Annotated in this window: 39 protein-coding genes and 1 pseudogene (1 of these 40 running past the window's edge); 22 read left to right on the top strand and 18 right to left on the bottom strand. The window is 54.2% G+C overall.

From position 1 onward, the window contains the following. Positions 1-231: 231 nt before the first annotated feature. Positions 232-1,380 carry a non-hydrolyzing UDP-N-acetylglucosamine 2-epimerase gene (gene wecB / locus Pla100_RS26700; protein WP_146581823.1) on the bottom strand — a complete coding sequence of 383 codons (1,149 nt, stop codon included), beginning with the start codon at positions 1,378-1,380 and terminating at the stop codon, positions 232-234. Positions 1,381-1,488: 108 nt separating this feature from the next. On the opposite strand from wecB, the gene Pla100_RS26705 reads away from it, so the two are divergent. From Pla100_RS26705 to Pla100_RS26715, 3 genes are all read left to right on the top strand, one after another. Beyond that, positions 1,489-2,469: a GDP-mannose 4,6-dehydratase gene (locus Pla100_RS26705; RefSeq protein ID WP_146581825.1), complete on the top strand. Its 981-nt coding sequence runs from the start codon at positions 1,489-1,491 to the stop codon at positions 2,467-2,469. A gap of 272 nt (positions 2,470-2,741) precedes the next feature. After that, positions 2,742-3,641, top strand: coding sequence for a pyruvate kinase (locus Pla100_RS26710; RefSeq protein ID WP_146581828.1), 900 nt, complete (start codon positions 2,742-2,744; stop codon positions 3,639-3,641). A gap of 39 nt (positions 3,642-3,680) precedes the next feature. Further along, positions 3,681-4,427 carry a diacylglycerol/polyprenol kinase family protein gene (locus tag Pla100_RS26715; protein ID WP_146581830.1) on the top strand — a complete coding sequence of 249 codons (747 nt, stop codon included), beginning with the start codon at positions 3,681-3,683 and terminating at the stop codon, positions 4,425-4,427. Between the two features lie 430 nt (positions 4,428-4,857). On the opposite strand, the gene Pla100_RS26720 is transcribed toward Pla100_RS26715, so the two are convergent. Continuing rightward, positions 4,858-5,472, bottom strand: coding sequence for a Uma2 family endonuclease (locus Pla100_RS26720; protein WP_146581832.1), 615 nt, complete (start codon positions 5,470-5,472; stop codon positions 4,858-4,860). A gap of 474 nt (positions 5,473-5,946) precedes the next feature. On the opposite strand from Pla100_RS26720, the gene Pla100_RS31955 reads away from it, so the two are divergent. The 6 genes and pseudogenes from Pla100_RS31955 (at position 5,947) to Pla100_RS26740 (ending at position 21,532) form a co-directional block, all read left to right on the top strand. Continuing rightward, positions 5,947-6,792 (top strand): hypothetical protein, encoded by an 846-nt coding sequence (locus Pla100_RS31955; RefSeq protein ID WP_231603663.1) that lies wholly within the window; start codon positions 5,947-5,949, stop codon positions 6,790-6,792. After that, positions 6,692-7,051: pseudogene (locus Pla100_RS31960) on the top strand (O-antigen ligase family protein); the annotation flags it as partial. The gene Pla100_RS31955 and the pseudogene Pla100_RS31960, both read left to right, overlap by 101 nt. Positions 7,052-7,159: 108 nt before the next feature. Continuing rightward, a complete protein-coding gene (locus Pla100_RS31965) occupies positions 7,160-7,351 on the top strand; it encodes a hypothetical protein (protein WP_231603682.1) in 192 nt (63 codons plus the stop codon). A gap of 429 nt (positions 7,352-7,780) precedes the next feature. Then, a complete protein-coding gene (locus Pla100_RS26730; protein ID WP_146581834.1) occupies positions 7,781-8,911 on the top strand; it encodes a TIGR03032 family protein in 1,131 nt (376 codons plus the stop codon). 149 nt (positions 8,912-9,060) lie between these two features. Further along, positions 9,061-19,782, top strand: a complete 10,722-nt coding sequence (locus Pla100_RS26735; protein WP_146581836.1) for a PKD domain-containing protein — start codon at positions 9,061-9,063, stop codon at positions 19,780-19,782. A 346-nt stretch (positions 19,783-20,128) separates the two neighbouring features. Continuing rightward, positions 20,129-21,532 (top strand): O-antigen ligase family protein, encoded by a 1,404-nt coding sequence (locus Pla100_RS26740; RefSeq protein ID WP_146581837.1) that lies wholly within the window; start codon positions 20,129-20,131, stop codon positions 21,530-21,532. 44 nt (positions 21,533-21,576) lie between these two features. On the opposite strand, the gene Pla100_RS26745 is transcribed toward Pla100_RS26740, so the two are convergent. From Pla100_RS26745 to wbaP, 9 genes are all read right to left on the bottom strand, one after another. Further along, positions 21,577-22,284 carry an FkbM family methyltransferase gene (locus Pla100_RS26745; protein ID WP_197168263.1) on the bottom strand — a complete coding sequence of 236 codons (708 nt, stop codon included), beginning with the start codon at positions 22,282-22,284 and terminating at the stop codon, positions 21,577-21,579. Positions 22,285-22,651: 367 nt separating this feature from the next. Continuing rightward, positions 22,652-23,824: a polysaccharide pyruvyl transferase family protein gene (locus tag Pla100_RS26750; protein WP_146581841.1), complete on the bottom strand. Its 1,173-nt coding sequence runs from the start codon at positions 23,822-23,824 to the stop codon at positions 22,652-22,654. 1 nt (position 23,825) lies between these two features. Further along, positions 23,826-24,698: a sulfotransferase domain-containing protein gene (locus tag Pla100_RS26755; protein ID WP_146581843.1), complete on the bottom strand. Its 873-nt coding sequence runs from the start codon at positions 24,696-24,698 to the stop codon at positions 23,826-23,828. A 2-nt stretch (positions 24,699-24,700) separates the two neighbouring features. Beyond that, positions 24,701-25,996, bottom strand: coding sequence for a hypothetical protein (locus tag Pla100_RS26760; RefSeq protein WP_146581845.1), 1,296 nt, complete (start codon positions 25,994-25,996; stop codon positions 24,701-24,703). Continuing rightward, the gene (locus Pla100_RS26765; RefSeq protein WP_146581847.1) at positions 25,993-27,282 is read right to left on the bottom strand and encodes a hypothetical protein; all 1,290 of its coding nucleotides are present in this window, start codon (positions 27,280-27,282) and stop codon (positions 25,993-25,995) included. Before Pla100_RS26765 ends, Pla100_RS26760 begins: the two co-directional genes overlap by 4 nt. A 151-nt stretch (positions 27,283-27,433) precedes the next feature. Next, positions 27,434-27,937, bottom strand: a complete 504-nt coding sequence (locus tag Pla100_RS26770) for an NUDIX hydrolase (RefSeq protein WP_146581849.1) — start codon at positions 27,935-27,937, stop codon at positions 27,434-27,436. Between the two features lie 75 nt (positions 27,938-28,012). Next, positions 28,013-29,008, bottom strand: a complete 996-nt coding sequence (locus tag Pla100_RS26775) for an NAD-dependent epimerase/dehydratase family protein (protein WP_146581852.1) — start codon at positions 29,006-29,008, stop codon at positions 28,013-28,015. A 65-nt stretch (positions 29,009-29,073) separates the two neighbouring features. Then, positions 29,074-30,129 (bottom strand): glycosyltransferase family 4 protein, encoded by a 1,056-nt coding sequence (locus Pla100_RS26780; RefSeq protein ID WP_146581854.1) that lies wholly within the window; start codon positions 30,127-30,129, stop codon positions 29,074-29,076. Positions 30,130-30,364: 235 nt separating this feature from the next. After that, on the bottom strand, positions 30,365-31,969 hold the full coding sequence (gene wbaP / locus Pla100_RS26785; RefSeq protein ID WP_146581856.1) for an undecaprenyl-phosphate galactose phosphotransferase WbaP: 1,605 nt from the start codon (positions 31,967-31,969) through the stop codon (positions 30,365-30,367). A 1,465-nt stretch (positions 31,970-33,434) separates the two neighbouring features. Here wbaP and Pla100_RS26790 point away from each other — a divergent pair. Next, a complete protein-coding gene (locus Pla100_RS26790; RefSeq protein WP_231603665.1) occupies positions 33,435-34,682 on the top strand; it encodes a GspE/PulE family protein in 1,248 nt (415 codons plus the stop codon). A gap of 114 nt (positions 34,683-34,796) precedes the next feature. Here Pla100_RS26790 and Pla100_RS26795 read toward each other — a convergent pair whose 3' ends face one another. Continuing rightward, positions 34,797-36,173 carry a mandelate racemase/muconate lactonizing enzyme family protein gene (locus Pla100_RS26795; protein WP_146581860.1) on the bottom strand — a complete coding sequence of 459 codons (1,377 nt, stop codon included), beginning with the start codon at positions 36,171-36,173 and terminating at the stop codon, positions 34,797-34,799. A gap of 145 nt (positions 36,174-36,318) precedes the next feature. Here Pla100_RS26795 and Pla100_RS26800 point away from each other — a divergent pair, with 145 nt between their 5' ends. Continuing rightward, positions 36,319-36,654, top strand: a complete 336-nt coding sequence (locus Pla100_RS26800; RefSeq protein WP_146581862.1) for a tetratricopeptide repeat protein — start codon at positions 36,319-36,321, stop codon at positions 36,652-36,654. A gap of 9 nt (positions 36,655-36,663) precedes the next feature. Here Pla100_RS26800 and Pla100_RS26805 read toward each other — a convergent pair whose 3' ends face one another. Then, positions 36,664-37,872, bottom strand: coding sequence for a M20/M25/M40 family metallo-hydrolase (locus Pla100_RS26805; protein WP_231603668.1), 1,209 nt, complete (start codon positions 37,870-37,872; stop codon positions 36,664-36,666). Between the two features lie 129 nt (positions 37,873-38,001). On the opposite strand from Pla100_RS26805, the gene Pla100_RS26810 reads away from it, so the two are divergent. The 7 genes from Pla100_RS26810 to Pla100_RS26845 all read left to right on the top strand — a co-directional run bounded on the left by Pla100_RS26810 (position 38,002) and on the right by Pla100_RS26845 (position 45,308). Next, a complete protein-coding gene (locus tag Pla100_RS26810) occupies positions 38,002-38,664 on the top strand; it encodes a hypothetical protein (protein WP_197168266.1) in 663 nt (220 codons plus the stop codon). 96 nt (positions 38,665-38,760) lie between these two features. Beyond that, positions 38,761-40,182 (top strand): dihydrolipoyl dehydrogenase, encoded by a 1,422-nt coding sequence (lpdA, locus tag Pla100_RS26815; protein WP_146581864.1) that lies wholly within the window; start codon positions 38,761-38,763, stop codon positions 40,180-40,182. Between the two features lie 30 nt (positions 40,183-40,212). After that, positions 40,213-40,716 carry an ATP-dependent zinc protease family protein gene (locus Pla100_RS26820; RefSeq protein ID WP_146581866.1) on the top strand — a complete coding sequence of 168 codons (504 nt, stop codon included), beginning with the start codon at positions 40,213-40,215 and terminating at the stop codon, positions 40,714-40,716. Between the two features lie 165 nt (positions 40,717-40,881). Next, on the top strand, positions 40,882-42,096 hold the full coding sequence (locus Pla100_RS26825; protein ID WP_146581868.1) for a RimK family alpha-L-glutamate ligase: 1,215 nt from the start codon (positions 40,882-40,884) through the stop codon (positions 42,094-42,096). 931 nt (positions 42,097-43,027) lie between these two features. Continuing rightward, positions 43,028-43,993, top strand: coding sequence for a lipase family protein (locus tag Pla100_RS26835; protein WP_231603670.1), 966 nt, complete (start codon positions 43,028-43,030; stop codon positions 43,991-43,993). A gap of 56 nt (positions 43,994-44,049) precedes the next feature. Continuing rightward, on the top strand, positions 44,050-45,066 hold the full coding sequence (locus tag Pla100_RS26840; protein WP_146581870.1) for an AAA family ATPase: 1,017 nt from the start codon (positions 44,050-44,052) through the stop codon (positions 45,064-45,066). After that, positions 45,063-45,308, top strand: a complete 246-nt coding sequence (locus Pla100_RS26845; protein WP_146581872.1) for a hypothetical protein — start codon at positions 45,063-45,065, stop codon at positions 45,306-45,308. Before Pla100_RS26840 ends, Pla100_RS26845 begins: the two co-directional genes overlap by 4 nt. Before the next feature lie 24 nt (positions 45,309-45,332). On the opposite strand, the gene ligA is transcribed toward Pla100_RS26845, so the two are convergent. After that, entirely contained in the window at positions 45,333-47,471 is a 2,139-nt protein-coding gene (gene ligA / locus Pla100_RS26850) for an NAD-dependent DNA ligase LigA (protein ID WP_146581874.1), read from the bottom strand. 158 nt (positions 47,472-47,629) lie between these two features. Here ligA and Pla100_RS26855 point away from each other — a divergent pair, with 158 nt between their 5' ends. Continuing rightward, on the top strand, positions 47,630-49,675 hold the full coding sequence (locus Pla100_RS26855) for an adenylate/guanylate cyclase domain-containing protein (protein ID WP_231603671.1): 2,046 nt from the start codon (positions 47,630-47,632) through the stop codon (positions 49,673-49,675). Positions 49,676-49,702: 27 nt separating this feature from the next. On the opposite strand, the gene Pla100_RS26860 is transcribed toward Pla100_RS26855, so the two are convergent. Both Pla100_RS26860 and Pla100_RS26865 read right to left on the bottom strand, forming a co-directional pair. Beyond that, positions 49,703-50,473, bottom strand: a complete 771-nt coding sequence (locus Pla100_RS26860; protein ID WP_146581878.1) for an SDR family NAD(P)-dependent oxidoreductase — start codon at positions 50,471-50,473, stop codon at positions 49,703-49,705. A 170-nt stretch (positions 50,474-50,643) separates the two neighbouring features. Then, positions 50,644-51,396, bottom strand: coding sequence for a two-component system sensor histidine kinase NtrB (locus tag Pla100_RS26865; RefSeq protein ID WP_146581880.1), 753 nt, complete (start codon positions 51,394-51,396; stop codon positions 50,644-50,646). Positions 51,397-51,516: 120 nt separating this feature from the next. Between Pla100_RS26865 and Pla100_RS26870 the strand changes: the two genes are divergently transcribed. Together Pla100_RS26870 and aroC are read left to right on the top strand one after the other, a co-directional pair. Next, the gene (locus tag Pla100_RS26870) at positions 51,517-52,788 is read left to right on the top strand and encodes an LL-diaminopimelate aminotransferase (RefSeq protein WP_146581882.1); all 1,272 of its coding nucleotides are present in this window, start codon (positions 51,517-51,519) and stop codon (positions 52,786-52,788) included. Next, positions 52,776-54,005, top strand: coding sequence for a chorismate synthase (gene aroC, locus Pla100_RS26875; protein WP_146581884.1), 1,230 nt, complete (start codon positions 52,776-52,778; stop codon positions 54,003-54,005). The genes Pla100_RS26870 and aroC overlap by 13 nt, the downstream gene beginning before the upstream one ends. 268 nt (positions 54,006-54,273) lie before the next feature. Here the strand turns inward: aroC and Pla100_RS26880 are convergent, their stop codons facing one another. Then, positions 54,274-54,927 carry a hypothetical protein gene (locus Pla100_RS26880; protein ID WP_197168269.1) on the bottom strand — a complete coding sequence of 218 codons (654 nt, stop codon included), beginning with the start codon at positions 54,925-54,927 and terminating at the stop codon, positions 54,274-54,276. 84 nt (positions 54,928-55,011) lie between these two features. On the opposite strand from Pla100_RS26880, the gene recQ reads away from it, so the two are divergent. Continuing rightward, complete coding sequence (gene recQ, locus Pla100_RS26885; protein ID WP_231603674.1) at positions 55,012-57,267, top strand: DNA helicase RecQ; 2,256 nt, start codon at positions 55,012-55,014, stop codon at positions 57,265-57,267. Between the two features lie 135 nt (positions 57,268-57,402). On the opposite strand, the gene Pla100_RS26890 is transcribed toward recQ, so the two are convergent. Next, on the bottom strand, positions 57,403-57,671 hold the 3' end of the coding sequence (locus Pla100_RS26890) for an ABC transporter ATP-binding protein (RefSeq protein WP_146581888.1). 802 nt of this gene lie beyond the right edge of the window; 269 of the gene's 1,071 nt are visible here — the last part of the coding sequence; the start codon falls outside the window, past its right edge — the gene reads right to left on this strand; its stop codon occupies positions 57,403-57,405.

The raw sequence follows: 57,671 nt of genomic DNA on the forward strand, positions 1-57,671 counted from the left end.
AGGTTACGTTGTACTTCACCCATCGCGTGATCCTGCTTTGCGTTTGAGTTGGTTGTAGTGAACCGATAAACGTAGCGTTTCACGCGATGGTTTCTACCCTAAAGGCGCGCTTGGTGAATAAGGCGGGTTAAATCAACACGCATTTGCGCGTCGGGCTTGTATCAATCGCCGTCCAGTAAGACGACACGCGGTGATAGCCGATGTAGCTGGACTCACAAGAGTTCTGACAAGTCACCCGTCTATCAAATACCGAGCAATCGCATCAACGATCCGGCCGCTCGCATGTCCATCACCGTAAGGATTGTTCGCCTGAGCCATCGCCTCATAGGTTTTACGGTTGTCGAGCAACTCGCTGACCCCCTCGACGATCTTCTCGCGCACCGGACCGACCAATCGCACCGTTCCCGCCTCGATGCCCTCGGGGCGTTCGGTGGTATCTCGCATCACCAAGACCGGCTTGCCCAACCCCGGTGCTTCTTCTTGCACCCCACCCGAGTCCGTCAAGACAAAATAGCAGGCTCGCATCAATGCGACGAAAGGGCGATACCCCAGCGGTGGTAATAAGCAAACGTTGTCTAGTCGGCCGAGCGTTCGTTCGACGGGCTCTCGTACGTTCGGATTCAAGTGCACCGGATACACGAAACGAACGTCCGGATACTTCGTCGCCAGAATCACAATCGCTTCGCAAATCGATTCGAATCCCTCACCAAAATTTTCTCGCCGGTGGCCGGTGATCAAGATGAATTGCTTCGATCGCCAATCGGAGGGAAGATAGGGTTTGAGTTCCGAGTCGATGTCGCGCTGAATCTCTCGGTCGTTCTGTTTGGCGACCTCGAGATGCAGAGCATCGATGACCGTGTTTCCGGTGACGACGATTCGCTCGGGTGAGATTCCTTCTTGAATCAAGTTTTTCTCGCTGATTCTTGTCGGCGGAAAGTGCAGAGCACTGAGTTTCGTCGCCAGCACGCGGTTGGCCTCCTCGGGGAACGGGCTGGCGAGATCCCCGGTTCGCAAGCCCGCCTCGACATGCCCGCAGGGAATGCCCCGATAAAAACAAGCGAGCGAGGCCATTAGGACGGTGGTGGTGTCGCCCTGGACGACGGCAAAATCCGGCTTTTCGGATTCCAGAATCGAATCGACTCCCGTCAACAAACGGGCTGACAAACCGGCCAGAGTTTGGCCGGGCTGCATGACGTTCAGATCGTGGTGGACCGGTAAATCGAACAAATTAATCACCTGATCGAGCATTTCGCGGTGCTGTCCGGTCGAAACGGACACCAACGCGAACCGGGAATCGGCTGCCAATGCCTTCATCACCGGTGCCAGTTTGATGGCCTCAGGCCGGGTTCCAAAGAAGACCGCTATTTTTGGTTTCGCCACGGATTAAACTGCCTGACGCTTGGATTCAACTTAGATGGACCATCAACTCATCGACCAACGCATCCATTCGATTGCACTTTCCGACTACGCTCATCATTACCTTACGCCATGTCAACGTATCTGGTCACCGGCTGTGCCGGGTTCATCGCCAATGAAGTCGCCGCTCAGCTGCTCGACGCGGGACACCGCGTCGTCGGAATTGATAATGTCAATGATTATTACGACGTGCGATTGAAAGAACATCGGCTGCAGCGGCTTGCCGGATACCCGAGCGATCGTTTTGAGATGGTCCGCGGCGATATTGAAAGTCTCGACACACTCGGTCGGCTTTTTGAGAAGTATTCGTTCGACGGAGTCCTGAATCTCGCCGCCCGCGCGGGCGTGCGTTACAGCATGCAGAACCCGCACATCTACATGACCACCAACGCGATGGGCAGTCTGAATCTGCTTGATCAAATGCAAAAACATGGGGTCAAGAAGTACGTGCTCGCGTCGACCTCGTCGCTCTACGCCGGCCAGCCGATGCCGTTTGTCGAAACGCTGCCCGTCAACACGCCGATCTCCCCCTACGCGGCGAGCAAGAAGGCCGCCGAAGCGATGGCGTTTTCATATCACCATCTTTACGGCATCGACGTGACGGTGTGCCGATACTTCACCGTGTATGGTCCGGCGGGGCGGCCTGACATGTGCATTTTCCGGTTCATTAAATGGATCGACGAAGGCACCCCGATCGAATTGTTCGGCGATGGCGAACAATCTCGCGACTTCACTTATGTCTCCGACATCGCATCAGGAACCATCGCGGCGCTCAAGCCGGTCGGTTACGAAGTCATCAACCTCGGTGGCGGAGGCACGCCGGTCTCCCTCAATGCGATCATCGCGGGGCTCGAAAATCGCTTGGGCAAAAAGGCCCAGTTGAACTACAAGGAGTTTCACAAAGCGGACATCAAGATCACCTCGGCTGATATCACCAAAGCGAAAGAGCTTCTCGGCTGGGTCCCACGTGTCGAACTGGACGAAGGTCTCGACGCCAGCGTCGATTGGTACCTGAAAAATCAACCCTGGTCGGGGGAGCTTGAACTGCCATAATAGCGAGTGCTCTGATAGCCTTGAAAGCGAGTCTTCTGCCGGAGCGAAACTCACCAAGAGTCTCGGCTTTTAGTTTCGAGGGAACAAAAAGTGGTGGCGACTTTCAGTCGCCAATTCCTGAAACGGCGACTAAAAGTCGCCGCCACCTACAGGATGCGTCACTGATTGATCTCGTGATGCTTGGCTGCCTAGGCCGAAACTCTCGGCGAGTTTCGCTACCTTATTTTCGCCGCAACTGTCCTATTCCCGTCCGACTGATTCGAAATCGCACCATGACTAATTGTTTCCTTTCGATCTGCTTCCTGACGTTGATTCTGTGGCAGGGCACGTTTCAAACCTTGTGTGCGCAGACGGGCGTCGAGACGGCGTCGACAAATAAGGTCGATTTCACGCGGCAACCCGTCTCGCTGATCCCGCCTGGCACAACCTTCGGTGAACAGCCACCCGAAGACTGGTCGCATTTGATCTCGTTCGTGCGTGGCCAATTGACTCGAGGTGACGTCGATGCGGTCACCGACACGGTTCGCTATTACGCCGAAGTGTTCAACCTCACGATGCTCGCCAATGCCGAGAAGAACTCTGAAGGTAAATTTGAACTGGACCAGGTCGCCGTTGGTTTTTCAATGGTGATCGATGGCAAGAACGTCGTCGTGACATCTCAAACGCAAAGCCAGCTCGGAGGCGAATTGTCGTTGATCGGCCGCAGTGTTCTCGACGGGAACGTCGCCGCGCTTGCGAAAGTCGAACGGGTTGCCCGGACGCCGTACAACTTGATCCTCGACGCCCCGGCAAGCATGCTGCAAGAGAACGAGCATCGTGAAATGATCGTTCGCTATTACATCTGGGTGTTTCCCGAAAATGGCAACATCGGCACGCTCGTGTGGTTACTCGATCCGGTTCGTGGCAAACTCAAGATCGCCGACACGGCGATTCAGCTCCTGCCTCCGAACATGCAAGAGGATCGGATCATGAACGTCAAGAAAGACAAATTCAACTTCCTCGGCATTCCATCCAAAGACGCATTCGCCCTGGTACAAATCCCACAAGGCACGCCGTTCGAGATGAGCGAAGAGATGCAGTCGCTCGCCGCCGAAACGACTTACACGCCCGAAACGTTGCAGGCCCTCACGACCGCGATCGCCAAAACACTGCAGTCCGGCCGCAAAGAATAATCATCTTCCGCTCAATAACTCGCTAACGTTTCGACAAGATTGAATTTACCGACCAACTACGTTTGGACGATCGTCCTGCACCAATCATTCATGATGGCGTTGTGTTGGGCAACCGGGTGGCTGGTCCTGAAACGTGACTGGAAGGTCAACTACACCCGCAAGATCAACCATTTCGTGTTGATGCTGTGCCCGTTCCTGCTCGCCCCGATCTTCCCCTATCAACCCAACGTCTTGACGTTCCTTTCCACGGTCGTCGTTTTCACGCTCGCGACGCTGGTCATGGTTCATCCCATTCGCCAGCGTTTCACAATGGTGAGCACCGCCTTCGCGGCGGTCGATCGTCCCGAAGATCGACCTCATACGTTGTTGTGGATCATCAGCCAAGCGATCGTCTCGGCGGTCATTCTGATCGGCCTATTTCTCGTCTTTCAACGCTTCGAGATCGAACCGCTGATCAGCATCCCACTCGTCGTCACCGGCGTGGGCGACGGGCTCGCCGAACCGATCGGCATCCGATTCGGCAAGCACACTTACCGCGTGCCGTCACTTGCCAAAGACCGGAACTACGTCCGATCGATCGAAGGCAGCGCGTGTGTGCTCGCGGTTGCCCTCGCCACGGTCGCCTGCGTGTATCCGATCGTCAGTCTCAACCAATGGCTCGCCCTGATGCTATTCGTACCGGCCATGATGACCGCCGCCGAAGCCTTCTCACCCCACACTTGGGACGCCCCCTTCCTGTACCTCACCGGCGGCCTAACGATCGTGTGCGTGATGGTCGTCTTCTAACGGAGATCCATTGGACCCGCCCCATCAAAAGTCCAAGTGGTAACCCGCAGCGTGAGGGCGTGTTGATTTAATCGTAACCCGAAGCGTGAGCGAGGGATTCATCGCCATTAAGTCCTTTGTATGTATCCCTCGCTCACGCTTTTTGAAGTTGCGCTTTTGCCTGTGGCATTGGTTTATCGTAACCCGACGCGTAAGCGAGGGATGAGTCAATATCAATTATCCCTCGCTTACGCAGCGGGTTACGAAAAAAGCGCAAATTCAAAACTCACGCTTCGGGTATCGATGATGACTAAATCAACAGCCCGGTGAGCGAGGGATGAGCAGGAATCTCTCGTCCACTAACAATATTCAGCACCGATTGTTCACACGATGCTTAGGTTGATGTCCCCGCCCCCACCCACAATCGACGGACGGATCCCAAACCCATTACTCACTGCGTTTTCGATTCAAACCAATCACTGATCCGAAGCATGGCCGAAGGCAAACAAATCGGCGAGATCGTCGCCTCTTCGCCGGGGGTGCTGACATCCCGGTAGAGCGTTCCACTGGGATCGCGATGAACTCGAATCTCGTGTTGCGGCACATCGATTTGCCAATATTCAGGGATGCTTGCCGAAGCATAGAGTTCGCGTTTCTCGCCGAGATCGAACGCATGGCTCGACACACTCGCTTCGATCAACAGAGAGATATCCTCCGGTTGTGGATGCCGATGAGCGTAAGACTGACGCCGAACCCAAGCAATATCAGGTTCGGGTGTGCTCGAGTGCGACGGAGTTTCAATCGGTTTTTCGATCCGAATCCAAAAGCGGCGAGCCGACCTCTCAACACACCATTCGGCGAGGATATCAAGCGGACTGGCGTGCTGTGGTCCTTGAGGGTTCATCCGCACGATCCTCCCATTGATGAGCTCAATTTGACCGGGCTGCTTTTCAAAATGACCGCGATCGACCAAGTCCGCGAATTGCTTCACCGTCAGAGGAAGCGTCACGGGTAACGAAGGTTCGGGTACCTCACCAACACCAACTATCGAATGAATTGTAGTCATCGGTTCGTCACGGAAAAAAAACGCATCGGAGGCACGGCATGTCGATCCCGTAATTGGTTTGGCATTGTACCACAAAACAATAGGAATTCACTCGAGTACAGCGGCTCATGTCTCCGAAACCGGATTCAAAACACTTACGAGCGAGGGTCGGCGGAACATACGCCGAGCAACCCAGCAACGCCCCCATCCCGATCACGCTCCACCCAGGGTGTCACGTCGAACTGCGTGTTCCTGAAATGAAGGGCAAGTCGATCGGGCCAACTTAGAGCCTAACCGAAAAGGGGGCTCGTCGATGACCGGGCATCGCTACTTTGATTTTGGCAGGAAGATTGAGGGCAGGAAGATGCAGAGCAGAACATTTTCTTGCCCTTAATCTTCCTGCCAACAACCGTCATCCAGCGAAGCAGACACTTCGCTAGCATTGAATTATGATGTGTGTGTTTCCGCGAATGGCCCACTTCTAGAAAACCTACCTTGTTCAACGACCAAATTTCTTTCGCGATCATGCTGACCGTCTCCCTCGCGTTCGCCGCGTGGTACGGCCGTCATCACGGTAAGCAGTACGCCCTCGGTGCCGGCATCGCGATCTCGATGCTAGCGGGAACTTGGTTCGAAATCGAAGTCTTCAACACGCCCATCAACGTCACGATGGCGACAGCGATCGTCCTGCTGATCGTCTACTGCACTCACTCATGGCGTGAAATCTTTAATGCAATTAACCTGCTCGACGTCTTGATCACCGCCCTCTTCTTGTGGCACATCGTGGTCGACGTTTACTACGGCGGAAACCCCTTCGCCGTCGCCGCCCAAGCCTACGGCCAATGGATGCTCCCCTACGCATCCGGACGGTACGCGTTCGTACATGCGGGCTCACTTGAAAAATTGTCGCCAGTCTTTGTCCTTGTAGCGGCGATCATTTCGATCGGTGCGATCTTTGAATCAGTCTCCGGCACCAACGTTTGGGAATGGTTGTTGACCGAAATGGACGACAAGGTGAACCGCCCCAGTGGGCTTCGCTACGATTGGCTGTACCGTGCCGCAGGCCCGGTCCGGCATCCGATCTTCTTGGGAATTGCTTTGCTGTCGCTATTGCCATTCGTGGTGGACCTATGCACTCGGGCGGAAGCCCATGGAAGCGAACGAGCGATCGGCGGGGGGGGGCTTTCTTGCGGTAGTGCTAGGAGTTTTCGCAACGATTTCAAGAGGTCCAATACTCTGCCTGCCCCTTGCTCTCTTCCTGGCCTTCGCATGGTATTTCCGTTACGCGAGATGGGTGTTGGTCGCGGTCGCGATCAGTGGACTGATGTGGAGTGCAGCTAATTGGGATACAGCCCTTGCATATCTCGATTCGACGGAAACCACTCAAGGTCGGAGCCGAATTATTGAGGTTGATGACCAAGCCACTCCTCAAATTCTTAATGGAACTCGTAACCGGTTGTTCGCAGTTCAAGTTTACGGCCCTCTCGTTAGGAAAGGCGGCCCGCTGGGCTACGGGACAATCCAATCGAAAGGCTTCCCGCCATCGAAATTACCCGGTCTTCCGTCTGATCCGGAAATCCGTAAGCAATTGGGAATCGTTGACAACTCTTACATTAATGTGGGATTGAGACTTGGTTGGGTGGGGCTCGCCTTGTTCGTCGCAGGCCTCCTTTTGTCAATCGTATATGCATTCCGCTTGGAAAGGACAATGGGAACCTACTTCTATCCCAGCGGAGGCCCTGTAGCGGTCGCCTATGGCAGTGTATTGGTCGCAATTTGCTTTGAAATCGCCACCGTGTTTTGGTCTTATGATTTTGCGTTCTGGATTTTATTTCAATTTGGCACCATTTCCGGTCTCACCTCGCGAATCGCACAGGCTCGCGAGGAAGCCCTGACTTGAGCGAAATAGCCGAGATTGCCGGCGACTTTCGTTACTGTTTTCGAGCGGGCGCAACGAATCTTGCGGCGAGTTTGAATATTTCGAAACGAGAGTAGCCAACGACAATCCAAAGGTGTCCAGGCATTTGGCTGCCCCTTGCTTTTCGTTCTCTGAATAGCTGCTGCATGCCCAAGACTCTAGCCGTTGGCCAGACCAGTAATGCCAGGCTCACCCAAGCTGTCAGCCGCTCTACGCATCGGAACGGCAGCGAAAAAGACTTTAAGCCGATGATTCGACGAGCAACGAAGAGTTTGCCCGTTCCGTTTGTCTCCCGAGTAGCTTCCGCCACGTTTTCGCAGAAGCCGGGCACGGCAACGCAGATTTTCGCATTGCTCTGCAGAGGGGTGGGCTTGTACTGCTTGCAGAGGTTGGGTAGACTAAACCACCCTAATGGATACAGAATTCACTCCACCTGAGGTTCCCAGTAGTCACTTGATTTCCTCGTCAAACGCTCCCGTTGCTGTAGAACTGCGATACCGCTGCAGCGAGCAGTTTTTGCCAATTTTGCAGCATTTGAACGCCTCGTTGTTGGTAACGACATACAAGTTAGGGAAGTTAGCCGTTATTCAACCTGTCCTGGACGATGCCAGCGGCGATTTGGTCGCTGACGTGCGATTGACTTCGTTCGAGTCAGCCATGGGACTGGCCCGGCATCCGACACAGCTCGCTGTGGGAACCCGACGTGGCATCTGGCGACTCGCCGGCCAAAAAGACTTGCCGCGAGAAATTAGGCTCACTGGCCAGGACACGCCTCCGACGTCGTCGGTTACGTTCGCCGCCCGAGACTATCACATCACGGGAAACATCAGCATCCACGAGATGGCCTTTCAGGGTGATCAGTTATGGGCGGTCAACACGCTGTTTTCCTGCCTCTGCACCTTTGACTCGCCTCACAACTTTAAGCCTCGGTGGAAGCCGGATTTCATCTCCGATCTTGCGCCGCAGGATCGCTGCCATCTTAATGGGATGGCCTTGGGTTCAGACGGCCCGAAATATGTCACTGCATTGGGCAGAACGGACGTCGGTGGCGGCTGGCGAGAAAACAAAACGTCCGGCGGTTGCGTGCTCGATGTTGATACGAACGACGTCGTTGCGGATGGTCTGTGCATGCCCCATTCACCGCGGTTGCATCAGGGCAATCTTTACCTGCTCAATTCCGGACGCGGTGAGCTCTGCTGTGTCGATCCGAACAAGGGTGAGATCACCACGGTCGATCGGGTTCCGGGCTATACCCGAGGCCTGACATTTGCCGGCCAGTTCGCATTTATCGGGATGTCCCAGATTCGAGAATCAAATGTCTTTGGCGGGCTTCCGATCTCATCAATGCATGAGTCACTTCGTTGCGGCATCGCGGTCGTCGACCTGGTTTCCGGTCGCGCCGTCGCTTGGTTCGAATTTGAAACAGCAGTCGAGGAAATTTTTTCCGTCGAGATCCTACCAGGTGCTAATCCCACGTTTATCCACAGCCCCGACCTCGAAGGCAACGACCAGGAACTCTGGATCGTGCCACCTTTTGCTTGACGCTCGACACTGATCAATAAACACCGAATCTATCCGCAAAATTCGCTACCAGCCACTCCGGGCTGTAGTGCGTCTCGTAGCAAGATTCGGCCTCTCAACTTAGAAACGAAGCTCCTCGCGATTTTCACAACTTACCATCGAGTAAATTTATGTTCCAACGACGCGTGGCCCGCCGCCGAAATTCAAACAATCGATCGCAACGACGTCGCTCGCTAACAGCATCTTTCCAGTCTCTGGAACCACGGCGTTTGCTCGCGGTCGATTTGGTCGCCGATATTGTTTCCGAGAACATCGCTGCATCACCCGAAGAAGGCGTGGCGATCGGCAACGTGGCGTACTTCGGCAACGAGGATGAGTTTGGGCTCGAACTCTGGCAAAGTGACGGAACGGCGTCGGGGACTTTCCGAATCGCGGACCTCAATGAGGGGGCCGATGGTTCCGACCCGAACAACTTCACGCCGTTTCGAGATGGCTTTGCCTTCAATGCAGATACCGGTCTGAACGACGGCGATGAATCGTTGCTGTACTACAACGTATTAACGGGAACGATCACGGAATTGACCACCCGCCAAAATCGCACCGAGATGATCGACGTCTCGGGCACGTTGTTTTTCTTAAAGTTTGACGACTTGAATAACGATTACGAGCTTTGGAAGTCCGATGGCGAACCAGCCACGACGATGGTAGTCAAAGATGACTTTCCGACGTCATATCTCTATGAGTTCGGAGCCTCCGGTGGCAAGCTATTTTTCACTTATGACGACCTTGACAATGGCGAAGCACTGTGGGTCAGCGACGGAACGGCGTCTGGAACCGAGTTGCTACACGACATCGACCCGGGCTCATATTACTACGGTTCCTTTGGGATCAACTCGTTGACCGACGTCGATGGAACGCTCTTTTTCCTCGCCAACGACGGAACCGGAGAAAAACTCTATTCCACCGACGGGAAGCAACTTGCCACCGATGGAGTCGCCGCCACTTTAACAACGGTCAGTTCATTGCCGAACATCGCGGAGCTGACCGCCATCGGTACTGATCTGTATTTTACAGCGGAGTACGACTTACTATATAGCAATTCATTGTGGACCGTCTCGGGTAGCACGGTCACCAACGTATTGCCGCTTGAAACCAGCTATCCGTATGCTTTTCGCGCTCAGTTGACCGAGTACGACGGACAACTGGCCTTTGTCGAAGTTGAATCCAGTGGTGCAAGTCTATGGACCCATGACAGCACGTCTGGCACACAGCTCGCTCACACTCTGAGTCAAGGCGGCAGCTATGCTAATAGCGGGCTGCTCCAAGGTGCCGGACTGTTGTTCTTTGAAGTCGAAAACGGCACTTCCAGCGACACCGAGTTATGGGCCACCAATGCGACGCCAACGGGGGCTCGCTTGGTGACCAACGTTTCGAATCTAACCAACGATCCGTTTCCTGATTTTGTCGACGAAGCGTTGGGTACCGATTCGCACCTCTTCTTTAACCCCTCAGGCTCGCCAGATTTCTACGTCACCGATGGCACAGCCGGGAACGCCTCGAACTTGACGGCCAACTTCCGGTCCAATGATTCCAACCCCACCGAACTGACGTCCACTTCGCTGGGACTTTTCTTCAACTCAAACGGTTCGCTGCATCGCCTTGACGGCACGAATGGATTGGTAGAGCCGTTGCAAACGAGCTACAGCTATTACAATCCGTCGGACATCACCGAATTGGCCGGAGCGGTTTACTTCATCGCCGAGGATCCGATCAACGGCGGTCGAGTGCTGTGGACGAGCGACGGAACGCTGCCCGGAACCGGAGTCGTCGATGACGGAAGCGGAAACACGCTGCCCGTTGAGAATCTAATCAACAATGGCAACCACCTTTACTGGATTGCTGAAGACTCGAACGGAATCAATCAGGTTTTCCAAAGTGACGGTAGCTTTGCCGGCTCGCAGGCCATTACCTCTTTCTATGACAATCCGTACTACTATCCTTTCGCCAGCTCTTATTCCGGAGCGGAGAACCTAGTGACGGCGGGAGGATTGCTTTACTTCACCGAACGACGAGAAAGTTTTAATTCTTCGGGAACACTTTGGGCCTTTGACGACACGACCGATAACCTGGACTTCGTCAAGAATGGGGATTTCGGTAGCGGCACCTTCGGCTTCTCCGTCTTCTTGGATTATGATGGATCGAACTTTTATGAATTTGATGATGAGTTGTACGTTGGAAGTGCTAGTCAGCTCTGGACTACCGAAGGTACTGCGTCTGGGTTCATCGTAACTCAGGTTCAAAGCTTTAACGGGTATAGCAACTACTCTCCCGGTCGCTTTGCGGAACATGAAGGCGATCTTTACTTCGTTGTCAATGCTGATGAACTTTGGAAAGTGGATGGACTTTCGGGCGGAGTTGTTCAAATTGAAGACTTCAATTCAGATCCCTATTCATTCGGATCTTACAGCAATCCACGCGAACTGACGTCTGTCGGCGACGCCCTCTTCTTCACCTTAAACCAAGGCGGAACCAACACGTCACGTGAACTTTGGGCTTATGATTCGGTTTCAGACACCGCCGCACTCGTCCGCGACATCAACCCCAATCCCTCCAGCACTTCGTTCCCGACATCGCTGACCAATTTCAACGACCGTTTATTGTTCACCGCCAATGATGGCGTCAATGGTCAAGAGTTATGGACGTCCGACGGAACCGAAGCGGGCACCCTCCAGGTCGCCAACCTTTTCGCTCCCGGTCAACTCGGAGCCTTTTCTATCGATCCAATGTTCGCTCCTTTGGTTGAGCAAGATGACCAATTGTTCTTCGCAGCGGATGATGGCATCGTCGGTCGAGAGCTATGGCGTTTCACGGCCCCGATCATCGAAACGACGCCGCCGGCGAGCGTTCCTGAAGGTTCATCCATCGACTTCTCCGGGACCGCTCGCTTTACCGTTACCCTAGTTGCCGCCACGGGCACGGTCGATTTGACGGGAGAGACTTTCACCTACACCGCACTTGCCACCGGCGACGGACCGTTTACCTACACCGATACGCTCACGGCCACCGATGCCGATGGTGTCACCACCACGTTTGAGATTGTTATTGATGTAACCAATGTTGATCCGGTTTTCGACGCCGGCGCCGATATCGATTTGTTACCCGTCGACGTGGGCCTTTTGCAACGAACGGTTACCTTCACCGACCCCGGCGCGGATACCTGGACGGGCACCGTGGACTACGGCGACGGCAATTCCGGCCCGGCGACCTTCGGGCCCGGCCAATCAGTCCTACTGAATCACACCTACATAGTGGACGGTAGTTATACGGTCACGGTTTCGATCGACGACGGCGATTCCGGAACCGTCACCGATTCGTTTGAAGTGACGGTCGACCTGAACACCCCGCCAACGACCAGCGACCGGTTTCTCACGGCTCTTGAAGACACGCCCTACTTTTTTACTGCGGCGGAGTTCAATTTCGACGACGCCGATTCCGGTGACACCTTGGATTCGATCGTTATTGACGATCTCCCCGGTGCCGGGACTCTGTTCTTGGACGCCAACGGCGATTCCATTTTCGATGATCCGACCGAGCTAATAGCCAGTGGAGTGACCATCGGTGCCGCTCAACTGACCAGCGGACGCTTGGGCTTTGTCGCCGACGCCAATGAGAATAACTTATCTCTTTATAGCTTCTTTACGTTCCGCGTCAGCGATGGAAGCGATTTATCCAGCCCGTCCACGATGTCGATTGCCGTCGACCCGGTCAACGATCCACCAACGGTCGGCGTTGACCAATCGTCGGTGACCGTAGACGAAGGCAGCACCGCCACGATCACAGGCGTTTTTGGTGATGTCGATCTGGGCGACTCCGTCACACTGTCGGCGTCGATCGGAACGGTCGTCGACAACCTCAACGGAACCTGGACCTGGACCTATCCGACGACCGACGGTCCCAGCGAATCGCAGACCGTCACGATCACCGCCGATGATCAGACGACCACCGCCGAGGTCACGTTTGAACTGATCGTGACCAATTTCGCACCTATGTTCGATGTTGGCACGAACGAAGCGATTTCTCTCGGCGCGTCATTCATGAGGACTATCGATTTCGTGGACCCCGGGGAAGACATTTGGACCGGCACTGTCAACTATGGTGATTCGGCGACGAACGAACCCTTGGTAATCGATCCAATCACGCGAACGATCGAACTGTCACACACTTACGCTTCGAATGGAACTTTCACGGTTACTGTAACGCTAGACGATGGTGATCTTGGAATTACCACCAGCGACTTTGTCGTTAATGTCTTTTCGAATACAGCGTTCGAAAGCGTCAACTTGGGTTCGATCAATGCCGGAATCGGTGTTCAAGACAATGCCGTCGGGACGGGGTATCTGATGCATAGTCGGCAGAGCGTTTTTATCCGTTTCGCGTCGGCGTCTCCCCATCCCTCCAACAGCGATCACTTGATCACGGTTCGCCATGACGGATCGCAATGGCTCTACAATAATAATACTGATTGGTATGTGTTCACCCCCGCAACGGACGACCGTCTGTTGGCGGCGGTTGACTTCGACGCTGATACGATTAGTAGCCTTGAAGGTTTTGCTGGTCAAATCGACGGAATTGATCAGGGATTCGTTTCAGGCGATTTGACTTTCTTCGCTGATCGCTGGTTTGGAGGAAATAACGACGGCGAGTTCACAATTGAAGGGACTTACTTCGAGATCTCCACTTCCCCTCCAACCGTTGCCATCGATCTGGGTGCGATCAACGCCGGAATCGGCGTTCAAGACAATGCGGTCGGGACGGGGTATCTAATGCATAGTCGGCAGAATGTTTTTGCCCGTTTCGCGTCGGCGTCTCCCCATCCCTCCAACAGCGATCACGTGATCGCAGTTCGCTTCGACGGCTTGCAATGGCTCTACAACAACAATACAGATTGGTTCGCGTTCACCCCAGAAAGGGACGACCGTCTGTTGGCGGCGGTTGACTTCGATGCTGACTCGATCAGTAGTCGTGAAGGTTTTACTGGTCAAATTGACGGGATTGATCAGGGATTCGTTTCAGGTGATTTAACTTTCTTCGCTGATCGCTGGCTTGGAGGAAACAACGACGGCGAGTTCACCATTGAAGGGACTTACTTCGAGATCTTTGAGCCCCAGCCACCTGTTGTATTTTCGCCCGCTACCAATCAGATCGCCAACGAAGGAACTTCCACATTCATTGACCTCGGCTCATTCGTCGATCCCGATGGCGGTGATTGGGAGTTGATCGTCGATTGGGGAGACGGCAGCGCGAGTGATTCGTTCACAATGAACTCCGATGGTTCGATCGGAGGTCGTTCACACGTTTATCCTGACGACGGCGTTTACACGATCAACCTAACAGTGACAGATGAGGGCGGTGCAGGACTCTCCGCCTCGGGTACGTTCGATGTAACCGTTTCAGGGGTAAGTCCCGAGATATACATTCCGGGTGGACCATTGACGCACCAACTAGACACCTCGATCGGAACCGGTGGTTTATGGACGACCGACCATTTGGGGTCGAACTTCGATTCGATCAATGACTTGGTTGTTCAAGATGACGGCAAGATTGTTGCAGTCGGAACGACCGATCACGGAGGAGGCAGTGACTTCGCGATTGTCCGATACAATGTCGATGGAACCCTTGACATGGATTTCGGCCTCAATGGTAAGGTCGTACTCGACTTCGCAAAGTTTGATGACATAGCAAATGCCGTTGCAATCCAATCCGATGGAAAAATTGTCGTCGCCGGGGCGGGGAATTCTAGTCTGGGAAATTTTGAAAACGAAATAGCTGTTGCGAGGCTCAATCCGGACGGAAGTCTTGATGAAACTTTCGACGGACCACTCGGAGATGGAAACGGTTTGTTTTTGCTTGCTAACAGCAGGGGTGAGGAAGCCAATGACTTGGCGATCGCATCGGATGGCACAATTATTCTCTCGGGATTTAACTACGACAGCAACTTCGGTCAGAACTTTTTAATTGTTCGCCTGCTAAACGATGGAAGCTACGACACATCCTTCACTGGCAATAGCGGCAACGGGAATGGACGCGTCATCGTGGACGTTTCGCCAGGAGAGAACGACTCGGCGAACGCTGTAGGAATTGATGCCAATGGCAAGATTGTTGTGGTAGGGTCCGCAAATCAACCAGCTCAAGGTGGAAAGAACTTTGCTGCCATTCGTTTGCGGACCGATGGAACGCTGGATACAGGCTTCCACGGAGATGGTAAATCAACAGTCGACTTTGCCGGTGGTTCCGACGAGGCGTTTGATGTAGCAATTCGGTCAACGGGAGAAATTTTACTCGCCGGCTACGCCACGATAGGTGGGACGCCAAATGCACGTTACGCTCTTGCCCAATTCACCTCCAACGGATTTTTAGACTCTAGTTTTGATGGTCAATCTAATGGAAACGGGAAGGTCACGATTGGAGGAACTAATCCTAGTTTCAACGAAAAACTTTCATCGTTGACGCTAAGGCCTGATGGGTTTGCGGTCATGGCGGGAAGTTCGACTTTTAACAATCGATCGCGTTTCGGTGTTGTAGTCACAAACACAACCGGTCAGCCAGATTCTAGCTTTAATGGCGGCGGACGATTTACGATAGGTTTCAACGGTGGGAATGATCTCGCCAATGCAGTCGCGGTGACCTCGACCGGACAAATCATTGCTGGTGGAGTGGCCGATCGTCAAACTGATGGCGGTAAAGATTTTGTATTGATGGCGTTCACTCCGGTCGGACAACTTGACAACGACTTCGCCACCGATGGAAAGCAACTGACGAACTTCATTGGTCCTAACACCGACGAGGCCGCTGATGTGGTCGTTCAATCAGACGGAAAAATTGTCGTTGTGGGTACCACCATTCCCGCACCGACGAATAGCTTCTCAGGGAATTCGGACTTCCTTATCACGCGTTATCTGCCTAACGGAAGCCTTGATCCAACGTTCGGCATAGGCGGACGCGTTCAATTTGACTTTAATCGGCGAAATGATCGGGCCAACGCGGTCGCTCTTCAGGAAGATGGAAAGATTATCGTTGTTGGTGGTAGTAAATCACAAATACAAAACGACAATTTGCCATCGGACGATGGTGACTTCGCGGTTTTACGGCTGAATCCGGACGGTTCACTCGATTCGACGTTTACCGGCACCACTGGCGTCGCGACTGGAGCGTTCTTACTTGACTTGCAAGGATATTCAGACACGGCCTACGATGTTGTCCTTCAACCTGACGGCAAAATACTGCTGATTGGAAGTTCGTGGGCACTCAACAACGGCGGCGGCGATTTCGCGATCGTTCGTCTGAATCCCAACGGTAGCCTGGACACAGATTTTGATGGTGATTCCGGCTCGGCAAACGGGAAAGTCTATGTTGGTTTTGGCACCAGTCATGATCTCGCACTCAGCGCTGCCCTTACTGAGAGTGGACAAATCATTATTGCTGGCACGGCGCATATGGTGGCAAGCCTCTTGGACTTCGCGCTGGTTCGCCTGCAAGTCGACGGGAAAATCGACCCCACATTTGCTACAAACTCAGGAATCGGTGCCGGCAAGTTAACGATAGACTTTGAAGGTCAGAGTGATTCTGTACAAGGAATCGCAATTTCGCCGGGTGGAAGCTTATTTGTAGTAGGTTCGTCCGACTCGGGATCCAGCATCCGCCGCACTGATCTTGCTGTCGCTAAATTGACTATCGATGGACAACTGGATTCCGAATTTCAATCGGGTGGCAAATGGACTTTCGATTTTGATGGTCGCTACGACTACGGCAGTGATGTGCTTGCTAATCCAGACGGTGGCGTCACCGTTCTGGGTGGAGCTACCTCGTTCTTTACGGATGAAAACGATTTTGCATTGGTGCGATTTTCTGAGGACGGAAACTTAGACCTTACCTTCGACGGTGACGGCATATTCACTACCACTTTTGGCGGACCGCGTTCCAATCAGGCCATGGCATTGGCGGTCCAGCGGAATGGCTCCATCGTTGTTGCCGGAACAGTACAAACTTTTGAAGCGACGGGAGACGACTTTGGTCTTCTTCAATTCTCAGCTACCCCTGGCCCGTTCTCGCTCATTGTCGAGGAAGACGCAGGTTTCAGCTTCACTCCCCTCGTATCGGATGCCGGATTTAACAATCCACTACGGCCTGGCGGCGCCACAGTTGAAACGTTTACTTACGCCGTTGATTGGCTGGACGGATCACCAGTTGAGAGTGGGTCGGTTGTGATCGATAGTGTGGGAGGCCCCGGCTTACCCACCCTCGGCAGTTTTGAACTCAACCATGTCTATCCAACTCCTGGTACCTACGAAGCATTAATAACGGTCACTGATGACGACGGTGACGCCACACAAATCACTCAAACCATCATTGTCAATGAGGTCCTTCCAACCGAAGATTTCGGCGATGCACCGGAAAGCTATGCCACCTTACTTGCTGATGATGGAGCCCGGCACACGGCAAACGGCCCGACACTCGGTGGTGATCGAGATGCCGAGTTCGATGGATATTTAAATCCATTCGCCGATGGCGACGATATTGACACCAGTGACGACGAAGACGGAGTCACCCTTACGACGCTGACGATCGGTCAAACGAGTGTCCCAATCACTGTCAATGTCCAGGGTGGATCCGCAATGCTGGACGCTTGGATCGATTTCGACCGCAGTGGCACCTGGGAGTCAGTAGAACAGATTTTTTCTAGTGAAATGCTCTCCACCGGAAACAACCAACTCTTTGTCAACGTTCCCTCGACAGCAATCGCGGGACTCAGCTTCGCCCGTTTTCGCCTCAGTACCGCCGGCGGACTTCAACCTACTGGGCTTGCCTCCGACGGCGAAGTCGAAGATTACTCGGTCGTACTTAATACCAACCCCGTTACACAAGATGATGCGGTCAAGACAACCCGGAACACCCCCATCACGATCGACGTTTTGACCGATAACGGTAACGGCATTGATACGGACCCTGATGGCGATCCGCTGGCCATTGTCTCGACCACACAACCTGCCAGCGGAACGGTTGTCGTTAACTCGACAAACGAGTTAACCTATTTCCCAATCTCAGGATTTAGCGGAACCGATTCCTTCGACTACGAGATCGCTGATGGGAGAGGCGGAAAAGCGACCGGAACTATTACCGTTGATGTGGAAGCTGCTTCAAACGAGATCTCGTTAGGTCCAATCAACCAAGGCGTTGCGGTCCAGGACGATGCAACGGGTCAAGGGTATCTGCTGCACAGTCGGCAAAGTGTTTTCACTCGGTTTGCGGCGACGCCGCCTCACTTCTCCAATAGCGACCATCTGATTGCTGTTCGCCACGATGGATCGCAGTGGCAGTACAACTCCAATACGACTTGGGTCGCGTTCACGCCCGAAGCGGATGACCGCTTGCTCGCCGAAGTGGACTTCGACGCCGACACGATCGCTAGTCTTCAAGGGGCTACCGGACAGATCCACGGGATCGATCAGGGTTACGTTTCAGGCGACTTAACATTCTTCGCCGATCGCTGGAATGGACAAACCAACGACGGCGAGTTCACGATCGAAGGGACTTTCTTTGAGATCTCTACCCAATCGACTATCTCCGTCGATCTCGGCCCCGTGAACTTCGGCGTAGGTGTCCAAGATAACGCGGTTGGAACGGGGTATCTGCTGCACAGTCGGCAAAGTGTTTTCACTCGGTTTGCATCCGCGTCCCCCCATCCCTCCAATAGCGATCATCTGATTGCGGTTCGCCACAACGGATCGCAGTGGCAGTACAACTCCAACGCGACTTGGGTCACATTCACGCCCGAAGCGGACGACCGCTTGCTCGCCGAAGTGGATTTCGACGCCGACACGATCGCTAGTCTTCAAGGGGTTACCGGACGGGTCCACGGGATCGATCAAGGTTTCATCTCAGGCGACCTGACATTCTTCGCCGATCGCTGGGATGGTCAAACCAACGATGGTGAGTTCACGATCGCAGGGACTTTTTTTGAGATTCCCACTCAATCGATAATCTCCGTTGACCCAGGCCCAGTCAATTTCGGTATTGCTGTTCAAGACAATGCGACCGGGACGGGCTTCCTTATGTTCTCCGCCCAGTCGGTTCACGCTCGATTCATTAATTTCCCGCCTCACCAAAACAACAGCGATCACTTGATTGCGGTGCGGTTGATTTCCGGTGTTTGGCAGTATAACAGCAACATTCAATGGGTTTCTTTTACCCCCGAATCCGATGACCGCCTGCTGGCCAGCGTTGACTTTGACGCCGACACTGCGACGAGTTTGCTTGGCGTGAGTGGTAGCTTGGGAGGGATCGAGCAAGGGTACGTCGCTGGCGATTTGGTGTTTCTTGCCAACGTTTGGGACGCTCAGGCCAATATGGGCGAATTCACCGTGCAAGGTTCGTACTTCGAAGTGGAGGCATCCGGGGGCAGCCCATCCGGCGAACCAATCACTTCGGAATTTGTCGCCGCGACGGCCACACCCTTACGCAACCGAATCGACTTGCTTTCATTGACAAGATCGCCGTCGATCCTGTCGAAGATGGATGTCTCGGGCAGCAATGGTGTGACGGCGTTGGACGCTTTGATGGTAATCAACCACCTCAATGCAACGGCCGTCAACGGTGAGTCAAACACCGTTTCTGTGGACGACGATTTCCGTCACTACGACATCAACCAAGATGGGCAAGTCACTGCGATCGATGCGTTGACGATCATCAATCATATCAATCGCATCGAGAGCCATCCGTACGAACAGTTGAGCAAGCAACCAACGTGGGCGCTCGCTGTGGACGGCTTCTTCGCAAGCGACGACGGCGATGATGACGACGACGAGTTCATGCAATCAGAGTCATCACTGTTCTAGCATCTGGCTGAACTTACCCGTGAATCCTGTGCTGCTCCACAAGAAACGTTCGTTCGTTCGGTGTAGGTATCATGCAATGAATCGGGCAAAGCGGGCTTTGTCACTTATCAAATCCCTACGCAGCGACCGCATCCCGCGACCGTCCGACTCCGACCAGAACTCTTCACCCCACGCAACGCGGCGACCGATCACGCTCCACTGAGGTTGTCACGTCGAACTGCGAGTTCTTCAAATCAAGGGCAAGACGATGGGGCCAACAACCGTCATCCAACGAAGCAGACACTTCGCTAGCATTGAATTATGATGTGTGTGTTTCCGCGAACGGCTCACTTCGAGAAAACCTACCTTGTTCAACGACCAGATTTCCTTCGCGATCATGCTGACCGTCTCCCTCGCGTTCGCCGCCTGGTACGGCCGTCGTCACGGTAAGCAATACGCCCTCGGTGCTGGCATGGCGGTCTCGATGCTAGCGGGAACTTGGTTCGAAATCGAAGTCTTCAACACGCCCATCAACGTCACGATGGCGACAGCGATCGTCCTGCTGATCGTCTACTGCACTCACTCATGGCGTGAAATCTTTAAAGCAATCAACCTGCTCGACGTCTTGATTACCGCCCTCTTTTTGTGGCACATCGTGGTCGACGTTTACTACGACGGAAACCCTTTAGCGATCGCCGCCCAAGCCTACGGCCAATGGATGCTCCCCTACGCCGCCGGACGGTACGCGTTCGTACATGCGGGCTCACTTGAAAAATTGTCGCCAGTCTTCGTCACGGTGGCGGCAATCATTTCGGTCGCAGCAATCTTCGAATCAGTCTCTGGAATCAACCTTTGGGAATTGCTGCTGACTGAAATGGATGACAAGGTGAGTCACCCAAGAAGGCGTCGCTACGATTGGCTCTACCGAGCTGCGGGTCCAGTCCGTCACCCAATCTTTCTGGGGATTGTTCTCATGACAATGCTTCCTTTTGCGGTTGATCTGGTGTCTCGCCAGAGGGATTCCAGTAAAAAAAGAATCTTGGTTTCAACAGGATTAGCTGCTGTTATCCTTGGCGTTGGCGCGACACTTTCAAGAGGACCGATTCTATGCCTCCCGGTCTCTGCGTTATTTGCTGTCGCCTGGTACGATCGGATAGCAAGGTGGAGCATAATTATTTTAGCGATGATTGGCTCGCTCATTGCCATTGTATATGCCGATAGTTTCTTGTCCTACCTTGATTCCAGCGAGAGCAATCGGGGCGAAAGCCATATTGTCGAAATTGATGATCGGAATTCTCCACAGATCTATACCAGTAGTCGAAATCGAATCTTCGTTGTCAAAATCTATGGACCTTTGGTGGTTAAAGGAGGCCCTGTAGGGTACGGTAGCAAAAGATCTACTGGCTTTCCTCCTCGAAACTTGCCTGGATTGCCTGCCGACCCTACAGTTCGCGAACGATTAGGTGTTGTTGACAACTCCTACATCAATATAGGTTTGCGTTTCGGTTGGATCGGCTTAGTGACCTTTGTTTGTACTTTGTTATTCACGATTTCATTTGCTCTAAGATTCGCTCTCGTAGCAAGCACCTATCTTTACCCCTGCGACTGGCAATGCATGATTGCGTATGCTGGCGTCTTCTTTGCTCTACTCTTTGAGATCGGTACTGTGTTTTGGTCCTACGACTACGCTTTTTGGATCATGCTTCAAATCGGGGCAATATCGGGTTCTGCGTCACAAGTCGCTCAAGCTCGCACCAAGGGATGGATTTAGAGAACTGTCAATCCAACTAGCATTTTAAGTAGACATTCAGGACATCAATTTGGTGGAGTTTGGCAATTGACAAAAAGCACGTCTAACTGAGTGATCGATCCCTGGGTATCTGTCACAGTGTTGACAACTCGGTGAAAACGATACTGCTTCTCGTCCATGAACTGCCAGATTTCATGAAAGCTAGGTTCGTTCAGATATGCCTTCTCTTGCGCTGCCTCCAGCAATACGACGTCACAAACTTTCAAAAGATTGATTGCTCCATGCAAAGCTTCCAGTTCGAACCCTTGAAGATCTAACTTCAACAGCACTCGCTGATTAGTTGCTATATGGGAGAACTCCTCATCAAGTGTGGTCATTGGAACACGCATCGTTCGAACAGTTCGAATTTTTGACATCCAGCTACTCGCCTGATCTACGGCAAGCACAGAAGACGACTGTGTATTCGAGGTTATGTGAAAGTCCGTCTCACCTGTAGTGCGTCCCAACGCCTTCTCGACGACGCGCAGCGAAGTTACATCAACTAAATTTGCTCGCAACTGCGCTGCTACCTCCGCCAGCGGTTCAAAAGCCACAATTTCGGCATCGGGATAAAAAGTATGGCATGCGCGTGCAAACTGGCCTATATTCGCACCGCAATCGATAATCGTCGAAAAGTGGAAGCCAGCCCGTTGGAGCTCAAGAAGTAACCGAGTCGAGGTTGCCGACCGAGGTTTCTTGGACAGAAGAAACTTCCATCCATCTTTGTAAGACAAGGATCTGGCTGTGGAAGCAAGCTTATTTCTTATCACGTTTAAACAATTTAATTTGAGGCTGGAAACCATTCGGCAGGAGTTAGCCGGATTGCGTACGAGTTGTCGAAAATATAAGACTGCTTACATTTTCTATTTGTTCTCTTCAGCATTCAAGAGCACAACCTTGCGAACAAAACGATTCGTGTTGGGCTTGCAAGTAAATGGTCAGAGGAGTCACAGAAAGTTCTCGAATCCGATAGATGCCTAATTAGCAATCTTTCAAGTGTATTTGTTTTCTTGACTTTGATACACAGTTGTAAAAGTTGGCAACGCTTTACATTGCAGATAGGCGATCGAAATAAAATCGTGCCTTCTCGGATAGCTTCACCTACTTAATCTGCGAACTCGATCCGAGAGGTTGCCCCCAAAGTTGACTCAACAGAAATTCTTTTTGTACTTTGTCGCTCCAGGGAACCTGAATCCTAGAACTGGATCGTTCTGCGACAAGTTCTGTCAGCAAATTAACTACATTGAGTTCATCAGCGGCATCCAGAAGCGTCAGAACGCGATGATTGGCCCCATGCGAATTCATGAATCGCTGAATTTTTGGATGATAAGATATTGCTGCAACTCGGCATCCAAGTTCCATTGCTGTAACCACACCATGAAATTTCATGCCTAGAAACCAATCGCATTCCGACATCGCTTCAAGGGTGGATTCAAGCCCACTGCCCATCTTAAGGGTTTTCACGCGATTGGCAAACTCGGCCTTCAATTTTCTGTGCAAACGTTCTGTTAGTGTAATTACCGCTTCAGAACCGCTTTCAGTAAGAACGAAGAAAATGACGGTCCGATTTGCGTCCTCGCGTAGAACACGCTGTAATGCTAGAAACAGATTGTTGCTTATTCGTTCTTCATTTTCTTGACCTGAATCCGTATAGCCGAAACTGGCTGCTAAGGAAATGCCTAAGCGAGCAACGGAGTGTTTGTTTTGGGCACGCATTTCGTTTGATCGAGCGTGAATAGCTGTGATAGCTAGGTCATCTGCAAGGCATACAAACTGCTGATTTATCATCTTGCAAACGGTCTCATAGCTTTCGCTATCACGAACTGAAATTGCATCAAACATTCTGCATAGTTGGCCAAAACAGCGTTTCCAAACGCGACTTCGGAAGGGACCAATTCCGACACCAACTAAAACGATTCGTTTTTGCAGCACCCAGGCAAAAGAAACAAGGCACGCAATTTTAATCTGAGCAATAGCATGCTTTATACGGACTTGTCCAAAACCGCAATCGTGAAATTGTGTGCCGCCGACGATGGCTAAAGCCTGCGATTGAAAAACGGCTAAAATAAATTGGGTTAAAGAATACGGAATGGGAGTAACTTTCGACGCAACGAAATTCGAAAGAAGATGCTTCTTGCTCGACACTCTCAGGTTGAATTTGGGATTGATCTCGAACATTGTCCTGCAGAACCCTTCGAGCATCAATTCATCACCGAAATTGCCCGCCCCAAAATGTCCAAATACGAAAATTGAAGGCCCATGTGTTTTGCCCATGTCAGCTCCAATCTTCGCTAAATTCGTATCCAAGCTCTGTCAATAGCCCATGATCCTGCTCTTTGAATGCTTTAATGCACGCAGGGGTAAAAGCATCTCGCCAAGTCTGCTGCTGGATTCCTGAGAAAGTGTGGGATTTGGCGGGCTGAAGTCCTCCTCTCATCCGCTTCAGGATGTCTTCGGTCTGCTCGCCTGAGCCGCTTCTGTGAAGATAAAAACGAATGATCTTTCTTAATTCTTGTTCCTGATTTTCGCCAGCAACGTCCTCGAACTTTGTGCAGTAGACCGCTTCGCTGGCCAACCAGCCCTGATAGTTTCGAAATCGCTCACTTATCGACGGGAAGTAGATGTTCTCGCAACTGGGGATTCCGTTGATTGCAAGCAGCAGCGCGGCTTCTGGGTCGAGGCCTTTGAAGTAAGCGCGTAAGCGGTGGAACCGATTCATCTTCTGCAAGTAGTTGACGAGCGAACGTGCAACCTCTCTCGGGTCTCGGTATATAAACAGCGAAATACAACGGTTGGAAACAAGGGCATTCTCAATCGCTGGGCTATAAAAAATATGGCCACGCACGATCTCATTCGGTGTGATTCTGCTGATTTTATCAACGCACCACTGTTCAGTACGAAGTCCATAGTTGAACGAACTGCCTGCAGAGGCAATAAACCGACCAAAATCTCTTGTATTCCCTAGTCCCATGACCACTTGATCCAAAAGGTGGGTACCACTCTTCGGGAATGAGTTGGCCAGTAGACTTGGTAAGTTTGTGCTTCGATCGGCGCTTGCCGATAATTCACAGGAAATTCTGTACGGAGCCAGTAAGCCCTTGGCTGATTTCCGAATAAGTCCGTTACGATGCCGAAGAAGTATACGCATGTTTATTTTAATTCTTCAGAGGTTGGTGGCACTCGGGCGACTTCTGATGAAACTTTCCCTCCCGCATTTCGAATTCGGCGAATAGCTGCCCAGCCACCGAGAGACCGGGAAGCAATCCCAGCTGAAACCGAGATGCAGATCGCGAGTTCTGGAGAGAAAAGAAGGGCAAGCAACAAAAGACACATTATATATACCGCGATGCTCATCAGGCCCAACCGAAATTCAAGTTTTCCTAGCCCATTCATTTCAAGAAATTGCTGTGGTGCTCCGGTCAAAGCATCTAAGAATCTTAAAGAAGCGGTTGCAGCCAGCACAACCGAAATATCTTCTCCCAACTGGAAAATCGAAGTAAACATACGACCGCAAAGCATTGAGACGATCAAGACTGGCAAGAACGCGATCGTCATCGCCCAGCGTGACCTATTGTATTCATTAAAGCGGCCTTCAGGAGGTTCGCCATCCACCAGGACAAACCGAGGAACAAAATAAGCAGCCAATGACACGCGAATGCTACCCGCAATGCCGACGATACGCTGAACTACGCCAACTGTCGCCGATGTTTCGACGCCACCGAGCCATGCAGCAACGAAAATTGGCGATGCCATGAATACCATGTTGAGCATTGAGTTTCCCCAAAAAGCCCACTTTGGTCCGGTAATCCGCAGTCCCAGCCTAGAATGCTTTAGACTAAGCAAATGACCGCTCGTAAACAATGCAATTACAACAGCAGCAAGGGTTGACAGCATGTACGCCCTCATCACCATCTCACTAGAAAGATGCATTTTTACATTTGTGTATTTAAAAAAGTGCATACAGCACAACGTGCCGATATAAAGAAGGTTTGCCAATCCGAACTCGACGAATATCGCTAGCTCACTACGCTTTAATCCTTTTAAATCACCTGAAAAGCACTTTAAAATAGCCACGCCCATTCCAGTAATAACGCAATGATAAAGGAGGCTTGGGGGATTGAGTATCGAGGCACCTAATGAGAATTCGAAGAGATATAAAGCGGCTAGAAGGGCAAGTGTCGACATTGTAACGACAGCTATGATGCCCGCGAGCATCGCATCAGAGGCTTCTGGGCTTTCGCGACGGATCTTTGTAAGATTGGATGGGTGTCCGAATGTCAGGAATGCGCCGGTAAGCGATGCACCACCTATCAGCAGGTAGAGGTTTCCTAGTCCGGTTTGTCCACTTAGCCAAGCCGTTACGACTCCAATTAAAAACGTCAAAAGTGTGCAAAATGCTCGTGATGCGATCGTTCCAAAAAATTGCAGCAAGCTTTGCTTTCTCATGGTTGCTGATTAATTGATGCGGCGTGTAACTGGGAAACGACGATTCCCGCGGACGCCCATGCGATTTGCGCAAAAAAAGGCTCTGTAAGGACATTAATCCATATATTCGCAAAGCAGAATATCGTGCTGCAGATGACAGCACTTGCCAATACTGACCAGTATTTAGATTGGATGCTTGGCCTTCCGTTCAAAAGCATTAGCATACGGATTGCGAATCGACACGAAAGTAAGCCAACGATCAAAAATGCAATAGGACCACCGCGAACCGCAGCGTCGACTATTCCGCTCTCAGCATTGACGACTCGAACATTCCCCCTGGACCTTACTGACGGTTGAAACATACTACCCAAAGGCTGCATGGCGACTGCGAGTCCCTCCTTAAGTCTCTCGCCGCGGTTTGTATCGCCCTCGTCTAACTGCGAACCCTCTAATAATGTATTGACAGTTTCTACTAAACGATCAACCGATCGGCTGTCTCTCACTGCAATTAATCCTCCGAAGAATCCACCGAGGAGCACCAATAAGACAGGCAATGAGCGTCGATCAAGACGTAGCCTTGTGTTTTCATTTCTTCTTGAGAGAGAAAATCGCGATGTAACTACCAATGCGCTTCCAATCGCGACCGTCAGGATCGCCGTTCGAGAATGGCTCGCACCAATCGCTGCTAGAAGAATAAGTGACATCAACAAGCTTCCTAATCGTCCGGATCCGGCAATCACTAGTGCACGTGCAATCATTGCGACGCAAAAGCAAGAGTAAGCTATCGGATAAAATCGCAGTGCTTTTGGGTTGTAGAATGGCCCAATATGGTTGGTCAGTAAGTTATGCCGGGTTGGCGCGCCACCATCGATAGCTGTTTGTAGAAAGTATGCGACCGCCGATATTGACAAAACAACGCTTCCGGTCCACCAGAAGTTTTCGCCGAACTTAGCCGCGGTTCCCTGGCGATAGGCGCTCTCGCCCAAAAGACGTACGGAGGCGTAGCTAAGTAGAGGGAATACGGTTTGCAGAAACAGCATTGTCGCGACAGCGACTTTATTAGAACCTGTTGCGAACATACCGCAAACAAACGACACCAGCATCAACCCTGCATAGGCAATCAATAGCCAGTCTTCAATCAATAAGCGTGGAAATCGGCCTTTAGATTGCAGCAAGAAGACAAAGAAAAATACCGGTACTGCTAGCACGCTTACCGCGACTGCATTTTCGTCAGAGGACAAACGCGAGTTAATCTCAGAAGAAAGACGAAAACCGTTTTGGGGAACTACAAAAATTGGCAGAGCCACGACCGTAGCATAGATCGATAACGAACGAGATCGTGGCATTGCTGGCTAGTTAGAAAGGATTGAGGGTTCGTATTGGCTGCGAATGTTTGCTTCGCCGGTATCGGTCGCAGTCACAAAACCCGACTACCCATGCTGAGGGAACGTCGATAAGTCAATTCGCTTTTGGCGATCCACTAGTTTCGTTAATCGCAAGCAAAAAAAGCAAGGTCCAGGAAGCGACCGATTCCTCTCGCTTAACAATATCCGAAAGCCGATGGGGCGAAACCCAGGCTATGTTTGGAGCTTCGATGTCTGGTTGTAGTGGCTTTGGGTGGATGAGTCTCAGTTGGCGAGCGAGGTACAGGTGGGCTTTACCAACATGGCGATTCGGCTCAAGCACGTACGCACCTAGTTTCTTCCAGGATCGTGCAGATAGTCCTGTTTCTTCAAGTAGTTCACGTTGGGCAGCGTGCAGTGGTGCTTCATCTGGCTCGATGATGCCGCCTATCGGCGCGTGAACGACTGTACGAACAGCATACTTCCGCTGTTGGAGCAATAGAAAGTCGCCATCGGAATTCTCACAGAGCACCAGTACGAAGTTAGGTCCTGCCAGGTACAGCCAGTCTTGTATTACCGATCCATCAGGCAGTTGTACCTCATGCTCCTGAATCTCCATTCTTGGATCAGTATAAACGGTTCTAATGCTAATTTGTTTCAAACGAGGTAGTTCACTGATACTAGAGAGGCCAGGTTATGCGTGCAGTGGTAACAAATATTTCGTTCTGTACTCTTTGAGGATCCAGTCGTAGGTTTTGCCCATGCCTTCGGCAAGCGGAATTGATGGTGCCCAGCCAAGGGATCGCTGGATCCTTGTGTTGTCACTATTTCGGCCATTGACACCCTTGGGGGCGGATAAGTTGTATTTCTTCTCCAATTGAATACCAGCAATTTTTTCGACGATTTCTGCGAGCTGGTTGATCGTCACCAATTCGTCAGATCCAAGATTGATCGGATCAACGATTTCACTATCCATGATTCTACAAATTCCGTTTATGCAATCGTCAATGTACATGAAGCTTCTAGTCTGCTTGCCGTCTCCCCAAATCTCGATGGAAAGTTCACCAGATGTCTTTGCCGCAATCACTTTTCGGCACATCGCTGCTGGTGCTTTCTCGCGACCGCCTTCCCAGGTGCCGTGCGGTCCATACACGTTGTGAAATCGAGCGACTCGGGTACATAGTCCAAAGTCTTCTCGGAAGTGGCGACACATTCGCTCTGAGAAAAGCTTTTCCCAGCCATAGCCGTCTTCGGGCATGGCGGGATATGCGTCCTCTTCTTTCAATGCGGTTACATTAGGATCCCTCTGTTTGTCCGCGTTATATACGCAAGCGGAGCTGGCGAAAAAATATCGTTTTACGTGATGGATTCTGCTCGCAACCAGAAGATTGGTGTTAATCAGCACGGTCAACATGCAAAGCGCCTTGTTGTTTTCAATGAATCCCATGCCTCCCATGTCAGCGGCTAGGTTGTAGACATCGTCCACTCCATCACAGGCAGAGTCGGCGATGCCCATATCACTCAGGTCTCCAACCCTGTTCTCGCTCGAATCGTGGACAAAGTACCACTCCGACATTGGTTTGATGTCGACAACTCGTACGTCATTCTGTGGGTCTTCAAGCAGGCGTTTGGCCAAATGCCCGCCGATGAATCCACCACCACCAGCAACTAGAATTTTTCTTTTTTTCATCGCACTTGAATTTGTATAAGTCGTAAATACGAGGTAACGGTTTGAACCGCATTATTAGGCGATCTCTAATTCAACGTTACACTGATACCTTGGTTCTGCAACATTAAAACATCTGAAAATTCACGGACCTTTAGAGCAATGTCAAATTGCCTTTCTGCGTAATCACGCGCGTTCTTTCCTAGCTGCCAGCAGAACTCTCTGTCATTCGCAAGCCGTATCGCTTGCCTGATGAACGTTTCGCTGTCTCCAGGCTCGACATTGAATCCAAAATCTTGTTCTTTGACAAGCCTTGCGGCTTCATTGCTCAACGGCATCGCAGTCAGTATGGCCCGGCCGGCGCACAAGTAGGTCAATATTTTTGAGGGAACGCAGAACACACCAGCATCAGCTTCTAGTATTGCCAACAGGACGTCAGCGGCCCCTAGCACATTGGGCAGTTCTTCGAAAGGTTGGAATGGAAGAACCCTCAGCGACTTGATTGAATCGCTTTCCGATTTTAGCCAATCGGCTGCATCTCCTTCAGAAATTACGACTACTTCTCCAAGGGATTTTGCGTCGACTTCTTTGGCAAGGTCCAGCAGCATTTTTGGATTGTGTCGAATCGAGAGCGTCCCGGAATAAATAAATCTGGTCGAGTTGGTTAAGCCTTGATTGCGAGCCCAGTAATTATCTCGATCGGTGAGGGGAAATTCTTCGAGTGGGGCCCAGTTTGCAATTGTTCTAATTCGATTTTTAGCGACCCCATACTGTTCTAGTTGGGGAATGAAATCGTTGGTAATGGGGACTACCGAAGAACTGTTCCGATAGCACCAAGCATCTCGTTGCATAAGGTATCTTCCAGCCACCGCGCCAATGATCGGTAATTTCTTCTTTAGGATTCGATAGGCCGCTAAGCCGTACATGTCTTGAATCCATGTGACAATCGGTATATTTTGATCAAGTCCCCATTTAACCAGCTTGCATTGCGAAAGCGTTGGCGTGTTTCCCGATATAACTACGTCGGGTTTGATGGTTTCACAGTGAGATACTAAGAGATCGCCATAGCGTTGCTCAGATTGGAAGCGGCTGAGAAAACTATACTTCTTGATAGTCTCCCCGAGCGAAATCGGAATGATTTCCAAATTAGATGGATCGTCAGTCCTTGGGACGAGTGGACCCTGCGGCGTGTGGGTCGAAGCAGAGTAACTGTGGACGACTCGGTCTCCATCTGCCCGGCAATTATGTGCCAGCTGTCGGCTCAACTGGATTTGGAAAGGGTGTCCTGCATAGTCATGGACTAAGATAGTGCGCCCAATTTTGTCCGCTTGGCGTCGAACTTCACTAGGCTCAGTGCTTTGAGTAAGTGTTTTTGACACGTCAATATGCGCCTTCGCGGAATACCATGGTTCGGACTGTTCGAATCAAAATGTATATGTCCAACCAGATCGACCAATTGCAAACGTAGTAACTGTCTAAGCGTACTCGTTGTTCATAGCTCGTATCGTTGCGGCCGGAGACTTGCCAGAGGCCTGTGATTCCCGGGCGGACTCGGAGGTACAGTGGATACATTTGTTTGTATTTTTCGATCTCGCCGGTGACGATCGGGCGGGGGCCGACTAGGCTCATTTCGCCAGCTAGGACGTTCCAGAGTTGGGGAAGCTCGTCAAGGCTGGTTTTTCGGATGAAATTGCCGATTCCGGGGATGATTCGGGGGTCGTTTTTGAGTTTTTGGTCTTCGATCCATTCCTGCCGCATCTCGGGATCCCGCTCGAGGTGTTCCTCGAGGACCTCATCCGCGTTGGTCACCATCGAGCGGAATTTCCATGCCTTGAATGACTCGCCACCCCAGCCGACTCGGCGGTGACCGTAGAAAACGGGACCCGGGGACTTCCATTTGATGACCAGTGCGATCAATGCGAACACAGGCGACAGAGCAACCAACGCCATCAATGTCAAGACAACATCATGAAATCGCTTGATGAACCTCCCCATGGGGCTGTGTAGGTTGTCTCTTAAATGAACACCCATGACGCCGGCGCATTCTCGGGTGCTGGCCCAAAGGCTCGGCAATAGGAATTGCGAAGGGAGGATCAACAGATTGGGTAGGTTGGCTGCGTGAGTCATGACCTCGGTCATGTCGATTTGTTCGCAGCCGCCTGGGGCCACAATCGCCCAGCGGAGTCTGTGTCGGCGTCGCAATCGCTCTAGGCTGCGAATCGAACCGAGATAGGGGATGTGGCTACCCAGGACGTCCTCGTTTGGGATCGATGGTTTCAGGTCGATGATTCCGATCGGCCGCAAGCCTCGCTGGGCTGCTCGGTTGTAAAACCGATAGAGGGCGCGGCCTTGCGGGCCAGCACCAACGATCACCGCTCGCTCACCCCACCAAGCCTGCCTTGAACACATGTTGCGAACTGCCATACGGGTAATCGGTGAGATCACCACGCCAGACAAAACTCCTGCAATGGCGATCATCAGTTCGTTGCTGCTGAGCGTTCCCGTCGCAAGATTCAGCACGACAACGGTTACATAAGCCGTGATCGTGGTGTAAACCATCTGTCGCAATTCCAACACGGGGCTGTATCCGGTCGCCGGATACAGGCCAAAAATCCCGGCAAAAACGCACTGGAAACCGATCAAGCAACAGGCTTGGACGAGCATCCCGGTGTGCACACTCAAGCCCAGGACGAAATACACGGTCAGTGCCGACAGGGTGATCGAAGCCAACATCGAGATGGCGTCGCCGACCGCCAGGGGAATGCTGGTCAACAGGACTTGCAGCGAACCCGAGGGGGCCTTCTTGAGGGCGACGCGTGAGCGAGCCCTTCGCTTGCTGACCGTGTCGGGTGATGCTTTTCGGCGGCGGTGATTGCGGCGCTGTTCGGTCTCCACCGAGCTGGGCACGAACGGATCGAGTTGTTCGATCGCGTCGGTGCAGACCACCCCGAGCGGCAGATTCTGTTGGTCGATCGAGGATGCCATAGTGAACGTTTTATCAAGGTGTGAACAGCATCGATGTCAGTGCTGACGTGAATCCGACGGCAGCTTCGGAGATCCTCTTGCCCCTCTTCTGGTGGCGATTCTAATCGGCTCAATCCAAATGGAAAGGATAATTATTAGGCTTGGACGATCTAACCTAACTGTTTTCTCTTCACATCCTTGCTAAGGCCCGAATTGCGACCGAAGACGCCGATTTTTCTGATGCGAGTGGGAGCGGAATTGGGCGAGACATTTGCCCGGTCCGCCCCGCCGCTCAGATTATTTGCGAGTTGAATCTCGAGTTCGGTTGCGCAGCGCAAAACAACGTTGGTCGGCAAGTCACTCTAGCGGGCTGTTGCTTGAGTCCTCATCGAAACCCGACGCGTGAGTTTTGAATTCGCGCTTTTTTCGTAACCCGCTGCGTAAGCGAGGGATCATTGATATTGACTCATCCCTCGCTGACGCGTCGGGTTACGAAAAACCAATGCCACAGGCAAAATCGCAACTTTAAAATGCGCGAGCGAGGGGCACTTGAAAGAGAATAAGTGACACTCAATCCCTCGCTGATGCAGCTCGTCGTACCACACAAGTCCGTAGATTGATGCCGTTGCGTTTGAAACCTTGATTGGTTTTGGAGATGGACAGTTTTGTGGTCCGATTCAAGTTGCCCAGCGGAGTAAGGCAGAAGAACCCCTCCCTTTGGCAGGGGTCGAGCGTAGCGAGGGGGAGGGCGAGTATGGGACCCACGCTACTTCGACGATCTGTTTCTTTTTTCCAGCTCGATGCGCTGGCGTGTTGCAACGCTCGACGATCCGCCGCGTCGCTTGTTTCCCACGAACGACTGCCCAAAGAAGTGCCTCCGCCTTGGTTTGACGTTGACGTAGTGTTCGTGCGTCTTGAATCGGAGATCGGTTCGTCATCGAATTCAAATCAGTGCGTTGGAAAATGATGCCCGGCCCTCCCCCTCGCTTCGCTCGACCCCTCCCAGAGGGAGGGGTTCATGGGAATCGTGGTACTCGTCAATCACCTAGAGAACCAGAGCACTGGGTGAACCATCATTCGCGTGCCGAACTGAATGTCCTGCCCACAGTTTTGTCGTCCTCACAAGACACGAGAACTGTGTGGTACAGTGAGCTGATGCGTCGGGTTACGAAAAACCAATACCACAGGCAAAAGTGCAACTTTAAAATGCGCGAGCGAGGGATACTTGACAGAGAATGAATGGCACTCAATCCCTCGCTGACGCGTCGGGTTACGATTAAATCAGCAGCCCGCTCGCTGAGTCTCGTCGAGGCTTTGGGAAACCCTGCTTCACGGGGGCGGTCGGCCTCGGAGAGGCGGACCTTCGTGGTGGCAAGTCGTCGACGGATGTAACGGCGACTAATTTTGCACTCGATCGGACGGGGCGTTACATTAGTCGACGCATGTTCGCATCAACACTATCCAAAATGACGAAATGAATCGCCATATGAGTACCCAGAACGAGATTGATTTCACGGAAGTCCGGGGCGAGACGGAGCTGACACCGCCGGAGCTGTTTGCATCCAATTTGATCGAATGGGCGGTTGAACGCCATTCGAGCGACCTGTTCATTTCGGATTTAGATGACACCGTCCGCATCTCGGTGCGACGGATGGGGCAAGTCGAAACGGTCCGCCACTTGGCTCGCGACTACGGTCGGCGGTTGCAGGCCCATTTACGAGTTCTCGGTGGGGCGGATTCGGGCGATATGATTCGTCCGACCGAAGGTCGCGGTGTGATTAGGACGCCCAACGGCGGAACGGTGGATTTGCGAATGAGCTGCATGCCGACGCTGTTCGGCCACGACGTGGCGATCCGGTTGTTCGATCCGGTCCGTGGGGCTCGAGCGATCCACGAACTCGGTTACGACGACGAAGAGCTCGCCAAGATCCAAGACCTCATTCATCATCCGTCCGGATTGATCTTGGTCGCCGGCCCTGTCGCCAGCGGCAAGTCGAGCACGCTCTACGCGATGATCGAAGAACTCAACGACGGCTCCCGCAAAATCCATACGCTCGAAGATCCGATCGAACATTCGCTCTCGGGCGTGATGCAGTCGCAGATCAATCTGCGTGCCGGACTGGATTTTCCGGATCTGTTGTCGGTGGTTTTACGACACAGCCCGGACGTGATCATGATCGGCGAGATCCGCGACGGTCGCACCGCCGCAGCGGCGATCCGGGCCGGTTCGAGCGGTCAACTAGTGTTCGCAACCATCCATGCCAAGACCGCTCCCGAGGCGATCGACGGGATGTTGCAATATCAATCCAATCCCAAGTTCCTAGGCAGTTCGCTGATCGCGGTCATTAACCAACGACTGATCCGAAAAGTATGCCACCAGTGCAGTCGGGAGGTTCCGCTTGATGAGGTCAGCGTCCGCCGCGAGATACAAGATCGATTGAACGACGGACCGAGGACTCAGCGGATTGCGGTCGGTTGCGAAGAATGTTTCAACACCGGCTACTATTCGCTGTCGACGCTCACAGAGATGATGCTGATCGACGAACCTTTGTCCCGAGGCATTGCTGATAGCACGCCGGCTCACGAACTCGGACGAATCGCTTGCGAGCGAGGCATGTTGAGCCTGGAAGATCGAGCGGTCTTGAGTGTTCTGCGAGGTGACACCACGGCGGTCGAAGCCAACCGGCTCGTTTCCAATGAGCTGCTCAGCCGGCTGGCGAAACAGGTCAGATGAGCGGTTTTGTGAAAGCGTCGCCAACGATTCAATGAAGCGTCGCCTGGGAATCAGCGATTCGGATCGCGGGTCCTGGTTCTCGATTCTGAGGCATTGCTGGCATTGCTAGCGTGTTCAAAGGGGTGATGTGTAACCCAAGCCTGGGCCGTTGAGGCACCCGGTGGGGACGCGTCCACCGCGGATTTCGAACATCTCGGCATACCCGTTCATCCAGGCTTCGTTGCCCGCCGGGCAGTATTGCCGTCCATTGCTTTCCACGGCCATCACGCCGGGGATGTGTGCTGAAAGCGATGCCGAATGCAGTAGCGACGCGCCGACGCAGGTTAAATCCTGAACGCACAAGAACAAACCGTCGTGCCGGGCAACCGCCCCGAGCAGCAACGCTTCGGCGTGTCCCTTGCATGCTTTCAATGCGATGCCGCTGTAACCTTGCGAAACAGCCAAGCGGAGGCTTTCCAGATCCGTCAATGACTCATCGATGACGACGGGCTTTTGTTCCGCCACGCGGTGCATCGTCACCGCTCCTGGTCTTTTCAGATCGCGATGTGTCGGCTGTTCGATGTATTGGATTCGGTCGAGTGCCTCGGGACATTCCGATCGCAATTGATCGAGCAGGCCCAGCACATATTCTTCGTTGGCACATCGTTCATTGAAATCGAGCGAGAAGAAATACGGCTGATCGGTCGATGCCCCCCGGTTCACCGTTTGGTTGGCGACTTCGTTGATCCGACGGATGCGATCGAAGTCCCATCCGGCATCGTCGCCGTTGAGCTTAATCTTCAGATGTGTCAGTTCGTTCCGTTGAATCCATTGCCCGAGCGTCTCGGGCAGTCCGTCGGCGACCTGGCTTACCACGTCATCGTCGGTGAGCGGATCGAGCGCGCCGACCAAGTGGTATAGGGGCAAAGTCGCGACCGGCGTCGGCGAAATGAGCGAATCCAACGTCACGCCGCGATATCGATCATCGCCCGTTAAATCGCCAAGATCCCGGGGCAGATGCTCGGTCGACAGCAGGGCGTACGCGCTTTGGCCGACCGCTTTCCCGTGAGCGTCAAATAATGCCGCTTCGATCGGCGAACCGGCGAGCAAGATTGCCAACTCGGGAATTGGATTAACAAGTTGAAACTGCGTCGCGACGTCCGCCGCGATCTGATCGCGGTGCCGAGACAGACCGATCGCGATTTCCATCGGATGCCCCGCAATGGTGTCGCTCTGACAACGATCGGCGAGTTGCCGTGCGATCGTCAAAACCACTTCCAATTTGGTCGCGTCGGGCACCTCCGCGTCCGGCCACGCCCAGGCGACTCCCATCGTCATGCTGCCCAGTCCCATCGCCGCTTGACCGGCGGCGTTTTCCGCGTCGCATCGGACGTTCAGTAGCGTCGCATCGTTGACGACCCGGCCGCCGAACTTCATCGGAGTTCGGTACTGATAGGATTCGGTTTCGAGATCGAATGAGTAACGGACCAATCGGGTAGCGGGTGCGGGCATCGTTGGTAATCTTTTGCGGTGAACAATCGGGGCGCGCTGAGCCGACTTTTCGGGCGGCGACTTTTCAGGACCGTAGCCTATCACGGTTCCCGTTTTTTGCTACGTTGTCGAGCATTCTGTTTCCCTTCAACCCACTCCTAATGCCATGTCCGATATTCATTCCCGTTACAACGACGTCGAAAAACTGATCGACGAGGAAAAATTCGAAGAAGCGATCATTGGATTGACCTCGATCGTCGCCGAAGACGATTCGTTCGTATTGGCACATCTCGCTCTAGCTCGCGTCTACACCAAGACCGGGCAGCACGATTTGGCGATCCAACACGGCGAGAAGGCCTGTCAGCTAGAGCCAGACGACGCGTTCAATTTTACCGCCATGAGCGTCACCTACCAAAAGGCCTGGGCGGGTACGCAAAACCAGGAATACATCACCAAAGCCGAAGACGCGATGGCCCAAGCCCAACGACTCAACGCGATGTGATCAACGTGGTCACTTGCCGCACCAATGCCGGATCGCCGATTCGTAGAAATCGACTCCGCGGGTGAGTTCGTCCCGGGCGATGAACTCGTCGGTTTTGTGGGCCTGGGCGATGCTGCCGGGGCCGCATACGATTCGACGTGACAACTCGTCGAAGACGCAACCGTCGGTGGCGTAGCATTCTGCGGCCGGCTCATTGGGGCCGATGAATCGCTCGGCTAGGTCGCACATCTCTCCCACGCAGGGTTGGTCAAGCGATGTGGCCATCGGCGGACCGCCGGCGAACTTCTCGACCTGCAATCCGAGTTCTCCCGCCCGGGCGAGGACTTGGTCGATCAGTTCGGCCCCGTCGACGTTCGGCATTGTTCGAAAGCTGACCCAGGCGGTGCTATGATCGGGAACGATGTTGACGGTTCTCATCCGATCGCTGACTCCGAAGTTCCACGTCAACGTTGGTGGATCGAAACGGTCGTCTTGTAACGACTTGTCATGGCGACAACGTTGGTCGATCTCTAAAAGCGTTTGCAACATGGGCACCATCGCGATGTTCGCGTTGACGCCTTCGCTGGTGCTACTGTGGGCCGCTTGTCCGACGGAATGGATTTGCAGGCCGATGATCCCTTTGTGCGCATAAACGATCCGCAAACGGGATGGTTCACCGATGATGCTGACGGGGTCGGCGGCGACGATCTCTCGGTAGGCACTGCTGGAATCGACCAAACACCGCGCCCCCTCGAATCCGACTTCTTCATCGGCGGTCGCGACGATCCACAGAGGAGCGGTTTGTTCGTCGATTGTTACGCGACTGGCGGCGGCCATCATCGCGGCGAGCGATCCTTTCATGTCGCACGCGCCGCGTCCGTAGATGCGATCCTTGTCGACTGAGGCTCGGAACGGATCGCCGCCTGGTCCGGACCAACGATCGGCGCTGACGACATCGGTGTGACAAAAGTACGCGAGCCCCGAAGATTCAGAGCCCTTCTCGGAAGCCACGTTCGGATCGCGGCGGGCGATCAAGTTGAATTTCAATGTTTCACGCCGGTCACGATATTGCGTCAGTTCGATAACAAAGCCGATTCGGGCGAGATGATCGGCGACGTACCGGGTGATGGCCTCGTTGCTGAGATGGCTGACGGTGTTGAAACCGATCAATTCGGTCAGCACGTGTTCCACGCTGAGCGGCTGTTCCACGCGGTTTGACGATGGGGGACGGGGTGACACGAACAAAGTCCTTACCGATGAGAATGCAATTGGTCTGGAAACGAGCGTCAAAAAATGCGTACCACATGGGAAATCGTTTGATTTCGCACCGACACGTCTGCCGCCATTGCAACCGAAGATGGTATCGCCATGAAGACCCCCACACGCACCGCCTTCTTGAGTATCGGCATTCTCGCTGGCGTTTGCCTGCTTTTGACTCAGACGGGGTGTTTGGGTCTGATGAGTAATTTCATGCACGCCGTGGGAGCCGACCAGATCCCGCCGGAGTGCGAGGATTTGAAAAACAGCGAACTGGCGATTGTCGTGATGACGGACCAAAGTCAATATTCCGACGACATCGCCGCCCGGCTGCTGACCCGCAAACTCGGGGGGATCCTTTCCCAGGAGGTCAAAGGCCTCGAGCTCGTTCGCGAAGATGCGGTCCAGCAGTGGCGAGACACCCACGGATGGGACAACGTCGACTACATGGAATTGGGCAAGGGCATCGACGCGGAAAAGTTATTGGTGATCGAACTGACCAACATGCGACTGCGTGACGGGGCAACATTGTATCGCGGGCGTGCGAACGTTCGCATCACGTTGTACGACATGAAAACCGAAAAAACGCTGTTCGAGAAAGAAATCGACGAGTTCACCTATCCGGTCAACGCGGGACAATATACCAGCGAAACGACTGAACCGAAATTTCGTAAGTTATACCTGGAAATGCTCGCTCGGCGAATCTCACGTTGCTTTCATGCCTACGATTTTGCCGATACGGTCGCGTTGGACGGGGCGATCGCCAGCCAATAGCTGGCTAACCAGTGGAGTCGACAAGTCCGGTCCGTCAAGAGACAATCGGGGTCACTTACCAAACCCACCGATTGTCTTTCGACCCCCATCACCGGCATGACCAAAACGGCTCATCACGAACTTGTCATTCTTGGCGGCGGCCCTGCCGGCTACGTCGCGGCGATCCGAGCGGCCCAGTTGGGCATCAATGTTGCCTGTATTGACGAAAACCCGCGATTCGGCGGCACCTGCTTACGGGTCGGATGCATCCCAAGCAAAGCGTTATTGGAATCGAGTCATCTCTACGAAGAAGCCCGGCATCGTTTCGCCGATCATGGTTTGAAGATCAACGGGATCGAAGTCGACCTCGATGCGATGATGGCTCGCAAGGACAAAATCGTCGACACGCTGACCGGCGGCATCGATTTATTGTTCAACAAACGCGGTGTCACCGCGTATCGCGGTCGGGGCAAACTTCGGGACGTCGAATCGATCGAAATCACTCCGTGCGGCGGTGCCGACGCGGATCAACCGACGATCGTCACCGCTGATCAAATTCTGCTGTGCCCGGGCAGTGTTCCGGCCCGCTTGCCGTCGGTCGAAGAAGACGGCGATCGAATCGGCAACAGCACTACGGCCCTGTCGTTCCCTGAGGTGCCTGAGAAACTCGTCGTGATCGGCGGCGGATATATCGGTTTGGAATTGGGCAGCGTTTGGAACCGATTGGGCAGCCATGTGGTCGTTTTGGAAGCATTCGATCGCGTCCTGCCGGGACTCGACAACGAAATGGCCAATTTGGCCCACCGGGCATTTAAGAAACAAGGCATCGAGTTTCACACCAACGCGATGGTCTCGTCGGCGCGGGTCGATGAGAGCCAAGTCAAGCCCTGCACGGTCGAAGTCGTCGACGGGGAAACGATTTATTGTGATCGGGTGCTCTTGGCGACCGGCCGAGCGCCCGCGACCGATGATCTGGGACTGGCCGCTGCCGGAATCCAAACCGACCGCCGCGGGTTCATCGAAGTCAATGAAGAGTTTCAAACTTCGGTGCCCGGCGTGTACGCGATCGGCGATTGCATCGGCGGTGCCATGTTGGCTCACAAAGCGATGGAAGAAGGCATCGTTTGCGTCGAGCGGATGGCGGGCATCGCCAGCGAAATGAATTACGACGTCATCCCAGCGATCGTTTATACCTATCCTGAAATTGCCATGGTCGGACGCACCGAAGAGCAGCTAAAGGAAGCCGGCATCGAGTACAAGAAGGGAGTCTGCCCGTTGGGTGCCAACGGACGGGCCCGCACGCTCGGGGATACCGACGGACGCGTCAAGATCCTTGCCGACGCCGAAACCGATCGCGTGCTGGGCGTTCACATCATCGGACCTCGGGCGGGAGATTTAATTGCCGAGGCCGCTTCGGCGATGGAATTCGGAGCGAGCAGCGAAGACATCGCACGCACCTGCCACGCTCACCCGACGTTGGCCGAAGCGGTACACGAAGCCGCCATGGACGTCGACGACCGCGCCATCCACACCGCCTGAACCAATCGATCTCGTGAACCCAATGATCTCATGACCGCACATGATCAAAAAAAGCCTCAGGATTCCCCCGGCGGCGATGCGATCACGCCGGCCCCGATGAAAGTCATCGGGTGGCGAGAATGGGTCAGTCTTCCGGGGCTGAACGTTCGCCGGATCAAAGCTAAAATCGACACCGGGGCCCGGTCGAGTTCCCTGCATGCCTTTGACGTCGAAACCTACACGCTCGACGGCATCGAACGGGTCAAATTTTCCATCCACCCCGCCCAAGAACGCGACGATATTTTTGTCAACGCCGACGTGCCGATTTTGGAACGACGGCATGTCAAAAGCAGTAACGGCGAAGTCAGCGAGCGAATTGTGATCCGAACGGAACTGTTCTTGCTGAACCAACGCATGCAGGTCGATTTAACACTCGCCAATCGCGACGCGATGGGCTTTCGAATGCTGGTCGGTCGAGAAGCGATCCGGACTCGATTCCTGGTCGATTCAGGTGGCTCGTTTCTGGCCGGTCGTCGGCGTCGAAAACACCGCTAGTGTTTTTTTGCATCTGAATTAGGAGTAGTGAAACTCGCGAAGAGTTTCGGAAGTACTCGTCAATCACCGAAAGTCTTAGCGACTTTCGCTACGGCCTCAATCCGAAGATTTAGTCGTAACATACCACTGGCTTTTCTCTAAAACACTTAATCGAATCGACTTCCCATGAAACTTGCCATCCTCTCCTGCAGCCCGCGATGCTACTCGTCCCGGCGTTTGTTGGAAGCCGCTGAGCAACGCGGTGTCGAAGTCAAAATCCTCAATACGTTGAAATTCGCCATCGACTTGGAACAAGGCGAGCCGGATTTGTACTATCGCAGCAAACACATCAGCGACTACGACGCGATTTTGCCGCGGATTGGGGCTTCGATCACGTACTTCGGGACCGCCGTCGTTCGGCAATTCGAACAAATGGACGTATTCTGCGCGAATTCGTCAGCCGGGATCAGCAATTCTCGCGACAAACTCCGCAGCCTGCAGATTCTCAGCCGACACCAAATCGGGATCCCGCAAACGACTTTTGTCCGCGATCGTAAAGATATCCTGCCGGCGATCGAACGCGTCGGCGGCGCCCCCGTGATCATCAAGTTGCTCGAGGGAACTCAAGGGGTGGGTGTGATCTTGGCCGAGTCCGTCAAGGTAGCCGAAGCCATCATTGAAACGCTGCACAGCACCAAGCAAAACGTCTTGGTGCAGCGTTTCGTTTCCGAAAGCAAAGGCCGTGACATTCGAGCCTTCGTCATTGGCGACCGAGTCGTCGCCGCCATGCGGCGGGTGGCCCAGGGAACCGAGTTCCGCAGCAACATCCATCGCGGCGGCGTGACCGAATCCGTGTTGTTGGACGAGTCGTATGCTGAAACCGCCGTCCGGGCTGCTCAGATCATGGGATTACGCGTCGCCGGCGTGGACATGCTCGAAGGACATGATGGGCCGCAGGTCATGGAAGTCAACTCGTCACCGGGTCTCGAGGGCATCGAAACCTGCACCAAACTTGATATCGCCGGCGCGATCATCGATTACATGTCCGCTCAAGTCGATTTTCCCGAAATCGACGTGCGTCAGCGTTTAACGGTCAGTCGTGGTTACGGCGTGACCGAGATCCACATCCGCGATGGCTCGGATTTTGTCGGCAAAACGATCGACGAGTCCGGATTGCCTGAACAGGACATCAACGTCTTGACGCTGTATCGCGGAACGACCGTAATTCCCAACCCGCGGCTCAAACGTACCCTAGAGCCGAATGATCGACTGTTGTGCTTCGGCAAACTCGAAGCGATGCGAAGCATGGTGCCCGAAAAGGTCCGCAAACGGCGCAGCCCCAAGGTGAAATCATTGCCCGCCTCGGCCCAACTGATTCAACGAGAAATCTCCGCAACTTAGTGCTTCGTAAAAATTAAAAATTAGGGTTAGTGAGGTGAGCCGACGGCGGTAGCGGGCTGTTGATTTAGTCCTCATCGAAACCCGAAGCGTGAGCGAGGGATACATACAAAGGACTTAATGGTGATGAATCCCTCGCTCACGCTTCGGGTTACGATTAAATCAACACGCCGCTAGCCGCGGGCATTGCTCGACACCGACGCTAGCGGGCTGTCGGTTTAATCGTATACCGAGTGACAACAATTAGCCGACGGGCGTTAGCCCCGGTTAACGGTCGCGGGAACCGCCGCTAACGCGGTACGGCTAATTAAATCGACAGCCCGCTAGCGGCGTGTTGATTTAGTTTGCATCGTAACCCGAAGCGTGAGCGAGGGATGAGTCAATATCAATCATCCCTCGCTTACGCAACTCACTGTACCACACATCTGTCGTGTCTTGTGAGGACGACAAAACTGTGGGCAGGACATTCAGTTCGGCACGCGAATGATGGTTCACCCAGTGCTCTGGTTCTCTAGGTGATTGACGAGTACCACGATTCCCATGAACCCCTCCCAAAGGGAGGGGTTCTTCTGCCTTGCTCCGCTGGGCAACTTGAATCGGACCACAAAACTGTCCATCTCGAAAACCAATCAAGGTTTCAAACGCAACGGCATCAATCTACGGACTTGTGTGGTACGACGAGCTTACGCAGCGGGTTACGATTACAACAACAGCCCGCTAACGCGTTCGGCTAACGCTGAAATTAAATTTTGACGAAGCGCTAGAGACGATCCGAAAACGGGCAGTTTCGAATGGATGGTCGATTCGTCGAGAAAATGATCGTTCGGGCACTGATGGAGACCAACGACCGATCCTTGGCATCCTCGATTGATCATGCGACAATCCTCGTGATGCCTGGGGTGCAACGAACATTGCTGTTGGAGATTGACTTGCCATGATGGATTCTCAAACGTCGAACACGCCTGCTAATCCTACACAGGCAACCGATGAGCAGCCGCCGCGAAGTTCGGTCGGTTCGTATCGCGAAGCGACGGGGGTCGTTCACGACAAGAACGAAAAGCCGGTCGTCGTTTACAGCGAAGTGACCGGACCAATCATGAACATGACGTTCCTTCAAAAGGCGTTGTTGTTTGCCGAGTTGGCCATGGTCGCTTACAACGACGAGCGTGAAGCGACCGAAGCGGCCAAGTTGGTCGGTTTTCCGGATGTCACATTCTTTGACCATGACGGATCACAGGCCTATCGATTTCGAAATGAATTCGACTCGGTCATCGCGTGTCGTGGTACCGAGCCGAACGAATGGAACGACATTCAAGCCGACGCCAACGTGGCGGCGGTGTTGGCCGAAACCGCTGGCAAAGTTCATCGTGGATTCAAGCGAGAGGTCGATGACCTTTGGCCGATGCTCGAAACGGCATTGATCGAGTGTCGGCAACCGGTGTGGTTTTGCGGTCATTCACTCGGGGGGGCAATGGCCACAATTTGCGCCGGTCGATGTTTTTTGTCGCACATCAAAAGCAATCCGAGCGCGTTGTTCACTTACGGCAGCCCGCGTGTCGGCGACCGGCGATACATTAATTTCGTCAAGTTGGATCATTATCGTTTCGTGAACAACAACGACATCGTGACGCGAGTCCCACCCGCTTGGATGGGCTATCGACATGCGGGGCGTGAAGTGTATTTGGACCGCAACGGGAACATGGGGCCGATCAACTACATCATGAAACGGCGTGATCGGTGGCGAGGATTCTTGAAATCGTTGCGGCGATTTCGGATCGATCATTTCTCCGATCACCCGCTTCATCAGTACATCAAGCCGATCTTGCGAGCGGCTCGGGAGGAACAGGAAGCTCTGGGGCGTGGCGGGGAAGCCGTCGATGCGACAGAATTGGTGAATTGATTGATGTCGATCCCATCACATCTTCTTGATCGACGATCCCCAGCTTCGGAGTCCGAATGAGTTCCCGCAAATCATCCTCACGCCCAACCCCTTCGGACTCACAAGATTCAGTCCCGGCGAATGACTCGGCCGTGGTGATCGAAGGCGTGGAGTTGAAATTGGCCCATGCTTACCAGGCCCCGGGCGACTGGATCGGTCAAGCGGAAATCTTGAAACAGTTGCTGGCGTGTTGGATCACGGTGGACGAGACGGACCTGCCGCTGACGCCTCGCTTGCTCGGCTCACCGGGTGTGGGCAAAACGCAACTCGCGATCGCGGCGGCCAAGCAACAGGGCGTGCCGCTGTACATTTACCAGTGCACCGCCGACACGCGTCCCGAAGACCTGTTGATCACGCCGGTACTCAGCCGCGGCGGCGAGATCGCCTATCACGCTTCGCCGTTGGTTAGCGCGATGATCCGAGGCGGGGTGTGTGTGCTCGACGAAGGCAACCGGATGAACGAGAAGTCTTGGGCGTCGCTCGCGCCGCTTTTCGACAATCGTCGTTATGTCGAATCGATCGTGGCCGGGATCACAATTCCCGCATCACCGGATTTTCGCGCCGCGGTGACGATGAACCAAGACGAATCGACGTTCGAGATCCCCGATTACATCCTCAGCCGGTTGCAACCGACATTGCAGGTCGGATTTCCGAACAAGCAGGACGAGATGGCGATCCTGCAATATCATTTACCGTTCGCTGAACCGGAGATGTTGGCGTTGACGGTGGAGTTCTTGCAACATTCGCACGAATTGAAGTTGGATTTTTCTCCGCGTGACGGAATCAACTTGTTGAGGTTCGCGATCAAGCGAATGGCACAAGACAAAGACCATCCGGTGGCACACGAAGACGCTTGGCAGGAAGCCCTGGAAAAATGTTTGGGCGAAGATGCTGTTGATCTGGAATCCCTCGCCGAGCGTCGACGTCGCACGTTGGGTGGCGATTCGGTACCACTCGGCTTGGCCGATTTGTTCTTCGACGCCGACGATCCGTTGCATCCCGATCGGGACGATGACGACGACGATTTGGATTGAACCAATTTAAACTTAAACTTAAACCTCAACTTAAACCTCAACTTAAACAACAGCCGGATTCGGCCGTTGCCGGCCGAGAAGAGAGTTTAAGTTTAAGTTTGAGTTTGAGTTTGAGTTTGAGTTTGAGTTTGAGTTTGAGTTTAAGTTTAAGTTTAAGTTTAAGTTTAAGTTTAAGTTTAGGTTTAGGTTTAGGTTTAGGTTTAGGTTTAGGTTTAGGTTTAGGTTTAGGTTTGGTTGCTTGAGTTGGGGGATTAACTTGCGAGCAATCACTCGGCACTATCGGTTGTTTCGTATCGGGCTCGGAACTCGGCTTCGCTGAGTACCTCGACCCCCAACGCTTCGGCTTTGGCTAGTTTGCTGCCGGCTTTTTCGCCGGCGATGACGAAGTCGGTCTTCTTGCTCACGCTGCCGGCGGCCCGCCCACCGAGGGCTTCGATGCGTTCTTTAATCTCGTCGCGGGTGTAATGTTCCAGCGTTCCGGTCGCGACGACGTTCTTGCCCGCGAGCGGCAATTCACTCGGGTCGACGTCGACTTCCACCGGTTCGGGTTCGGACATCACGACGCCGATGGCTTCCAGGTCCGTCACGATCGCGGCCCCGACATCACTGGCGAGGAATCCCACAAGGCTTTCGGCGATGCGTTCGCCGATCTCGTGGATGGACGCGATTTGGTCGGTGGTCGCTTGCCGGAGCAGTTCCAAATTCCAAAACTTCGCGGTGATCAGTTTGGCAACCCGTGGTCCGACGTGGCGGATACTGATCGACGACAAGACTCGGGCGAGACCTCGAGTACGGCTTGCCTCGATGCCTTGGATCAAGTTCTCCGCGTTCTTTTGTCCGAACTGGACGTCGATCATCTCATCGCCTTTGCCTTTGCGTTGCCTCGGCCAAGTCAAACCGGCGAGCGTCTCGGCGTCGAGCCGATAAAGATCGGCGTACGATGCAACGAGTTTTTTTCCCAACAACAGATCGACGACCTCTTCGCCCAATCCGTCGATGTCCATCCCCGTGCGGCTTCCGAAGTAAATCAAACGTTGGCGGAGTTGGGCGGGGCACTGCGGATTGATGCAGCGGATATAAACGCCGCCGTCGTCCTGTTTGAGCGGCCCGTCGCATTCGGGGCATCGGGTCGGGAATTCAAATCGCGGCAGGTCGCCGGTGCGTGCGTGCTTCTCGACTCGCACCACCTTGGGAATGATCTTGCCCGCCTTTTCGACGACCACGAGGTCACCCACACGGACGTCCAAGCGTTCGATCTCGTCGGCATTATGGAGTGAGGCACGCGAGACGGTCGTGTCGGCGATATCGACGGGGGTCAGGTACGCGACCGGGGTGATCGTGCCGGCCTTGCCGACTTGGACTTCGATCGCTTCGAGTCGCGTCGTCGCCTCGTAGCGTTCAAACTTATACGCGATCACCCATCGAGGGCTCTTGCTGCGCACACCGAGTTTCTCGCGTTGGGCGAACGAATCGACTTTGAAAACGATGCCATCGATCTCGAAAGGCAACTCCGACATTTCGGTTTCCAGTTCCGCAACCGCCGCGAGCGCTTGTTCGGTGGATGCCAATCGCACCGCATCGGGCGTGGCGGGAATGCCCATCGACTCGACCCACTTGAGAAACGTCATGTGGTCGGTCACGTCGATGCCGTCGAGTTGGCCACTGCCGTGACAAAAGAATCGTAACTTTCGTTCGCTTGCGATCTTCGGATCGAGCAACCGGATCGTTCCGGCGGTAACGTTGCGTGTGTTCTTGTAAGGTTCCAGTCCGGCTTCGGCTTGGCGAACGTTGAGGTCCGCGAGATCCGCACCGGTCATGTAGATTTCGCCGCGAAGTTCGACCACTTTGGGCGGGTTGTCGGTATTGAGCTTCAATGGAAGATCGCGGATCGTGCGGACGTTGTGCGTGATATCATCGCCGACGACGCCGTTACCCCGCGTCAAGCCGAGTGTCAAAACCCCGTCTTCGTATCGAATCGACCCGGCCACTCCGTCGATCTTGTATTCCATCACCCACGCAACCGGTTGGTCGTCGTCATTCGCTTCGGCCTGAAGGGCTTTTTCGATTCGCAACATCGCGGCCTTCAGTTCATCACGGCTGTAGGTGTTGTCGATCGAAAGCATCGGCACTTGATGAGGAACCTGGACGAGATGATCGACCACGTCGCCGCCGACCCGCAACGTCGGCGAGTCCGGCTGAACATGTTCGGGATGGGCTCGTTCCAAACTCGCTAATTCCTCCATCAATCGGTCGTACTCAAGGTCCGAGATTTCGGGTTGGGCAAGTTGGTAGTACAGGCGATCGTGATGGCGGATCGACTCACTTAACTCGGCGATCCGTTGCTGTGGGTCCGACTCGGTTTTGCCGTTTGATTCGGTATTGGGGCGTGGGCTGGAGGACGACATGATCACAATTCCAAGAAGATGTCTTGAGGGAGCGAGGCATCTTATCAAAGTTGGCTACAATGCGGACATGCCTCGGATTCTATTGCACCACCATTTCAAAATTCAGACCGCCGTTGATGTCGACGACTACGCCAAGAACGCCCGCCTCGCCGATCAGAGTGAAAGTGACCTTAAAGCGGGGACACAAGGAATTCCACATCGGCGAAAGTGGCTTGCCGTTGGAAATCGGGCGACAGTCGCGTGGGGAAGACGTCTCGGTTTTGTGCACCGTGCAGGACCACGGAAATCAGTTTCGCATCGCGATCGCCGAGATCACGGTGCTGAGCTTGCCTCGGCACGCATTGCGGATCGAAGCTTCGCAATCGGGCGAGTTGGTATGCGTGAACTTGCACTCGCAATCCGCCTTCCGTGTGTCGCATCGATCTGACCCGGTGATGCCGGGTGAACGAGTTGCGTTTGAGAATCAACTGATCATCGCATTACCGGAGGACTTTGTCGTCGAGATCAATGTGGTCATGACGTCTCGATCGGGTGCCGGCGGAGACCCGTCCCGAACCAACGAAGTGGCCGCGACGACTCCGTTCCGAACGATCACCCGAGACGAGTTGGCTAGTTCGATCGATGGGGGCGATTTCACGATGCCGCTCAACCCCCATGCGAGCTTTGCCAGGACCTTCGCCAGTGATTCCAATACCGAACGTCGCCAAGGCGCGATCGATCTCGTTCGTCAAGCTCTCGCGGTTGTGAAGAAGTCGGCTGGCAGCGATGAGTTTTTTGAAACGGCCGTTCATAGCGTTGCCAAGATGATTGAGCTCGACCGAGCTTACGTGTTGATCCACGAAGGCGGAGGTGCGGGCGTCGGAGGTCACTGGTCGGTACGTGCTAGTTATCTCGAGAAGGAGCAGCGACGAGTCCCGCCGGCGAACTTCGGCCACCGGGACGGTGATTCCGGCGATACCGCCGCAGCAAGCGGACCGTCTTCTAAACACCAGGTCGGCATGCCCGACAAGGACACCGCGATGCCTTCGGGCAGTCGGACGTTGTTACAACAGGTCTTGAAAGAACGACAAACGATCATCTACGAACCGGAGAGTTATCAACACACGGTCGGTTCCTCGATCATGTTGCTTGATCGTGCTGTTGCCGCGCCCATTTTCGACGATCACGGGGAAGTCGTTGGTGCGCTCTACGGCGACCGCACCCTCGGATCCGCTCACGCCGATTCGCCGATTGATGATTTGGAAGCGATGTTGTTGGAAGTCATGGCCGGAGCCGTCTCGGCGGGCATGAATCGTCAACGTCACGAAGCGATTCAAAACTCAATGACGCAGTTTTTCTCGCCGGCGATCACCCAACGGTTGCTGCAAAACGAAGATCTCTTGACCGGTCGCGATGCGGAAGTTTCCGTGTTGTTTTGTGATATTCGCGGATTCAGTTCGATCAGCGAACGGGTCGGACCGGAGAAGACGATCCAGTGGATCAACGATGTGTTTACCAAGCTAAGTCGTTGCGTGGTTCGCACCGATGGAGTGTTGGTCAACTACATCGGAGACGAACTCGTCGCGATGTGGGGCGCTCCGGCGGAACAACCCGATCATGCCCGCCGGGCGTGCGAGGCCGCCTGTCAGATGCTGCAAGAAATCGATCCGCTACGTGAACGATGGAAAGCCATCACGCCGGAAAAGTTCGGCGTCGGTATCGGAATTCATACCGGCATCGCACGTGTCGGCAACACGGGTTCGGAGGTCAAGTTCCAATATGGTCCCCTGGGCAATACCGTCAACTTGGCCAGCCGGGTGCAAAACATTACCAAGAAATTCGGGATCACGGCGATCATTACCGAAGCGACCCGCGACGCATTAAAGGCAGTCGTTGCGAACGAATCTCCCGCTTCGGATTGTTTGGAACATTTGCAAACTCGACGTCTGGCGACCGTGCGGCCACTCGGGATCACCGAAACGGTTGACCTTTATCAATTGCAAACCGGCAACGATCCGACGTGGCAATCGATGGCTCAGCGGTATGAATCGGCTCTCGACCTTTACCATCAATCCGATCTAACGGGAGCGGCTCGAGTGCTCGCATCGCTCGTCCACGAACATCCCGATGACACACCCAGTGTCGTATTGCTCGGCCGCGTCGTCGATGCGATCACCAGTCGTAGCGAAACGATCAACCCGGTGATGGAATTCAAAACGAAATGATCGCACGCTTACTTCTCGGATGATGCTTCAGACCTTTTGGATTTTTCCGACCAGTTTTCTAGTCGCGAATCGAGGCAAGAACCCGACTCCGGTCACCATCAATCGATTTCGCCATCCAGGAATGATAATGTCTTCTTTGTTCTGGTAACCGTCGTACCCTGCTTTGGCGACCGCTGCGGCAGGCATCGCGGCGGCGGCGAAAAAGTCAAATTTTCCCATTCCGGAGTCGTCGCCAAAACCTGTTTCGGTCGGTCCCGGAGCTAGCAACGAGACATTGACGCCGGTGCCGGCGAGTTCTTCCCGCAAACCTTCGGTAAAGGAAAGGACATAAGCTTTGGTCGCATAATAGACGGACATGTTCGGTCCGGCTTGGTACGCGGCGATGCTTCCGACGTTGAGCACGCCGCCTCGACCACGCTCGATCATTCCTGGCAACAATAAACGGGTCAACCGAGTGAGAGCGACGATATTGACCATCACCATGCTCGTTTGTCGATCTGCGGAAAGGTCGGCAAATTTTCCTAATGCACCAAAACCGGCGTTGTTGACTAAGTGGTCAATCACAAGATCACGCTCGGCGAGCGCGTTAACAAGATCGTCGGTGGCACCGGGTTGAGATAAATCGACCGGGACAACCGTAGCCTTGATCTTGTGTTGCGAGCGAAGGTCATCGGCGAGGCGTTCTAGTTCATCCTCACGGCGAGCCACCAGCACGACATCATCGCCGCCGGCGGCGAACAGCTTCGCGAGTTCCAGCCCGATGCCCGAAGAGGCGCCGGTAATGAGCGTGGTGGGCATCTTGAACTCGTGAGTTAGTGAAAGCGGTATCGAAAAGGGCAATGAGCGTGTTTCGCATCCTCGCCAAAAGACCTGAAGAAATCAGGCGACTCGAGGAGGCTGTCCCTTCGCTTAGCACTGAGTGCATTCGCCGTGCCGCTGTCCGCGAAGTCGATCCAGTTGGTGCGAGATCATTGCAATCGCGGTGGCACGGGGAATTGCAACGAGAACTTCGTGCCGCGTCCGACTTCGCTTTGAACGCTGATTCGTCCGCCGTGGGCTTCGATGATTTTCCTCGCCGTCGGCAAGCCTAAACCCGAGCCGCCGTCCTTGGTGCTGTAGAACGGCTCGAACATGTGCATCACGGTGTTGTCGTCGACGCCCGTTCCGCTGTCGATCAGATCCAAAAGCACGCCGCCCCGGTTGCTGTAAGTTCGCGCCCATAACTGGCCGCCTTCGGGCATTGCTTCGAGTGCGTTCTTAACGAGGTTCATCAGCGCCGACTGCAACGAGTCGCTATGCAAGCGGATCATCGGCAGGTCAGGATCGAGGTAGCGTTGCAGGTCGACTTTCTGCGCGTCGGCTTGGGCTTGATAGGCGTCGAGGACTCGCCAGACCTGGTCGTTGAGGCTGCCCGGCACGAGATCGATTTGTCGCAATCGTGCATAACGCAAAAAGTCACGCAGCAATCCTTCCATCCGCTCGCATTGGTCGCGGACCATGTCGACACGGGGCAGGCACCGGCGGCTCGCCGGCGTGTCGATCTCGACCAAGTCCTCACTGAGCAAATCGATATTCATGTGAATGATCGACAGCGGGTTCTTGATCTCGTGGGCGAGCGAGCCGGCGAGTTCGGCGAGTTCTTCGTATTGGCTGCGGGCGACGTCCATTTCGGCCTGGTGGGCGGCCGCCTGACGAGCCCGCTCTTGTTTGGATGAATTCATGCCGGAATTGTAACGTCTTGCCGACCGATCGCATCACCTCGACGAAACAGCCCCGACGGGTTAAAACAGATCACTCGGATTTCACAAAAACTCAACGAATTACGGACCCCTTCGTCACCCATGTCGACCGCCACCGCCGAAAACCGTACCGAACCTCAAGACCCTTATTTCCAAAGCCTGTTCGCCGAGCGAATTGGTGGTGCCAATTATGGCAAAGGCACCGAGATCTACAAGTTTGAGAAGATCAAGCGGGCCAAACGCAAGGCGCTCGCCGATCACCCTGAACGAAAATTGTTGGACTTCGGCATCGGCGAAAACGATTCGATGGCCGCCCCGAGCATCCGCGAAAAGATGCAGGTGGAAATCAACCGCATCGAGAATCGTGGGTACGCCGACAACGGGGTCGCCGAGTACAAGGAAGCGGCCGCTCGTTTCATGGACCGTCATTTCGGCGTGAAGCTGAACGCGGCGACTCAGATCAACCACTGCATCGGCAGCAAGCCCGCCTACGCGATGTTGCCGGCGTGTTTTATCAACCCCGGCGACATCACGATGATGACCGTGCCCGGCTACCCCGTCGCCGGCACCCACACGCGTTACTACGGTGGCGAGGTTTACCGCTTGCCGCTGTTGGCCGAGAACCGTTTTCTGCCGGACCTCGACGCGATCCCCGACGATATTTTTCGCCGGACCAAGTTGATGGTGTTGAACTATCCCAACTCACCGACCGGTGGAACGGCCCCGGCCGAGTTTTTTGAAAAGGTCGTCAAGCTCGCCAAAGAAAAGGAATTCGTGGTCGTCAACGACGCGGCGCACGTCATGTTAACGTTCGACGGACGTCCGACGAGTTTTCTGGAAACGCCGGGGGCTCTCGACGTCGGCGTCGAAGTGCATTCGATGAGCAAAGGTTACGACATGATCGGATGGCGAATGGGATTCGTTGCCGGTCATCCGTTGATCGTGCAAGCGTTCGCGGACGTCAAGGACAACAGCGACAGCGGTCAGTTCATCGCCACCCAAAAAGCGGCTGCGGCGGCGCTCGATGACGATTCGATCCCGGAACAAATCCGCGCCAAGTATCGCCGACGAATGGAAAAACTGGTCAAGGTACTCAAGGACGCGGGCTTCGACGCCGAGATGCCCGGCGGGACCTATTTCCTGTACACCAAGTCGCCGACCCACACGGCCTCGGGCGAGACCTTCGCCGCCGCCGAAGACGCGACGCGATTCTTGATCGAACAGAACGGCATCGTGACGGTTCCTTGGGATGACGCCGGTTCTTTCTTGCGATTCAGCGTGACGTACATCGCCGAAGACGAAGCGGCCGAAGACGCGTTGATGGCGGAGACGGCCGCGCGTTTGGCCGGGGTGGGCTTTCAATGGAAATCCTAGGCGGCCCGCACTACGCCGTCGCCGGTGCCGGTGAATCCCACGGCCCGGCCGTCACCACAATCATTCATGGATGCCCGCCGGGACACCGGATCCGACGGACCGAAGTGCAACCGTACCTCGATCGCCGCCGTCCGGGCGGCAACAAGCACGGCACGCCTCGCAACGAGAAAGACAAAGTCGTGTTCCTGTCGGGGTTGTACCGCGACGACGTCGACTTGTTATTGACGGGCTCCCGATTGTCGGTCGATGTCGATGGTGCCACTTTCGAAACCGAAGGTTACGAAGACGGTTTCACCACCGGAGAACCGATCGCCGCGATCGTGCTTTCGACGAGCAAAAAATCAGGCGACTACACGCAGTTCACCGGCCCCGGCGGCGAAGTTCGGCCCGGTCACACGGATCTAGTCAAGTACCATCAATCCAAAGGGTTCGTCGATATCCGAGGCGGCGGCCGGTCGAGCTACCGCAGCACGATCAGCGATGTGATCGGCGGCAGCGTCGCAAGGATCGTGTTGAAGCAGATGTTCGGTGTTGAGATCCTTTCGTCGATCACCCAAGTCGGAACGCTGAAGGCGACGAGCCGGCTCAGCGAATCGATCGGGGCATCCAACCCTTCGGCCGAAACGATCGCGGATTATCAAACCAAGCTCGACGCCAACGAGATCCCAACGATCGATGCCGCGTTCGCCGACCAGGCCAGCGAGTTGATCAAGGAAACTCGCAAGCGTGGTGATTCGCTCGGGGCGGCCGTGGAGGTTGTCGCGGTGAATGTGCCGCCGTTGCTCGGACAACCGCTGTATCAAAGCCTCAAGGTTCGCTTGATGGGGGCACTCGGCGGGCTCAACGCGGTTCAGTCTTGCGAGATCGGAGCGGGCGTCGCCGTGATCGAGCGGGTCGGCAGCGAGAACAACGATCCGATCCGGCGCGACGGTTATCGATCCAACACGCATGGCGGATTGCTCGGCGGGATCACGACGGGGAACCCATTGGTTGCGCGGGTCGGTTTCAAGCCGACGTCGACGATCAACTTGCCTCAAGAATCGGTCACCAAGGATTTGCGGGAGATCGAATTCGAGCTGGCCAAAGGTCGCCATGATCCCTGCGTCGGAGTCCGCGCGGGCGTGACGCTCGAATCGCGAATGGCGATCGAGCTGCTTAACGCTTTGTTGGCTTACCAAGGGTCGGCACATGCCGGAGACGCGATCAAACTGTTTTGATCTCGCCCTCTTTATCCTACACATCTTTTTGACCCCCACGAGCTCGTCTCGTGGGTGAATAAGGTTCGCCAGCTAGACAGCGACGCCCTCCCCACCCTCCGAGTTTCACTTGTGCTCGCCGCTTCAAGCGGCGAGCACAAGTGAAACTCGGAGGGTGGGGCGAATTGCGGCTTGCGTCTAGCTTGCCAACCTCGGCTTCCTGCCAGACGAGCTGGCAGGGGAGCGATCCATACCTACTGGTTCCCAGGCCGGAGCCTGGGAACGAGGGTTATTTTTGTTTGAGCGATTGTCGTTTGCGACGAACTTTGGAAACATCAATCCCCAAGTCGTCGGCGATGGTTTGATCGGGCTCGTTGCCCAAACGGGCGACTTGGTGCGGCTGCCAACGGAACGTCGGTTTGGCCGGCGGAATCGAGTGACGGGAACGGTAACTGCGGATCGCGGCGACCGAGATCCCGGTCTTGCGGCTGACCTGGACATCGGAAAGTTTGCCCAACATCGCGATCACCCTCGGCGTCCAACGTTTCGCGTTGGCTTTGGTCACCGGGGATTCGATGCCTAAGGATTGGCGTTTGATGATCACCTTGCGCCGCGGGATGCCGAACCGCGATGCGATTTGGGTGTCAGGAATTTTACCGAGCAGCGAGAGTTCCTTCTTGCTCCACTTCCTCGCCCGTCGACCTTTGCGTTGAGCGCCAATCCCCATGGCGATGCGTTTGGAGGCGACCGTGGAAGTGTCCAGTCCGATGCGGCGACCGATCTCGGCATCGGAGAGTTGGCCGAGCCATTCCAATTCTTGGTCGGTCCAAACGTGCGCGACACGACGGGCGGGGGGCAAGGTCTGGCTCAAGCTTTCCGAACCCGACGATCGGTTGCTGTCGGCGCGATGCGGCGGGGCGACTTTGCTTGCTTTTTTGGCCATACTTGCGAATTCTACCAAGGCAGCGGAAGATTGCTTCCCCCTGGATTCCGATTCGAACTGTTTTCACGCGTAAAGGATATTGCCGTGCCCGTGGCCAACCCGGACCTGCAAAACGCTTACGAAGTCCTCGATCGTGTTTGGGGCTACGACGAATTTCGACCGTTGCAAGCCGAAGCCGTTTCTGACGTGATCGCCGGTCGCGATAGTCTCGTCGTGTTGCCGACCGGGGGCGGCAAGTCGCTTTGTTATCAAGTCCCCGCCATCGTGCGTGAGGGCATGGCGGTCGTGGTATCGCCGCTGATTTCCTTGATGAAGGACCAAGTCGATGCGTTGACTTCCAACGGGGTCGCCGCCGCGCTGGTCAACAGCACTCAATCGGACGACCAAAAACGCGTCACCGCACAGCGGATCCGCAGCGGTGAGATTCGGATGTTGTACATGGCCCCCGAGCGTTTGCTGACCTCGCGGACGCTGGACTTCCTGACGACGGTGCCGATCAGCTTTTTCGCGATCGACGAGGCACACTGCGTCAGTAATTGGGGGCACGACTTCCGTCCCGAGTATCGCGGCTTGCGAGTATTGAAACAACGGTTCCCCGACGCGTCCGTTCACGCCTTCACCGCGACAGCATCGGAACGTGTTCGCGACGACATTGTCGAGCAGTTGGGATTGAAATCACCGAACGTTTTAGTCGGGAATTTTGATCGCCCCAACCTGCGTTACCGGATGATGCAAAGCAACGGCAAGTTGCAACAGATCCAAACCGTCATCGAGCAACATCGCGGCGAATCCGGGATCGTGTACTGCATCACTCGTAAAGAAGTCGAGCAAACCGCCGCGGCGTTGGAAACCATCGGCATCACGGCGCTGCCTTATCACGCGGGCTTGGACGACGTCACACGCCAAGCCAACCAAGAAGCCTTCATCCAAGAGAAAGTCGACGTGATCGTAGCCACGGTTGCTTTCGGTATGGGAATTGACAAGTCCAATGTGCGGTTTGTCATTCACGCCGGGATGCCCAAGTCGATCGAACACTATCAACAAGAAAGCGGACGGGCGGGACGAGACGGTTTAACGGCGGACTGCGTGTTGATTTACAGCGGCGGCGACGTGATGACGTGGAAACGGATCCTCGAAAACGGCGACCGATCGAATTTCGACGACGCGATGGGAAGCGTCAACGCGATGGCCGACTTGTGCTCGGGCGTCCGATGCCGTCACGCGGCGATCGTTTCGTATTTCGGTCAAGAATACGACGTCGATAACTGCAACGCGTGCGACGTTTGCTTGGGTGAACTCGAAACGGTCGACGATCCCGTCACGTTGGCACAAAAAATCCTGTCGTGTGTCGTGCGTTTGCAAGAGCGGTTCGGTGTGGCATACACCGTGAAAGTATTGACCGGTGCGAAGGACCAAAAGATTTTGAGTTCCGGTCACGACCGACTGAGCACGTACAGTTTGTTGGGGGATGAACCCGCCGCCGCAGTGAAAATGTGGATCGAACAACTCATCTCGCAAGACTACTTGCGACGTGTCGGCGAATACGGAACGCTCGCGTTAACACCGAACGGGCGAGACCTATTGAAACGGATCGGCTCGGTAACACTCACGCGTCCGCCTGCCCGGGCGGTTCGCTCGAGGGCGGGCAACTCTGGCGCAGGGAATGGTTACTCACGGCCGGAGGAATCTTGGGAAGGCGTTGATCGCGGATTGTTCGAGCATTTGAGAGCGTTGCGAAGTCAATTGGCGAGCCAACGCAACGTGCCCGCGTACGTGATCTTCGGTGATGCCGTGTTGCGAACGCTCGCGCGGCAACGCCCCAGCGATCTGGATCGGTTCGGCACGATCCACGGCGTCGGCCAACGCAAACTCGAGGAACTCGGCGAAGTATTCCTCAACGCCATCAACGAGTACTGCGACGGGCATCCGCTTACCCGCGACGTCCCCGACACCTCGCCGAGACCCACCGCCGCGACGTCCGTCAAGAAACCCCTTTCGATGAAAGGCGAGTTGGCAATCAATCAGGCGCGCGAACTGTTCCGAGCCGGCAAGTCGATCGACGAAGTCGCCCAAATCATGGGACGTGCCGAGTCGACCACGCGAGGCTATTTGGCGAATTACATCGCCGACGAAAACATCACCGACGCGTCCCCGTGGGTCGATGCCGAAAAGATCCCGTTGATCGAAGAAGCCGCCGGGATTAGCGAAGACCAACGGCTCAAACCGATCTTCGATGCGTTAGCGGAAAACGAAGCGATTAAGGTGCCGGTTTCGTACGCTGATATTCGGATCGTGATGAGTTGCTATCAAAACCGCAATCAGCAAGCCGAGCCGACTTAGTACACTCGTTCCCAGGCTCCCGCCTGGGAACGCACTGCCCAAGAGGCTCCCGCCTCCCGATCTCCATCGACTCGTCAAGCGGAAGCCTGAGATGCCTTGGGTCACCAGAAGGGAGCCCGGCAACCAACCTTGCGGCTAATCGTTTGTAATTCGGCTCTCAATCCCTACCCGGTGCATCCGATCAGGATGCATTGACAAGGTTGCCGATTGATTGACGACCATACGCATGGGGTCATCCGTCGAAACGCATCGCCAGTCTTGTTCGTGAGAACGCCAATGGCTGACCCAATGTCCATTGACGAACCGCGACTTGATCAGGCGTGCTTGCCATTGGATTCCATTGGATCGTTGCGTATCACTGGCGACGACCTCAAGGTTCTCCGGACGCACAATCCACTGCGATT

Origin of the sequence: Neorhodopirellula pilleata (assembly GCF_007859915.1) — a bacterium.
In the GTDB taxonomy this organism is placed as follows: domain Bacteria; phylum Planctomycetota; class Planctomycetia; order Pirellulales; family Pirellulaceae; genus Rhodopirellula; species Rhodopirellula pilleata.

Bases quoted from the DNA above. Each gene is read 5' to 3' on its own strand.
- Pla100_RS26705 (WP_146581825.1), top strand. From the start codon at position 1,489: ATGTCAACGTATCTGGTCACCGGCTGTGCCGGGTTCATCGCCAATGAA.
- Pla100_RS26710 (WP_146581828.1), top strand. From the start codon at position 2,742: ATGACTAATTGTTTCCTTTCGATCTGCTTCCTGACGTTGATTCTGTGG.
- Pla100_RS26720 (WP_146581832.1), bottom strand. From the start codon at position 5,472: ATGACTACAATTCATTCGATAGTTGGTGTTGGTGAGGTACCCGAACCT.
- Pla100_RS31965 (WP_231603682.1), top strand. From the start codon at position 7,160: ATGGGAACCTACTTCTATCCCAGCGGAGGCCCTGTAGCGGTCGCCTAT.
- Pla100_RS26730 (WP_146581834.1), top strand. From the start codon at position 7,781: ATGGATACAGAATTCACTCCACCTGAGGTTCCCAGTAGTCACTTGATT.
- Pla100_RS26735 (WP_146581836.1), top strand. From the start codon at position 9,061: ATGTTCCAACGACGCGTGGCCCGCCGCCGAAATTCAAACAATCGATCG.
- Pla100_RS26750 (WP_146581841.1), bottom strand. From the start codon at position 23,824: ATGGGCAAAACACATGGGCCTTCAATTTTCGTATTTGGACATTTTGGG.
- Pla100_RS26755 (WP_146581843.1), bottom strand. From the start codon at position 24,698: ATGCGTATACTTCTTCGGCATCGTAACGGACTTATTCGGAAATCAGCC.
- Pla100_RS26760 (WP_146581845.1), bottom strand. From the start codon at position 25,996: ATGAGAAAGCAAAGCTTGCTGCAATTTTTTGGAACGATCGCATCACGA.
- Pla100_RS26770 (WP_146581849.1), bottom strand. From the start codon at position 27,937: ATGGAGATTCAGGAGCATGAGGTACAACTGCCTGATGGATCGGTAATA.
- Pla100_RS26775 (WP_146581852.1), bottom strand. From the start codon at position 29,008: ATGAAAAAAAGAAAAATTCTAGTTGCTGGTGGTGGTGGATTCATCGGC.
- wbaP (WP_146581856.1), bottom strand. From the start codon at position 31,969: ATGGCATCCTCGATCGACCAACAGAATCTGCCGCTCGGGGTGGTCTGC.
- Pla100_RS26790 (WP_231603665.1), top strand. From the start codon at position 33,435: ATGAGTACCCAGAACGAGATTGATTTCACGGAAGTCCGGGGCGAGACG.
- Pla100_RS26795 (WP_146581860.1), bottom strand. From the start codon at position 36,173: ATGCCCGCACCCGCTACCCGATTGGTCCGTTACTCATTCGATCTCGAA.
- Pla100_RS26800 (WP_146581862.1), top strand. From the start codon at position 36,319: ATGTCCGATATTCATTCCCGTTACAACGACGTCGAAAAACTGATCGAC.
- Pla100_RS26810 (WP_197168266.1), top strand. From the start codon at position 38,002: ATGAAGACCCCCACACGCACCGCCTTCTTGAGTATCGGCATTCTCGCT.
- lpdA (WP_146581864.1), top strand. From the start codon at position 38,761: ATGACCAAAACGGCTCATCACGAACTTGTCATTCTTGGCGGCGGCCCT.
- Pla100_RS26820 (WP_146581866.1), top strand. From the start codon at position 40,213: ATGACCGCACATGATCAAAAAAAGCCTCAGGATTCCCCCGGCGGCGAT.
- Pla100_RS26825 (WP_146581868.1), top strand. From the start codon at position 40,882: ATGAAACTTGCCATCCTCTCCTGCAGCCCGCGATGCTACTCGTCCCGG.
- Pla100_RS26835 (WP_231603670.1), top strand. From the start codon at position 43,028: ATGATGGATTCTCAAACGTCGAACACGCCTGCTAATCCTACACAGGCA.
- Pla100_RS26840 (WP_146581870.1), top strand. From the start codon at position 44,050: ATGAGTTCCCGCAAATCATCCTCACGCCCAACCCCTTCGGACTCACAA.
- ligA (WP_146581874.1), bottom strand. From the start codon at position 47,471: ATGTCGTCCTCCAGCCCACGCCCCAATACCGAATCAAACGGCAAAACC.
- Pla100_RS26860 (WP_146581878.1), bottom strand. From the start codon at position 50,473: ATGCCCACCACGCTCATTACCGGCGCCTCTTCGGGCATCGGGCTGGAA.
- Pla100_RS26865 (WP_146581880.1), bottom strand. From the start codon at position 51,396: ATGAATTCATCCAAACAAGAGCGGGCTCGTCAGGCGGCCGCCCACCAG.
- Pla100_RS26870 (WP_146581882.1), top strand. From the start codon at position 51,517: ATGTCGACCGCCACCGCCGAAAACCGTACCGAACCTCAAGACCCTTAT.
- aroC (WP_146581884.1), top strand. From the start codon at position 52,776: ATGGAAATCCTAGGCGGCCCGCACTACGCCGTCGCCGGTGCCGGTGAA.
- Pla100_RS26880 (WP_197168269.1), bottom strand. From the start codon at position 54,927: ATGGCCAAAAAAGCAAGCAAAGTCGCCCCGCCGCATCGCGCCGACAGC.